Origin of the sequence: Haloarcula japonica DSM 6131, from assembly GCF_000336635.1 — an archaeon.
GTDB lineage: Archaea > Halobacteriota > Halobacteria > Halobacteriales > Haloarculaceae > Haloarcula > Haloarcula japonica.
This window is the reverse complement of record NZ_AOLY01000007.1, coordinates 165,619-223,289: the sequence shown is the minus strand read 5'-3', so window position 1 is coordinate 223,289 and position 57,671 is coordinate 165,619. Positions and strand designations below refer to the sequence as shown.

Annotated in this window: 46 protein-coding genes, 1 tRNA gene and 1 pseudogene (2 of these 48 only partly in view); 24 read left to right on the top strand and 24 right to left on the bottom strand. The window is 63.6% G+C overall.

Going from position 1 to position 57,671, the window contains the following annotated elements:
- Together C444_RS04340 and C444_RS04335 are read right to left on the bottom strand one after the other, a co-directional pair.
- On the bottom strand, positions 1-1,434 hold the 5' portion of the coding sequence (locus tag C444_RS04340; RefSeq protein ID WP_004591173.1) for a type II secretion system F family protein. Its footprint begins 459 nt before the window's first position; the window shows 1,434 of its 1,893 coding nt (coding positions 1-1,434); it begins with the start codon at positions 1,432-1,434; the stop codon falls past the left edge of the window.
- The gene (locus C444_RS04335) at positions 1,424-3,661 is read right to left on the bottom strand and encodes a type II/IV secretion system ATPase subunit (RefSeq protein ID WP_004591172.1); all 2,238 of its coding nucleotides are present in this window, start codon (positions 3,659-3,661) and stop codon (positions 1,424-1,426) included. The genes C444_RS04340 and C444_RS04335 overlap by 11 nt, the downstream gene beginning before the upstream one ends.
- Before the next feature lie 376 nt (positions 3,662-4,037).
- Between C444_RS04335 and C444_RS04330 the strand changes: the two genes are divergently transcribed.
- From C444_RS04330 to C444_RS04310, 5 genes are all read left to right on the top strand, one after another.
- Positions 4,038-4,559 (top strand): hypothetical protein, encoded by a 522-nt coding sequence (locus tag C444_RS04330; RefSeq protein ID WP_004591171.1) that lies wholly within the window; start codon positions 4,038-4,040, stop codon positions 4,557-4,559.
- A gap of 86 nt (positions 4,560-4,645) precedes the next feature.
- A complete protein-coding gene (locus C444_RS04325) occupies positions 4,646-5,323 on the top strand; it encodes a helix-turn-helix domain-containing protein (protein ID WP_004591170.1) in 678 nt (225 codons plus the stop codon).
- 96 nt (positions 5,324-5,419) lie between these two features.
- Positions 5,420-6,196 (top strand): SDR family oxidoreductase, encoded by a 777-nt coding sequence (locus C444_RS04320; protein ID WP_004591169.1) that lies wholly within the window; start codon positions 5,420-5,422, stop codon positions 6,194-6,196.
- Between the two features lie 245 nt (positions 6,197-6,441).
- Positions 6,442-7,662: an FAD-dependent oxidoreductase gene (locus C444_RS04315; RefSeq protein ID WP_004591168.1), complete on the top strand. Its 1,221-nt coding sequence runs from the start codon at positions 6,442-6,444 to the stop codon at positions 7,660-7,662.
- An 87-nt stretch (positions 7,663-7,749) separates the two neighbouring features.
- On the top strand, positions 7,750-8,601 hold the full coding sequence (locus C444_RS04310; RefSeq protein ID WP_004591167.1) for a translation initiation factor eIF-2B: 852 nt from the start codon (positions 7,750-7,752) through the stop codon (positions 8,599-8,601).
- Positions 8,602-8,607: 6 nt separating this feature from the next.
- On the opposite strand, the gene malQ is transcribed toward C444_RS04310, so the two are convergent.
- Positions 8,608-10,098, bottom strand: a complete 1,491-nt coding sequence (gene malQ, locus C444_RS04305; protein WP_004591166.1) for a 4-alpha-glucanotransferase — start codon at positions 10,096-10,098, stop codon at positions 8,608-8,610.
- A 141-nt stretch (positions 10,099-10,239) separates the two neighbouring features.
- On the opposite strand from malQ, the gene C444_RS04300 reads away from it, so the two are divergent.
- Positions 10,240-11,295, top strand: a complete 1,056-nt coding sequence (locus tag C444_RS04300) for a glycosyltransferase family 4 protein (RefSeq protein ID WP_004591165.1) — start codon at positions 10,240-10,242, stop codon at positions 11,293-11,295.
- A 13-nt stretch (positions 11,296-11,308) separates the two neighbouring features.
- On the opposite strand, the gene C444_RS04295 is transcribed toward C444_RS04300, so the two are convergent.
- The 4 genes from C444_RS04295 to malA form a co-directional block, all read right to left on the bottom strand.
- Positions 11,309-11,638: a DUF7510 family protein gene (locus tag C444_RS04295; protein ID WP_004591164.1), complete on the bottom strand. Its 330-nt coding sequence runs from the start codon at positions 11,636-11,638 to the stop codon at positions 11,309-11,311.
- A 129-nt stretch (positions 11,639-11,767) separates the two neighbouring features.
- A complete protein-coding gene (locus tag C444_RS04290; protein WP_004591163.1) occupies positions 11,768-12,712 on the bottom strand; it encodes a sugar phosphate nucleotidyltransferase in 945 nt (314 codons plus the stop codon).
- A gap of 50 nt (positions 12,713-12,762) precedes the next feature.
- Complete coding sequence (locus C444_RS04285) at positions 12,763-17,298, bottom strand: glycoside hydrolase family 15 protein (RefSeq protein WP_004591162.1); 4,536 nt, start codon at positions 17,296-17,298, stop codon at positions 12,763-12,765.
- 126 nt (positions 17,299-17,424) lie between these two features.
- Positions 17,425-19,416 (bottom strand): alpha-amylase MalA, encoded by a 1,992-nt coding sequence (gene malA / locus C444_RS04280; protein WP_004591161.1) that lies wholly within the window; start codon positions 19,414-19,416, stop codon positions 17,425-17,427.
- 97 nt (positions 19,417-19,513) lie between these two features.
- Here malA and C444_RS04275 point away from each other — a divergent pair, with 97 nt between their 5' ends.
- A complete protein-coding gene (locus tag C444_RS04275; protein ID WP_004591160.1) occupies positions 19,514-19,807 on the top strand; it encodes a hypothetical protein in 294 nt (97 codons plus the stop codon).
- A 419-nt stretch (positions 19,808-20,226) separates the two neighbouring features.
- On the opposite strand, the gene C444_RS04270 is transcribed toward C444_RS04275, so the two are convergent.
- A complete protein-coding gene (locus C444_RS04270; protein WP_004591159.1) occupies positions 20,227-20,991 on the bottom strand; it encodes an IclR family transcriptional regulator in 765 nt (254 codons plus the stop codon).
- Between the two features lie 412 nt (positions 20,992-21,403).
- On the opposite strand from C444_RS04270, the gene aceB reads away from it, so the two are divergent.
- Positions 21,404-22,711, top strand: a complete 1,308-nt coding sequence (aceB, locus tag C444_RS04265) for a malate synthase AceB (protein ID WP_004591158.1) — start codon at positions 21,404-21,406, stop codon at positions 22,709-22,711.
- A gap of 43 nt (positions 22,712-22,754) precedes the next feature.
- Here aceB and C444_RS04260 read toward each other — a convergent pair whose 3' ends face one another.
- Positions 22,755-23,135 (bottom strand): VOC family protein, encoded by a 381-nt coding sequence (locus tag C444_RS04260; RefSeq protein ID WP_049909096.1) that lies wholly within the window; start codon positions 23,133-23,135, stop codon positions 22,755-22,757.
- 102 nt (positions 23,136-23,237) lie between these two features.
- Between C444_RS04260 and C444_RS04255 the strand changes: the two genes are divergently transcribed.
- The gene (locus C444_RS04255) at positions 23,238-26,276 is read left to right on the top strand and encodes an FAD-binding and (Fe-S)-binding domain-containing protein (protein ID WP_004591152.1); all 3,039 of its coding nucleotides are present in this window, start codon (positions 23,238-23,240) and stop codon (positions 26,274-26,276) included.
- A gap of 357 nt (positions 26,277-26,633) precedes the next feature.
- On the opposite strand, the gene C444_RS04250 is transcribed toward C444_RS04255, so the two are convergent.
- Both C444_RS04250 and C444_RS04245 read right to left on the bottom strand, forming a co-directional pair.
- Positions 26,634-27,932, bottom strand: a complete 1,299-nt coding sequence (locus tag C444_RS04250) for a nickel pincer cofactor-dependent isomerase, group 22 (RefSeq protein ID WP_004591149.1) — start codon at positions 27,930-27,932, stop codon at positions 26,634-26,636.
- Positions 27,933-28,044: 112 nt separating this feature from the next.
- Positions 28,045-29,178, bottom strand: coding sequence for a serine hydrolase domain-containing protein (locus C444_RS04245; RefSeq protein ID WP_004591147.1), 1,134 nt, complete (start codon positions 29,176-29,178; stop codon positions 28,045-28,047).
- Positions 29,179-29,328: 150 nt separating this feature from the next.
- Between C444_RS04245 and C444_RS04240 the strand changes: the two genes are divergently transcribed.
- Positions 29,329-30,099 (top strand): IclR family transcriptional regulator, encoded by a 771-nt coding sequence (locus C444_RS04240; protein ID WP_004591145.1) that lies wholly within the window; start codon positions 29,329-29,331, stop codon positions 30,097-30,099.
- Positions 30,100-30,159: 60 nt separating this feature from the next.
- Here C444_RS04240 and C444_RS04235 read toward each other — a convergent pair whose 3' ends face one another.
- Entirely contained in the window at positions 30,160-31,323 is a 1,164-nt protein-coding gene (locus tag C444_RS04235) for an acyl-CoA dehydrogenase family protein (RefSeq protein ID WP_004591143.1), read from the bottom strand.
- A gap of 82 nt (positions 31,324-31,405) precedes the next feature.
- On the opposite strand from C444_RS04235, the gene C444_RS04230 reads away from it, so the two are divergent.
- Together C444_RS04230 and C444_RS04225 are read left to right on the top strand one after the other, a co-directional pair.
- Positions 31,406-32,875, top strand: coding sequence for an aldehyde dehydrogenase family protein (locus C444_RS04230; RefSeq protein WP_004591142.1), 1,470 nt, complete (start codon positions 31,406-31,408; stop codon positions 32,873-32,875).
- Positions 32,876-32,969: 94 nt separating this feature from the next.
- On the top strand, positions 32,970-33,785 hold the full coding sequence (locus C444_RS04225) for an aminoglycoside N(3)-acetyltransferase (RefSeq protein WP_004591140.1): 816 nt from the start codon (positions 32,970-32,972) through the stop codon (positions 33,783-33,785).
- 33 nt (positions 33,786-33,818) lie between these two features.
- On the opposite strand, the gene C444_RS04220 is transcribed toward C444_RS04225, so the two are convergent.
- Together C444_RS04220 and C444_RS04215 are read right to left on the bottom strand one after the other, a co-directional pair.
- Positions 33,819-34,880 carry a zinc-dependent alcohol dehydrogenase family protein gene (locus tag C444_RS04220; protein WP_004591139.1) on the bottom strand — a complete coding sequence of 354 codons (1,062 nt, stop codon included), beginning with the start codon at positions 34,878-34,880 and terminating at the stop codon, positions 33,819-33,821.
- A 147-nt stretch (positions 34,881-35,027) separates the two neighbouring features.
- On the bottom strand, positions 35,028-36,683 hold the full coding sequence (locus tag C444_RS04215; protein WP_004591137.1) for a long-chain-fatty-acid--CoA ligase: 1,656 nt from the start codon (positions 36,681-36,683) through the stop codon (positions 35,028-35,030).
- 171 nt (positions 36,684-36,854) lie between these two features.
- Here C444_RS04215 and C444_RS04210 point away from each other — a divergent pair.
- The 3 genes and pseudogenes from C444_RS04210 to C444_RS04200 all read left to right on the top strand — a co-directional run.
- Positions 36,855-37,583, top strand: a pseudogene (locus C444_RS04210) (enoyl-CoA hydratase/isomerase family protein); the annotation flags it as partial.
- Between the two features lie 109 nt (positions 37,584-37,692).
- Positions 37,693-38,763: a phosphotransferase family protein gene (locus tag C444_RS04205; RefSeq protein WP_004591133.1), complete on the top strand. Its 1,071-nt coding sequence runs from the start codon at positions 37,693-37,695 to the stop codon at positions 38,761-38,763.
- A gap of 165 nt (positions 38,764-38,928) precedes the next feature.
- Positions 38,929-40,893, top strand: coding sequence for a 3-hydroxyacyl-CoA dehydrogenase/enoyl-CoA hydratase family protein (locus C444_RS04200; RefSeq protein ID WP_004591132.1), 1,965 nt, complete (start codon positions 38,929-38,931; stop codon positions 40,891-40,893).
- A 26-nt stretch (positions 40,894-40,919) separates the two neighbouring features.
- On the opposite strand, the gene C444_RS04195 is transcribed toward C444_RS04200, so the two are convergent.
- Entirely contained in the window at positions 40,920-42,137 is a 1,218-nt protein-coding gene (locus C444_RS04195) for an acyl-CoA dehydrogenase family protein (RefSeq protein WP_004591131.1), read from the bottom strand.
- A gap of 167 nt (positions 42,138-42,304) precedes the next feature.
- Between C444_RS04195 and C444_RS04190 the strand changes: the two genes are divergently transcribed.
- Positions 42,305-43,000 (top strand): HAD family hydrolase, encoded by a 696-nt coding sequence (locus tag C444_RS04190; protein ID WP_004591130.1) that lies wholly within the window; start codon positions 42,305-42,307, stop codon positions 42,998-43,000.
- Between the two features lie 39 nt (positions 43,001-43,039).
- Here the strand turns inward: C444_RS04190 and C444_RS04185 are convergent, their stop codons facing one another.
- Positions 43,040-43,828 (bottom strand): SDR family NAD(P)-dependent oxidoreductase, encoded by a 789-nt coding sequence (locus C444_RS04185; RefSeq protein WP_394324805.1) that lies wholly within the window; start codon positions 43,826-43,828, stop codon positions 43,040-43,042.
- 298 nt (positions 43,829-44,126) lie between these two features.
- Between C444_RS04185 and C444_RS04180 the strand changes: the two genes are divergently transcribed.
- Positions 44,127-44,570: a MaoC family dehydratase gene (locus C444_RS04180; RefSeq protein ID WP_004591128.1), complete on the top strand. Its 444-nt coding sequence runs from the start codon at positions 44,127-44,129 to the stop codon at positions 44,568-44,570.
- A 47-nt stretch (positions 44,571-44,617) separates the two neighbouring features.
- Here C444_RS04180 and C444_RS04175 read toward each other — a convergent pair whose 3' ends face one another.
- On the bottom strand, positions 44,618-45,757 hold the full coding sequence (locus tag C444_RS04175; RefSeq protein ID WP_004591127.1) for an acyl-CoA dehydrogenase family protein: 1,140 nt from the start codon (positions 45,755-45,757) through the stop codon (positions 44,618-44,620).
- Positions 45,758-46,533: 776 nt separating this feature from the next.
- On the opposite strand from C444_RS04175, the gene C444_RS04170 reads away from it, so the two are divergent.
- Positions 46,534-46,869, top strand: coding sequence for a hypothetical protein (locus C444_RS04170; RefSeq protein WP_004591126.1), 336 nt, complete (start codon positions 46,534-46,536; stop codon positions 46,867-46,869).
- Positions 46,870-47,412: 543 nt separating this feature from the next.
- Positions 47,413-47,760: a four-helix bundle copper-binding protein gene (locus C444_RS20990; RefSeq protein WP_004591125.1), complete on the top strand. Its 348-nt coding sequence runs from the start codon at positions 47,413-47,415 to the stop codon at positions 47,758-47,760.
- A gap of 115 nt (positions 47,761-47,875) precedes the next feature.
- Here C444_RS20990 and C444_RS04160 read toward each other — a convergent pair whose 3' ends face one another.
- Positions 47,876-48,154, bottom strand: coding sequence for a hypothetical protein (locus C444_RS04160; protein WP_004591124.1), 279 nt, complete (start codon positions 48,152-48,154; stop codon positions 47,876-47,878).
- A 112-nt stretch (positions 48,155-48,266) separates the two neighbouring features.
- On the opposite strand from C444_RS04160, the gene C444_RS04155 reads away from it, so the two are divergent.
- Entirely contained in the window at positions 48,267-48,926 is a 660-nt protein-coding gene (locus C444_RS04155) for a helix-turn-helix domain-containing protein (RefSeq protein WP_004591123.1), read from the top strand.
- 19 nt (positions 48,927-48,945) lie between these two features.
- Here C444_RS04155 and C444_RS04150 read toward each other — a convergent pair whose 3' ends face one another.
- The 3 genes from C444_RS04150 to C444_RS04140 all read right to left on the bottom strand — a co-directional run bounded on the left by C444_RS04150 (position 48,946) and on the right by C444_RS04140 (position 51,529).
- Positions 48,946-49,308 (bottom strand): hypothetical protein, encoded by a 363-nt coding sequence (locus tag C444_RS04150; RefSeq protein WP_004591122.1) that lies wholly within the window; start codon positions 49,306-49,308, stop codon positions 48,946-48,948.
- An 87-nt stretch (positions 49,309-49,395) separates the two neighbouring features.
- Positions 49,396-50,154, bottom strand: a complete 759-nt coding sequence (locus C444_RS04145) for a YihY/virulence factor BrkB family protein (protein WP_004591121.1) — start codon at positions 50,152-50,154, stop codon at positions 49,396-49,398.
- Between the two features lie 385 nt (positions 50,155-50,539).
- Positions 50,540-51,529 (bottom strand): aldo/keto reductase, encoded by a 990-nt coding sequence (locus C444_RS04140; protein WP_004591120.1) that lies wholly within the window; start codon positions 51,527-51,529, stop codon positions 50,540-50,542.
- Between the two features lie 530 nt (positions 51,530-52,059).
- Here C444_RS04140 and C444_RS04135 point away from each other — a divergent pair.
- Positions 52,060-53,241 (top strand): pyridoxal-phosphate-dependent aminotransferase family protein, encoded by a 1,182-nt coding sequence (locus tag C444_RS04135; protein ID WP_004591119.1) that lies wholly within the window; start codon positions 52,060-52,062, stop codon positions 53,239-53,241.
- A 136-nt stretch (positions 53,242-53,377) separates the two neighbouring features.
- On the opposite strand, the gene C444_RS04130 is transcribed toward C444_RS04135, so the two are convergent.
- A tRNA-Tyr gene (locus C444_RS04130) sits at positions 53,378-53,451 on the bottom strand.
- A 266-nt stretch (positions 53,452-53,717) separates the two neighbouring features.
- Here C444_RS04130 and C444_RS04125 point away from each other — a divergent pair.
- From C444_RS04125 to ftsZ, 3 genes are all read left to right on the top strand, one after another.
- Positions 53,718-54,344 (top strand): double zinc ribbon domain-containing protein, encoded by a 627-nt coding sequence (locus C444_RS04125; RefSeq protein WP_004591118.1) that lies wholly within the window; start codon positions 53,718-53,720, stop codon positions 54,342-54,344.
- A gap of 237 nt (positions 54,345-54,581) precedes the next feature.
- Complete coding sequence (locus C444_RS04120; protein ID WP_004515010.1) at positions 54,582-54,758, top strand: ribbon-helix-helix domain-containing protein; 177 nt, start codon at positions 54,582-54,584, stop codon at positions 54,756-54,758.
- A gap of 2 nt (positions 54,759-54,760) precedes the next feature.
- Positions 54,761-55,999 (top strand): cell division protein FtsZ, encoded by a 1,239-nt coding sequence (ftsZ, locus tag C444_RS04115; RefSeq protein WP_004591117.1) that lies wholly within the window; start codon positions 54,761-54,763, stop codon positions 55,997-55,999.
- Positions 56,000-56,079: 80 nt separating this feature from the next.
- Here ftsZ and ncsA read toward each other — a convergent pair whose 3' ends face one another.
- Both ncsA and C444_RS04105 read right to left on the bottom strand, forming a co-directional pair.
- A complete protein-coding gene (ncsA, locus tag C444_RS04110) occupies positions 56,080-57,075 on the bottom strand; it encodes a tRNA 2-thiolation protein NcsA (RefSeq protein WP_004591116.1) in 996 nt (331 codons plus the stop codon).
- Between the two features lie 88 nt (positions 57,076-57,163).
- A protein-coding gene (locus C444_RS04105; RefSeq protein ID WP_004591115.1) for an alpha/beta hydrolase crosses the window boundary here: on the bottom strand, positions 57,164-57,671 show its 3' portion. 191 nt of this gene lie beyond the right edge of the window; only the last 508 of its 699 coding nucleotides appear in the window; the start codon falls outside the window, past its right edge; the stop codon is at positions 57,164-57,166.

Below are 57,671 nucleotides of genomic sequence, written 5' to 3'. Positions count from 1 at the left end.
GTCGACGAACTGATCGAGTGCCGCGGCCCGCCTGTCAGCCGCGGCGTCGCCGGGGCTATCACCGAGCGACAGTGTGAACGCGAGTGACTGGACATCGCTGGCGAGCGCCCCGAGTTCCACGTCGTCGGCGACACGTCGGACCGCCTCTGGAAACGGGCGGCCCAGCGCGACGTGGCCGGCGACAGCGTGAACGAAGTCCTGAATCTCTCGATCCTTCGCGTCGTCCGCTCTGGCCCGGCGGACCGTTACCACACCGACGGGAACGCCGACGGTGGCATACGAGAGGAGCGCGACGTTGACCGGACGGTAGCCCAGTGACCAGAGGCCTGCCGCGACGACCGCACCCAGGGGCGCGCAGGCGAGGAGCGCGCTCGCAGGGTTCGAAGGAATTGTCGCGAATATCGCAACGGGGCTGTCCGGCAGGCTGTAATTCGGGGCGGCTGTGTTCCGCGGTCGGAGCGTAGCAACGACGAAGGCCGCCAGCAGACCGGTAGCCATCACGAACGCCGCACTCCCGTAGACGACGATGGCACGGACAGTCGTCTCGCCCAGCGGTGTCGCAACGGGCTCGGAGAGGCCGGGCGCGAGAATACCCATCACAGTGACGATGAGCACGACGAGCGCGGGCAACACCAGCAACACGACGAACAGTTCCGCGAGGAGTTCGAGATAGCCGGTCGCCCGTTCGTGCTGTCGGCTCTGCTCGTGTGAGAGCAAGCGCCCCTCCATCTCCAGATATCCCTCCAGCGCCTCAGCGCTCTGGTTCGCGTGTTCGCGGAACTTCAGCAGAAACGGCGCAAGCAGGTCCCGTGAAGGCGTCTCGCTGGCGACCCGCTCGATACCGGTATCGAGACTGCCGGTGAGAATCCCCTGATTGAGTGCGCGCCGGAAGGCGACCGCCGTCTCGCCGTAGGCGTCCTGTTCGGCAACGGCGCGTAGCATCTCGCGTCGGTCGTGCGTTCCGGAGGCGAGGACTCTGAGGTATCGGACTGCGCCGGGGAGCGTGGCTGCGATGTCCGCTCGCCGTGCGCTGGCGACCCACGAGAGATACCGGTTCCCGGCGACGAATACGCCCCGTTTGAGCGTAAGTCCAGCGACAGCTCCGAGGACAGTAGCCACGAGGAGCCGAGGCACTTCTGGGAGCGCCAGTCGGTTAATCACCGGGAGGCTCTGCTGGAGCACCGCGACGAACGAGTCGAAGGTCCCCGACGGTACGAGCATCGCTATCGTCGCAGTTCCGACGACACCGACACAGAGCGCTAGCCACGAAAGTCCGTACACTCTGGAGACGTAAACGCCGAACCCGGCGCTTGGATAGGCGGCCCGATAGCGGTCACGCGTGCTTGCGTGGCGGTCGTCCTCGGCATGGTGGGCGAACAGGGCGTACAGGCCCCGGTCGAGCAAGCCGAGCGTCCCGCCGGCCTCAGTCGTCACCCGTACTGACCTCCAAGTGCGGATTGTCGGGGGTGCCGGCCTGTCGCCGCAGTCGCTCGACCGTCGCTGCCTCGTTCGTCTCCAGGTCGGCCAAAACGCCGAACAGGTCGTCGAAATCAGTCAGTCCCTCCTGAACGAGGTACTGGACGTAACGGTGGCGACGGTGGAACGCGTCCTCGACGGCCGAGACCGGTTCATCACGGAGGGCCGAGAGTCGGTCGAAAATACCAGTGTCGACCTGCCGTTGGTCGTCGCCGAACTGCGGGTGGTCGTAGGCGAGTTCGAAGCTCCCGTCGGGCCGTCGCCAGCAGACGGAGTTCCAGTGGATAGTGGTCCCGTCCTTATGTATCGTCCCGCTCCGGTCGTTCGAACCTTCGACGACAGACGGATCATCGACGAACTCGACTACCTCGCCGACGTAGCGCTCCCCATCGACGTGCCGAGGGAACACGACGAGGTCGATCTCTTTGAGCAGGTATGTCGGCACGCCCTTCTCGATAACGCGGTTGACAAGCGATTCGATGTCGTCGGCGTGGGTCGTCCCGATAACGCCGTGGCCAGTGTTGAGCGTTTCAGCGAACGTTTCGAAGGACGCGGCCGTGTTGATCTCAGCGATGACCTCAACATCCGGATTCAGATAGTTACACTGCGTCATCAGGTCGGCCATCGTCACGCGGCGGTGGTCCCGTTCGTGGTCCCGAGTGGTGAGCGAAACACCGGTCTCGTGGGGAATCCGGACCTCGCGTGACCCTTCGTCGATACTGATGGGACGATCCCGATACGGGATGAACGGCATATGGGCATTCATAAGGGTCGTTTTGCCGGCTCCAGTTGGTCCCGAGAAGAGGACGACACCGTGGGATTCGTACAGGAGCCACAGCAGCGCGACCAGTTCCGTCGGCAGCGAGTCACGCTGGACCAGGTCGACCGGTGTCATCGCATCGCCCGACTGTTTCCGGATAGAGATGTGTGGCCCGCCCTCGCTGATAGTCGGCAGGGCAACGGCACAGCGGATGGTATCGTCGGCGTCGTGGAGGCCGTCTCCGTCGGGGTCGATGTTGACTTTCGCGCTCGGGTTCGAGGCGTTGAGTTCAACACCATCGTCGGCGGCCAACTGCGTAACGACGTTGACGAACGCCGCCTCCGAATCGAAGGCGAGATTGGTCGGTACGCGGCCGTCGTGGCCGAGGTTAGCGCGCGGGAGGACCTTCACGCGTTCGTCGATCCGGTTGGCCTCGATGTCCTCCAGCGTGTGGTCCCGGATCGGGACGGTGAGCTTGCCGTAGCCGACGAGGTCCCGAAGGACGTAGTACAGCAGGTCGTCGAGACGGTCGTCAGCAAACCGATGGTCGACCGGCGGCACGGCCAGATCGAGTTCGGCCAGCGCCGACCGGACCCGGTAGCGGGCGGCGTCGACCCATTCGGTCGTGTTACGGACGGTTAGCTGCCGGGCAAGGAGCGAGCGAGTGCGCTCCCGGACGAACTCGACGCGGTCTTCGACGACGCCGTTGACTCCGGTCTCCCAGACGCGCTCTTTACACACCTCGATGAGTTGCTCGTCGCCCGGGAGCAGGTCCGGCTCTCGAACCGCGTACTTCGTCGTGAACGGGTCGGCACCGAGGAGATGCTCGCGGTAGACGACGACCGGAATTTCGAAGCCCTGGAACCGGACAGTGTGGCGCTCGACACGTTCGCTCGCGAATCGGTTGAGATACGCCGGGTCCGGTCCGAGGTCAGTCTCGGCCGGGGCGTAATCGTCGGTATGGACGACGACGCCGTCGTCAGTTACGTCTGCGACGTCGATGCGGGAATCCAGCGCGTACGGAGTCAGGTCGTCGAAACACGCCAGTGACGAGAGCGCGTGGTACTCGATTCGACGACGACTCGCTGGCGACGCGTCGATCAGTCGGTCGATGACCCGACGGTGTTTCGCGTCGAACCCCCCGTTCATTCGCTCCACCGCCCCCTCACGCGTCCGTGGTCGCTCGATGTTCGCACCTTCGAAGTGTAACTCGACAGTCGACAGTGCGTCGGCCTCTGCCGCTGAAAGTACTGGATCACGGACATCGTACCGGAACCCATTCGGTCCCCGTCGGACGGTCACGACGACGCCCGGATACACCTCGTCTTGCTCACGAACGTCCGGCGCGTACCAGGCGTCGGCGGCGTCCGGTGGCATCGGTGCGGGGACCACCGGTGCGGTCTCCGTACCAGCCTGTGCAGTCATACGCGGCTTTAAACTAACCATTGTACTTAAAGTTGTAGACTTTGTTTTTGGAAATTTAATTAAAATATAATTGCTCCGCATAGAGAATATGATGAGAGTACAGGCAATTGAAATGCTCTGTCAGCATAGAATCATACGAATACAATAGGGCCCTCTGATAACATCAAAAAACCGCTAATTAGGAAATCTGGACCTGCTTTTGGGTCCGCTGTCTCCCATAACTCGGTGTTTCGAGATATGCACCAGAATTATCATAAATGTATCAGCGAGTAAATTCATTTGGATGAAAGAAACGCAGTCACCGACGAGCAACGATAGCACAAAATCGACACCCACCACACGACGACGGCTCCTCAAAGGTACACTTGGCACAGCAGTGACCGCGGCAGCGGTTCCGAGCCTGAGCGGCGTTGCAGCAGCGCATTTCCCGGTCGAACTCGCGGTCGATATCCAGCCCGAGAACGCGGAGAACTTCATCGACCTGTCGGAACACGACACCATCACCGTCGCAGTCGAGCAGTCAGAGTTCGTCAACAGTGACGGGGACAGCGAGACGTTCGACCCCACGGAGCGGGCCGTCCGTTATCGGTTTGGCTCCCGCCTCGTACTGGAAGACGGTGAGGGCGCTCGGCCTGTCGACGAGGGCGAGATCAGGGAACCAGACGATGATTCCGCGGACGGCCAGGCGTCGCTCGCTCTCACGTTCCCAGTCGATGAGATGGGCTTCGACGGTGGGGAGGAGACAGCATGGCTGTACTGGGAGCGCGACGAGTCCGGGGACCACGGGTATGCCGGCTTCGATTCCGTGCGGGTGTATCGTGGGCAGCCCGCAAGCCGCTCCCTGGTCGAACAGCTACAGCAATTGCTGGGCGGTGAGACAGCGTCCAGCGCTGACTGAGGGGCTGTGAACCCGGAGCGGTGCTGTCGGTGTGCGCCTGTAATCGCTATGCTGGCGACTATATACGTCGAATCCGATGGCACGCTATGGCCATCGTTGCTGAAATCCTTCTCGCGGACGAGACGCTTCCGCTGGTCGATGTGGCGGACTCGGTTCCGAGCGGCGAACTCTCGATTTCGAACGCCGTCGGCCTCGAAGACGGAAGACTGCTGCTTACAGTTAGCGTCGACGCTGGCTCCCGCGACGCCTTCGAGCGCGAACTCGACGCGCGGCCACAGCTCACCGACGCGGCGGAGATCGGGCAGACGGCCGATGGCTGGTTCTACAAGGTGGTCGTCGACAACGCACCGGATCTCATCGCGTCACATGACCCGGAAGAGTTCGAGGGCGTTGCGATGGATGCGACGGTCACCGGCGAGGGGATACGGGAACAGAAGGTGTTCTCGGACTACGACGCGTTCAGTGCGCTACAGGACCGGTGTGCAGTCAACGACATCCCGCTCGAACTACTGAACATCGCCTCAGACCCCGAGAACCCCGGCGAGCGCGACCAGTTCGGCCTCACAGACAGGCAGTATCGGGCGATGTCTATCGCCCTCTCCTCGGGATACTACGACTCACCGCGTCGGTGTTCGACGGCGGAACTCGCCGAGAAACTCGATGTGTCGGCCGCCGCGGCGTCCGACCTCCTGCGCCGAGCCGAAAAACAGCTCATCAGTTCGACGGTCGGCCCCGCCCAGTTCCGGAACGCACTTGCACGGTAGCCGCGCTCCTGTTTGACTGTGGCTTCCCTGCTGCCGTATAAATGGGCTTATCAGTAAGCAAAGCACGCTCGTGGCTGTCGCAGCTACTGGACACCGATGGCAGACAAATCTGCGACAGACGACGACCAGAACACACAGCGACTTGCAGGCGACGTTGCGATTGTCACCGGCGCGTCATCGGGGATCGGTGAGGCAACTGCCGAGGCGCTCGCTGACGCGGGCGCCAGTGTCGCGCTCGCGGCACGGCGTGCTGACGAACTGGAGGCCCTTGCGGACCGAATCGAGTCATCCGGTGGGGACGCGCTGGTTGTACCAACCGACGTTACCGACGAGGCCGACATCGACTCGCTGGTCGAGGCGACAACAGACGAGTACGGTCGCATCGATATCCTCGTCAACAACGCCGGTGTGATGCTTCTCGAACCGCTGGAACGGGCAGACCGCTCGAACCTTCGACAGATGGTCGAGGTGAACCTGCTCGGGCTGATGAACCTCACCCATGCGGTGCTCCCGATCATGCAAGAGCAGGAAAGCGGACACATCGTCAATGTCTCCTCCGTCGCGGGACGCCGCGCGTCAGCCGATTCGAGCGGCTACAACGCGACGAAGTTCGGGGTGAACGCGTTCACTGAGGCAGTTCGGCAGGAAGTGACGACACAGGGCATCCGGACGACGGTTATCGAACCGGGTGCTGTCGACACGGAACTTGCGACACACGTGCCGGACGAGCAGGTGCTGGAGCAGTTCGCGGAAATGGACCTCCCGATGCTTCACCCCGACGACATCGCTCGCGGCATCGTGTACGCGACGAGCCAGCCCGCCCGCGTGGACGTGAACGAACTCCTGATCAGACCGACTGGCCAGGATATCTGATGCGGCCGCGGCGCTCGTTGGACGCGATGTAGCGACAGTCGGCTCGAAACGCCGTCTCCGCTGTTTTTTGTGCGTGGGCGACGGTACTGGCCGCCGAAACCGGTTGTTAAGCTCTAAACTGTCGCACTGTCACACCGTGTTTGTCTACATCGTTTGAGAGGGGTCCCTATCGCTGAAACGGGACGTACAGTTGCCGAAACCCCCGGCATCGGAGGAGCCTTACGTCAGCTACCCTAACCACAGACATGGCAATTGAGACGGATGTCCTCGTCATCGGTGGTGGCGCGACCGGCGCTGGCGTCGCTCGTGACCTTGCACTCCGTGGCGTCGACGTGACGCTTGTCGAGCGGAACGGGCTGACAAGCGGTACCTCCGGGCGCTCGCACGGACTGTTGCACAGCGGGGCCCGCTACGCCGAGGCGGATCGGATCGGTGCCGAGGAGTGCATCACCGAAAACCGGATACTCAAGCAGATCGCCGGGGAATGCATCCGTGACACCGGTGGGTTGTTCGTCCAGCTCACCGGGGACGACCCCGACTACTTCGAGGCCAAGCGGGCGGCCTGCGAGGAGATCGGTATCCCCGTAGAGACGCTGGACGACGACGCAGCCCACGAGCGAGTCCCCGACCTCACAGCAGATATTGAGCGCGCGTTCGAGGTTCCCGACGCTGTCATCTATCCGTCGTGGCTCGTCGCTGCGAACGCCGCGGACGCCCGCAACCACGGTGCAGCGATACACCCACACGCGCCCGTCGAGGACGTACTCGTCGAGGACGGACAAGTGGCCGGCGTGCGGGTCGGCGGGACAGTCGAGGACACTATCGAAGCCGACTACGTCGTCAACGCGACCGGTGCCTGGGCAGGCGAACTCGCCGCAATGGCCGGCCTTGACGTCGAGATGCAACCGACGCGGGGCGTGATGGTCTCGGTCGAGTATGATGACCTCGGGCTGGTGCTCAACCGCTGTCGGGACCCCGACGACGGCGACATTGTCGTGCCACACGAGCGCGAGGCCGTCCTCGGAACGACGAGCGTGCCCGTCCGCGACCCGGACAAGTACGAGACGGAGCAGTGGGAAGTCGAAGAGAGTATCGAGGAATGTGCGGCGATGCTGCCGCCGGTCGCGGACGCGCCCGAGGTCCGAACCTGGTGGGGCGTCCGGCCGCTGTACGCGCCTGACGAGGCGGAGCGCGGCCGCGGCATCTCGCGAGGCTTCTTCCTGCTCAATCACGCCGACGACGGCGTCGACAACATGGCGAGCATCGTCGGCGGCAAACTGACGACCTACCGGCAGATGGCCGAGGCGACGGCTGACCTCGTCTGTGACGACCTCGGTGTCGACACTGTCTGTCGGACGGCGGACCAGACGCTCCCGAACGTCGACGACCCAGAACAACTGGACGCGCTCGTGGCCGAGTTCGACGGCCAGGGACCGACTGACGAAGACGTGGTCGGGTCGGCGTAGCCATGCCTACTGTGACCTGGTTCAAACCGGGAAAGAAGACTATCGGACGGCTGTACCGTTATAAGGGTGGCAGCCGGATATGTCCTCATGATAAACGAGACCGTGCGGCAGATCGAGGAGATGGAGACACAGAGCTCCTCGATTGCCGCCGTGAAAGCCGCCAGGGCGCTCCGCGAACTGACGGACCGCGAGTGCCACACGGTCGAGGACTTCCTCCGTGTCGTCGAGCGCAACAGCAGCGCACTCCAGCGGGCGAACCGCTCGCACGCGCCCCTGTACACCACGCAGCAACGCATCGTGACGGACCTGAAAGACGCCGATCCCGACTCGGTCCCGGCGGCCAAGGAGCGACTGCTCGACACCATCGACGAGGTCGTCACGGAAATCGAGACCAGCAAGGACCGCGCGGCGGAGCGAGCGGCGACGCTCATCGACGACGGCGATGTGCTGGTGACACACGAGAACTCCTCGACGGTGATGGCGACGCTCATGGCGGCGCTGGACGACGGCAAGGAGTTCCACCTGTACGCGGGCGAATCGCGGCCGCATTTCCTGGGTCGTCGAACCGCCCGCCAGTTGGCCGACCGGGACGGGGCCGACGTGACGCTTATCGTCGACGGTGCAGCGGGCCACTACCTTTCGGAGGCCGACCGCGTCTTCGTCGGCATGAACTGCCTCATCGACGATACGGTGTACAATCGGATCGGGACGCTGCCACTGGCCGCGACAGCCAACGAGATGGATGTTCCCGTGACCGTCGTCGGAACTTCGTCGAAGTTCATCGGTAGCGGTTTCAGCTTCAGGAACACGTTCCGGCAGGGGTCGGACGTGATGCTCGAACCGCCGGAAGGGTTCGACATCGGCAATCCGGGCTACGATGCGACGCCGACCCGCCTGCTCGATACGGTCGTCACGGAGGACGGCATCCTACAGTTCTGAAGGGTCTTATCGGATTGTCCTGTCGGTGACCTGGCGGAGCCGCTCGGCCATGTCGGTATCTAGGCCGTCTTCGGTCACCCGCCACTGCCAGTTCCCGGTCGCCGTGCCGGGGACGTTGAACCGGGCCTCACTACCGAGGCCGAGCAAGTCCTGCATGGTCGTCATCGCGACGACGGCGTTCGAGTTCCACACCGCCTCGATGAGGTCCCAGTTGATTTCGTCTCCATCAGTGCCGAGGTTGTAGTGGAGACAGTCGCGCTGGCGGTCCGAGAGGCCGCGGTAGTAGCCGACGATAGTGTCCGTGTCGTGGGTCGACGTGTAGCCGACGGCCGACTCCGGGTAGTGCATCGGCTGGTACATGTGGCCCTCCTCGCACCAGTCAGCGTACTGCGGAACGCGCATGCCGGGGAAGCCGAACCGGTCCCGGAGCGCGACGATACTCTCGTCGAGAAATCCCAAGTCCTCGACGAAAAACGGGAGTTCGCCGAGCCTGTCTCTGACCGTCTCGAAGAAGTGCGCGCCGGGGCCGTCGCGCCACTGCCCGGCGGCCGGGTCGTCGGCCTCGGCCGGGATCGACCAGAACTCGTCGAAGCCCTTGAAGTGGTCGATGCGGGCGATGTCGACGAGGTCGAACAGGCGCTCGAACCGGTCGACCCACCAGCCGTAGTCGTTCGCACGGAGCGTCTCCCAGTCGTAGACGGGATTCCCCCACCGCTGGCCGTCGTCGCCGGGATTTGGCGGAACGCCGGCCACCTCGGCAGGCTGGTGGTCGTCGTCGAGTCGGAACACCTCGGGGTACGCCCAGACGTCCGCCGAATCGAGGCCGACGTAGATGGGGAGGTCGCCGACGAGGCCGATGTCCCGCTCGGACGCGTACGCGGCCAGCGCCGCCCACTGGCTGTCGAAGCACCACTGAACGAACTTGTGATAACGGATGTCGTCGGCGAGTTCGTCCTGGTATCGGTCCATGGCCGCTGGCTCACGCGTTCTGATATCGTCTGGCCAGTCTATCCAGCCAGCATCGTCGAACTCGGCTTTCAGTGCCGTGAACAGCGCGTAGTCGTCCAGCCAGCCCGCCTCGCGCTCGCAGAACTCCGCAAAGGAGTTCCGGTCAGCTTCGTCCGCGCTCTCGTCGAAGCTCTCGTACGCGGTCCGGAGCCGGCTCTCCTTGAACTCGGTCACGCGGTCGTACTTGACGTGCTGTCGTGAGAGATCCGCCGGCGGATCGATATCGCCCTCAGTGAGATAACCGCGGTCGACGAGGTCACGGAGATCGATGAGCAGCGGGTTCCCGGCGAAGGCGGACGACGACTGGTACGGGGAGTTGCCGTGGATACTCGCCGTGGGACCGAGCGGACAGAACTGCCACAGCGACTGGTCCGCCCGGTCGAGGAAGTCGACGAACGCCCGCGCGCCGGCACCGAGGTCACCGATGCCGTGCGGTCCCGGGAGCGACGTTTGATGGAGAAACACGCCACTCTGTCGTTCGAATTGCATACGCACCTGTTGCCCTGACAGGCATTTCAATGGGCGGGGTTGTTGGCTGCTGTCGCGACCACTTGTGGGTCCAGAGAGCGGCGCACGCAAACATATATATTGTATCCATTTGATGCTACGATGAGTGAGCCAGTAACAGAGATGCCACCGAACGTTCTGATGCTTGGCTGGGGGTTCCCACCCAACATCACCGGCGGGCTTGATACCGCTATCGGGGAGCTGTTCGAACAGCTCGAACCGAGAGACGACGTGGAGTTCGAGCTGGTATTGCCCGCGGAGTACGCCCCGCCGGACCGCGACGGTATTCACGGCGTCTCGACGGGGAGCGGTGACATCATTACCCGCATCGGCCGGCTGGCCGGGGAGTTCGCCGACAAGGCGGCCAACGCCGACATCATCCACACGAACGACTGGTTCGGCTACAACCCCGGCTCACGGGCCAAGTCGTCCCACGACGTCGACTGGATCTCGACGTTCCACTCGCTGTCAGCGGACCGTAACGTGACGCCGCCACAGCGGGAGGTTGAGACGGAACAGCGGGTCGCGAACCGCTCGGACCACCTCGTCGCGGTGAGCAAATTCACACAACGGCGGATCCGCGAACAGTACGACGCCGACTCGACGGTCATCTACAATGGGTTCTCGTCGGTAGAGCCGACGGGCCGGGACATCAAGGCGGAACTCGGCATCGACGGGAAGATGCTGTTTTTCGTCGGTCGACACACCGACCAGAAGGGGCTGTCGTACCTGCTGTACGCGCTTTCGAAGCTCGGCCGGGACGATGTCAGCCTGGTGCTTGGCGGCTCGGGGCATCTCACCGAACAGCTCGAACGGTTCGCGGAGCTTCTGGGGGTCGAGGACCGGGTCTACTTCCCGGGGTATCTCCCCCAGTCGGAACTCGGGGACTACTACAACAGCGCCGACCTGTTCGTCTCGCCGTCGCTGGCGGAACCGTTCGGCATCACCATCGTCGAAGCGCTGTCGGTCGGGACGCGCGTCGTCGCCTGCGAGAGCGGGGCCGCGGAACTCCTCAACGAAGACTGCGTCATCGAGGTCGAACCCGATTCGGACTCCATCGCCGAGGGGATCGAGCACGCGCTATCGCTGTCGACGCCCATCGAGTACGAGGTCCGGACCTGGGGCGAAGTCGCTGAGGAACACGTCGAGTTCTACCACGAAGTCTTGGACGAGGGCTGACCGGCGGCCGCGCCTATCGAAGAAACCGGACGTCCGTGACCGGCTCCGGATGAACGATTAGATAGCCGTCGGCGGTCGGCTCCAGCCCCGTCACAGACGTTGTGTCCGTCTGCGTCCGGTACGGGCTGTCGGCGGTTCCGTCAGCCGACTGGTAGGGGCTGTCGTACGGTGTCTGCCTGTCCTCCGGCGGTCGGTCAAAGTCCTCCGGCGGCAGGTATATCTTCTCGCCCGATTTCGAGCGGACCACGACGGCCGTATCGCGGTCGCCCGAAACATCGATTCTGGTCCGGCCGTCGTCGATTGTCATCTCGAACGTGACTTGCTCCGTTTCTGTTTGTGCCATGTTGTCAAGTAGCTTGCGTATGGCGAGTCAACGGCGCTGTGTCACTTAGTCCTTCGCCAGCGGTGCGATGGCTGGCGGTGGACCACCGTGAGTCCTGCACTCGAACGGTGAGCCCATCTTCGCGAGCCATCAGCGGTTGATGATGAGCGACCCCGACATGTCGAACCCCTCGACGGCCACGTCCTCGCCGAGAATCGTTTCGTCGAGGTCGCAGTCGCGGACCTCAGCGTCCGGGAAGACAATCGTCCGGTCGAGGCTGCTGTCGGTCACTTCCGCCCCGGCCATCACGTGGACAGTGTTCCCGATATCGCAGTTCTCGACGGTTGCGTCGGGGTGGATGAGCGACCCGCCGTCGAGTTTCCACTCGACAGTCTCGAAATACGAGTCGGGCGTTCCGATGTCGAACCAGACATCGTCGAACGTGAACGCATAGACCGATTCTTGCTGCTGGAGCCAGTCGATGTACCAGCCCGGTTCGTCAGGGTTGTTGTCGCCCGAGAGGTACTCCTCGAAGCGGAGCGAGTCGGCCGGGAACGCGTAGCAGGCAATCGAAACGAGCGTGCTGTTGGGATGGTCAGGTTTCTCCTGAAAGTCGACGACACGCTCGCCGTCGAGTTCGACGAGCCCGTAGGACTTGGCTTTCTCCCGCGAGCCCACGTCGTAGGCGGCCAGCGCCGGCCCGTCGCGCTCCTCGAAGAAGTCTAAGAACTCCGAGGGGTCGAAGCCGATCAGGTTGTCGCCACCGATGATGAACAGGTCGTCGTCGATACCTTCGCGGTCGATCAGTTGTGCGAGCGCGCCGACGACACCGAACTTCTCGTCTTCGTCCGCCGTGCTCTCGACGGAGAGTTGGGCCTTTTCGTAGCCCATTTCGTCGATGTGGGCTTCGAATTCGTCGGCAAAGGCCTCGTTCGTACTGAGGTACGTCGTCCCGATCCGGTCGTCGTCTTCCAGTGACTGGAGAACGCCGTCGATAACGGTCGTTTCACCGACTGGGAGTAGCATCTTCGGCCGACGTCGCGTGATCGGCCACAACCGTGTTGCGTAGCCACCAGCTAACACTATCGCGTCCATATCCCACAGTCAGACCCGAATTATAAAGTGGTAACTAATTGTTGGCGTTTCTAGAGGTTGAGCTGCCAGACAGTTGTCCCGGCGGTGACCAGATCCTCGTCGTCCGCGGCGGCAACGATCACCTGATTCTCACCGGGGTCGACGTCGACTGCGACCTCAAATTCACGGTCATCGACGGGGATGTACGTGATGTCAGCTGGCGTCTTGACGACGACACAGACACCGGTCGTCTCGCCGGAGACGACCAGTTCGTTCCCGCGGAACTGCGTGTCGACACGGAGCGCGGGGCTTCGGTCGGGCGTGTGTGCTCGCCGCTCACGGTAGCGGTCGTCGACGAACGCGGGCGTCTCGACTGGCTCGCCGGCGCTGATGCCGTGGGCCAGCCGCACGTACTGAGCCATCGACCACGCCAGCGGCGTCGCCGAGCCGGTCCCTTCGGCGAACTCCCAGTCGTACTCGGTCGCGTGGCCGCGGTCCCAGATCTGTTCGGCGATCATCCGGCCCGAGTTCGCCACGTCCTGCATCATCCGGAGGGCGTTCTCGGGCGTGATGTCCGGATCGTCACGGTGGAGTTCGTACTCGGCGCGTTCGCCGGTGAGCAGCGGCCAGAGGCGACCTTTCCCTTTGTGTTCGACCGTCCACGGCGCGCCCTGATCGTCCCGGCCGCGTTCGCCGTAGCCGTCGCCGTTGTACCGGTAGAACCCTGGGGCGTACTCCGTGTCGACGCTGATGGTGTCGTCGACTTCGACGAGGGAGTTCCGGATCGTTTCGTCGTCATCGGGCTTGATACCCAGTCGAACGAGTTCGAGGAAGCCGCCGTCGATGATGTTGCGCTCGTCCAGCGTCGGGCCGTCGTTGGCGAGCGTCCGGAGATGGCCCATCTCGGGGTTGCCATCGAGCGTGACCCGCGTGTAATAGGGCGTGGTGGTGTGGCGGTCGGTCCCGGTCTCGGTGGCGGTCCAGGCCTCGACGTTGTTCGCCCACTGGTCGGCCAGCGCCAGCCAGACGAGCGCGTCGGCCTCGTGGCCGGTGTCGAGGGCGAGCTTCGCCGCACACGCGAGCCCCGCGATTTCGGCCGCAATCGAGGACGGCGAGAAGCCGGCCTCCTCCTCCCAGCGCTCCTGTGCGGTCTCGGGGCCGTGGCGGACGACGTACTCAGCCGACCGCCGGACGTTCTCGTAGCTGTACTCGACGTCGTCGAAGTCGACGCCGCTCTCGGCGAGCCGATAGGCCATCACCTGCGGGAACGAGATGTTGTCCATCTGCTCGCCGCCCCAGCGGGTCGTCCCGTTGACGTAGGTGTTCTGCGGGATGAAGCCGGCGTCGTCCTGCTGGTACTCGTAAATGTACTCCAGTTGGTCCGTCGCGATGTCCAGCGACCCGATGGCGTCGAACACGCTGAACACCTGATAGAGGTCCCGGGACCAGACGAAGTTGTAGCCGTAGCCCTTGGGCTCTTCCGCGTGGACGGCCTCGCCCCACGGCACGGACGGCGACGCGATAGATGCCCCGTGGTAGGTCTTGTCCTCCACGGCCAGAAGCGTCATCAGCGCGGTTCTGTACTGGTTCGCCAGGTCCTCGTCGCCGGCGACCGAATCCGGGAGTTGCTTGTCCGACAGGAAGTCGGCCCAGCTGTCGGCGTACTCGGCACGAACTGTCTCGTAGCCACGGTCGAGCGCGCCGTCGGCTTCGCCCAGCGCGGCGGCAGTATCCGCCTGTCGCGCGAAGCCGAGTGCAACCGTATCGCTGACTCTGGTCCCCGAGTCCAGCCGACCGATGAGGACGAGATTCGTCCCGTCGATGGACTCGACCGGGTCCGGGAGGTCGCCGTCGGAGTACAGCCCGTCGAGGTGGTCGCTACCGGCCGCACCGACGGTTGCCCAGTCGAAGCGCCCGGCCGCGGCCATCGCCACGGCGATGGAGTAGGCGTCGCCGTTCTCGTCGACGAGCAGGTCGTTGTCGGTCTGGTCAGTGTATGCACGGGGGTTCCGGCCGACGAGGTGGTAGCTCCCTGGTTGGCCGTATCTGATGGCGCGGTCCTCGGTGACTGTGCTTGTGAGCGCGATGTCCGCGACGGAGAACACGTCGTATGATTTGTCGTCGTCGGCGCTGAAAGACACGTCGGCGACGATGGCGTCGTGCTCGGGGTCGGTCGCGTAGTCGACGGTGAGCGTCCACTCGTGGCCCTGGCCGTCTCCAGTCTCGGTGAAGACGTGGCGATAGAGCAGCGCCTCGTCGTCGACCGGTTCGACGCGTCGCCTGACGCTGTCGTCGGTCCGGCGGTTCTCGCGGTGGGTCCGGACGGCGTAATCTGTCTCGTCCGTACACCGGACCAGGAAATCGAGCGTCCGCAGGTTCATCAGGTCGACCTGCGGGTAGCGGGCCTCCGTCAGCGCGCCCTCAGTGAGCGTGAACCAGACGCGCGAGGGGTCCTGCTCGTCGTGGTCGGCGACGGTTCCGATTCCGTACTTTTCCCCGGTCGTCCACGTCGGGCGCTCGCTCGGCCCCTCGGTCCCGGCCGACGTCGTGGGGAGTGCGTTCAGTTCGCCCAGACGCGCAGTCGCGTGGAGCCGCAACGCGTGCGACCAGCCGAGCGGCGTCGCGCTGTCGAGGTCGCCGTCGTCGAAGGCCTGTTCGGCGAGGTAGCCGGCGTCGGTCGTGAGCGGTCCGTCGTCTTCGAGCAGTTCGTACAGGTCGCTCGCGCGGTCGAGGTAGGCGTCGCCGCGCTCGTCGCGGTCGTTCAGCATGTCGCCGACACGGGCGGCTGCGAGGGCCCCCATCGCCGTCGTGACTGTCCAGACCTTCTCGCTGTCCTGATGACCGGTCCGCCAGCGGTCGCCCTCGTAGCGGGCCAGTCCTGCGACTCGGCTTTCGGTGGGGTTCCGAAACAGCGTATCGAGCGTCGTGCTCACGTGGTCAGCCAGACGGGTGAGGTGCTGATCGCTCAGCGTCGCCGACTCGACGCTGTCGTACTCCTGCAGCGCGTCCGCGAGATGGAGCCCCGCGGCGTCGATGCGGTGGTCCGGCGTGCCGTTGGTCAGTCCCATCACGTACACGCCGAGGTCGCCGTCCCAGAGCGTGTCGAGCCCGTCGAGCAGCCGGTCGGCCGCCGTTAGGCTCCGCTCTCGGACCGACTCGCCCATCGGGGCGCGAGCCACCGCGGCGAACGCTTCGATGAACGTCGCGGTGGTGTGCGTGAACTGGCCGATGGAGTCCTCCCAGACGTTCTGGCACGGCTCAGGCAGATCGTTGGCCGCGATGTCCTCGATGAGTGTGTCGACGGCTGCATCGATAGTCTCACGGATCGTCGCCGTCAGATCGGCATCTAACTCGCCCCGGTGTGTTCGCAGCACCGTCGCGAGGAAGGCGGTGACGGTCGCGCTCTGGTCGGCCTGGTACTCCGGGGATTCGGCGTTGTGTTCGACCCTGGCGTTTGCCCAGCCCGGCGCGATAGCCCCGGTGTCAGCCCAGACGCGATGGGGCCACCGGCCGTCAGAGAGCTGGCTATCACAGAGGAACTCCGTGCTCTCGGTCAGCATCTCCCGGGTGTCGATGTCGAGCCGAGCACCGGCTTCGAGCAGATGGCGGGAGACGGAGGCGTCGTCGCGGAACCAGACGTAGCCGTAGCCGCCGGAGTTCGAATAAAAGGGGTCGAACTCCGGGGCAGCGATGCGACCGCCGGTCGGCGAGGACAGCAAGTCCAGGACGCGCAGGTCCATCCGTATCGAGTCCGAGCGTGGCATGGCTTCGGCCACGTCGATGCGCGTTCGTTCCCGCCCGGCCTGCCGGAGGTCGTCAGAAGTCGTGTGCTCCGTCACGCAGTCGGCGAGGTCGAGCAGTGCCGTCTCCCGGTCGACCTCGTCGTGGTTCGAGAGCTGGCTGACGAGCGTCGTGTCCTTGCTGCGTCCCGACCGGTCGAGCGGTGCGGTCACGAGGAAGTCGCCGGTGAGCCGCGTCTGATCGCGTCGCTCGACCGGCTCCGACCGCGGGAACGGCACCGGGTTGTCATCGAGTATCTCCGCGAGGCGCTCCGGCCGCTGCCCGGCGACGGCGTCCAGCCCGGTCGACGAGGCGAGGTAATCGTGCTCCCGGCGGTGGTACACCTCCAGTACGCGCGAGTTGTCGGGCCCGGCGTCCTCGTGGATCAGCGAACCGACACCGCTGTCGCTGCTGTCGGGGGCCAACGTGACGAACGCCACGAGCTTGGCGTCCTGTGGCACGGCCCCGCGCATCGCGACGTGCGTGACGTGGGCCCGCCCCAGCGTCAGGTCGTACTGGTGGACCGTGAACGATCCCGCGTCGTATTCGGTCTCGACGAGCCGCGTCTCGCGGTAGTAGTGCTGTCTGATCGTCTCCAGGTCACTGAACCACCGTGTTTCGTCCCCAAGCATAACCCCGAGCCTGGAGCGGTCAATACCGGAGAGCCCGGAGAGCGAATCGGAATAGTCCTTCAGTGTGCCGTCTTCACCGACGTGTACGAGTCGGTCACCGTGCCCGGAGAAAGAGCCTGAAACAGTCCTGCGCTCCTCTGGAAAGCGCTCGTGACGAGTCCGCTTGTATTCGTTGAGCGCTGTCGAAAGCCGCATACACATCAAAGCAGACCACTCTCTATAAACTCCTGTGGTTCGGACAAATTAGTGATACTTCGGGGCCACGACTGCGTACCCCGGGAGGGCGAAGCCGCTGCCGCTGAACGGACCTGCTCGCTTGGACTACTGGCGCAGGTCGTTCTCGTCAGCCGGAAACACACTCACGCTATCGACGGTCACAGTGGCGTCTCCATCACCAGCAGCCCCACGGTACTCCCCGGAAACGAGGTCCGTGCCGTCAGTTCCGGCCGGTAACCCGACCGTCGTCGGCTCGCTGCCGAAGTTGAGTACCACGACGGCTGCGTCGTTCTCCGTCGTCCGCGCGTACGCGACGACGCGGTCGGACGGGCCGTCCCGCACCTCGTACGGAATTCGGACGAGGTCCGCATCCGCCGACAGCGCCGGCTGGTCGTGCCTGGCCGAAGCGAGGTCACTGACGAACGACTGGAGCGTCTCGTCGGCGTGATCCCAGGCGAGGTCGTCGCGCCGCCCCCGCTGGCCGAACTCCTGACCGGCGTACAGCAACGGTGCGCCCGGGAGCGTGAACAGCGCGCCCGCGGCGGCCTCAGCGGCCTCACGCCCGTAATCGACGATATAGCGCGTCTCGTCGTGGTTTTCCGCGTACAGCATGAACGACGCGTGCTCCGGGAAGCCGATCTCCGCCCGCCCCTCGATAGCACCGAGGATGGCCTCGGCGTCGCCGCCGCCCCCGACTTGCCGGAGCGCGGCGTAGGTCGTCGAGTCGAAGTGCATGTCGAACAGCCCGGCCTGGAAGTCGGGGATGTACGGGATGGTCTCGTCCAATAGTAAGAACTCGCTGTCGCGGTCCTTGCAGTAATCGTGGATCTCGCGCCAGAAGCCGTTCGGGACGGCCCAGGCCATGTCACAGCGGAACCCGTCGACCAGGTCGGCCCACTGTGCGACCGCGTCGAGCAGGTGCCGCCGGACCGGCAGGTGATCGAAGTTGAAGTTCGCGATATGCTCCCACTCGAAGTAAGTTTCCGGTTCGGTGTCGCTTCGCCACTCGTACCACTCCCGGTAGTCGGCGTCCGGCCCTTCCACGGCGGACTCGAAGTAGGGGTGGGTCCGCGCCGAGTGGTTACACACCAGATCGAACAGCACCTTGAACCCGCGGTCGTGAGCCGCCTCGATGAACCGCTCGTAGTCCGCACGGGTGCCCAGATCCGACGCGATCTCGAAGAAGTCAGTGATGTTGTAGCCGTGGGGCGCGTGGTCGTTCTGTAACACCGGCGTAAGCCAGATGGCGTCGACGCCGAGCGAGTCGAGGTAGTCCAGTCGGTCGGTAATCGCATCAAAGGGCGATTCGTCTCTCTCGCCGGCGAACGTACGCACGTAAATCTCGTAGATGACCGAGTCCTCGGCCCAGGCCGGCGCGTCGTACGGTCGTCTGGCAGCGACCCCAGCACCGCTCGTCACCGTCTCGACGCCGTCCCCGCCGCGGGTGAACTCGACGGCGTCGGGCACGCTGTAGCCATGGTTCCCGACTGCGACGGCGTGGATACGAGCGCGTTCCGGGAGCGCGTCCAGCGGAATCCGAAGGGCCGTCCCGTCCCGGGTCACCGCGTCGGCATCGACATCGTCGCGGTCATCCAGCAGGAACTCGACAGCGAGGTCGGCGGCCGTCTCGGTCCCCTCCGGGTGGGGACTGCAGTCCGCCCGAACGACGGCTTCGTCTCCCTCGATATCCGGCCGCAGCGTCAGGCGTGGCTGGCCGCCACCCCCTCCGTCGCTTCCGTCCCCTGCCTGAGTGTACTCGCCGCTCCCGCTGCGACCGGGGCCACTTCGCCCGCCGGAGACGCCGCCGCTGTGACCGCCAGAGCGGCCGGACGTGTGTGTCCCGCTCGATTCGAGGGTCCCCGGGAACGCGCGCACGGTGAGGTCGTGTTCGCCGTCCGGTGCGGTGAGCCGGACGACGTATCTGCCCGGCGCGTCGGGAACGAAGTGTTCGACCGGATCATCTCCGAGCGATACCGTTGATTGCGCCGGTGCCTGCGTCAGTCGCCAGGTGTAGGTCGCCGTCGGGTCCGGGTCGCGGGGCGCGAGTTCGACCTCGTCGCCCGTCGCCACGAACCGCGGCGGTCCAGGATGGTGCATAGGTTCACTGCGATTGACAGTGTCTTTGTACTTGGGGTAGCCGCGAGCATGCCGCCGCTGACAGCATCGCTTTCTGGCTTCGGCGTGTACTCCCGCTGTGCCCGACTACCGACGCGATGCCGGGTTTGCCCTGCTTTGTGGACTGGTACTCGTCGCGTATCTCCGCCAGATGGGTGCGCTCGGGGCACTCTGGTCCGAGTCCGCCATCACCGTCGGCGTGGCCGTCGCGCTGGGTGTCGAGGCGCTGTTCGTGCTCGACACGCCCGTCGTGGCGTTATGGGAGCGCCGCGGCATGCGGGCGGCGTCGGCAGTCGCATTCATAGGTGTGTGGGTGGGCTCGCTGTCTTTCTGGGCCCAGTCGTCGTTGTTGCGGCGTGCTGGGGGCTTATAACGTACTTTAGCATTCTCGCTGTGAGTCCGTGTTACCGGTGATCGTTCGCCCCCACAGGAACAACACCGGTCGATGGGAGTAGGAGGTGATTCTCCAGCGATACACCCGTCATTCTGGACTATAACCAGACTTTCAATTCTATAATTGAGTTATATAATCTCTTTTCTTACCACTTGATCTAACTCTTGAGTTTTTATATTCAAATAGGGAGAGAAATAGCTAAGATGGGGTATTATAGTCAAGCCCAGAGATAGTATGGGACTAGATATGTTGAGCCCTCTCTAATTCGGTCCACCTTGTCCATCACAGATACCGGATACTCGGTCCCCGAATAACAACTGTACTGGTATTAGATTTCACCAGACACAGGCCAGCTGTCAGCGAAGGATGTCGGCTGCTCTGTTAATAAGACAGACCGGTTATTCGTGGGCCAGGTTGACTTCGATGACGTTGGCAGCCTGTTGCACCGTGTCGATGAGTTGGGCTTTGCGGCCTGAGGACTGCAACCGGTTGATGGGTGCGGTGATGCTGATGGCAGCCTCGCGGCGGTCGCCGGTATCGATAGGAACCCCGACACAGCCGGTCCCGTCGACCCGCTCCTCGGTGTCGTCGGCGACCCCCTGCTCTCGAATCGTCTCCAGCTCCGCGAACAGCGTCTCGCGGTCTGTGATGGTGTTGTCCGTCTCGGCCGGCAGCCCGCGGGTTTCGATGATTTCCTCGACTCGGTCATCGTCGAAACTCGACAGGAGAGCTTTGCCGATAGCGGTCTTGTGGAGGTGGATGCGTTTCCCGAGGCGCGTATCGAGCGCGACCGCCTGATCGCCGCTGGTCGTGTGGATGTAGATACCGTAGCCCTGCTCCTCGATCATCAGGTTCGCCAGTTCGCCGGTCTCGACGGCCATCCGCCTGACCTCGGGCTTCGCCACCTCGTAGATGCCGTCGTAGCGCTGTGCCATGCCGCCGAACTCCAGCCACCGGAGTCCGATGCGATACTCGCCGTTCCGTTCCACTACCAGTCCTTCGTCTTCCAGCGTCACCAGATGTTTGTATATCGTGCTCTTGGCCGGCTCCAGCGAGTCGGCAAGTTCGACCAGTGTGGCACTCCCGCCGAGGTTTTTGATACCCGAGAGGACCGACAGCGAGGTCTGTGTCGCCCGGACCGAGTCCGTTTTTGCCCGTGTCATTAGTCACCAGTTCTTTCGCCGCTCGAATAAAATTGCCGTATCGGCTGTGACAACCGCTCTGCGTTAGCTTCCGAGGCTGCACGTACGCGAAATGGGCGTCATTCAGCTCTATGACCGGCATAGACATTCGGAAAGACGAAACAGAAAGTGGGGTTCGCTGGCGCGAAACCGGCGGCCGAATTCGATAGGAGTTCGTGATGTGGCGACTGAACGGCCATGAGATGCCGACAGATCAGTGTGCACCACTAACCGTTGTGTCGCTCGGGTGAACAGATAGAGAAATATAATATCGCACAGTAATTTCGTCTTTTCGAATCTACTGAGAGACGGTGGGACGACTACGCTGGTCGATGTTTCGGCCGGATATGGACGGTAGATTTAAGCGGTTCCGTCGGGTTCTTTGAGATGAGTTATGAGTGTGACGCGACACTACGACCGCGAGTTCGTCAGAACGTTCTTTACCTCTCCGACAGCAGTCGACGGGGAGGACGACTCAGCGAAGATGCTGCGAAGCGCGGGCCAGCTCCGCGGCCTGCAGGCTCCGGACGTCTGGGTCCCGGACAACGAGGACGCGACAGCACCGAACATGCGCGACGAGGGCGTCGAGAACATCATCGACGTCGTTGCCAACCAGGGCGCGGAGTTCCCCGGCGAGATACACCCGCGCGTGGTCTGGCACCGCGAGTCGCCGTCGACCCGCTATCAGGGCTTCCAGCAGATGCTGGAGATCACCGACCCCGAAAACGGTGCAGTCGAACACATCGACGGCTTCGTCATTCCGGAGGTCGGCGACATCGATGACTGGAAGAAGGCCGACGAGTTCTTCACCATCATCGAGAACGAGCATGGGCTCGAAGAGGGGAGCCTCTCCATGTCGGTCATCGTCGAGAGCGGCGAGGCCGAGCTGGCGATGGGTGACCTGCGGGACGAGATGGGCAAACCCTCGAACAACCTCGAACGCATGTTCCTGCTCGTCGACGGCGAGGTCGACTACACCAAAGACATGCGCGCGATGACGCCGACCGGCGAGCTCCCGCCGTGGCCGGAACTGCGCCACAACACCTCCCGAGGGGCCAGCGCCGCGGGCCTCATCGCCGTCGACGGCCCCTACGACGACATCCGCGACGTCGAAGGGTACCGCGAGAGAATGAAGGACAACCGCGCGAAGGGGATGACCGGCATCTGGTCGCTGACGCCGGGCCAGGTCGTCGAAGCGAACACGGCCCCGCTGCCGCCGAAGACCGGGAGCTGGCTTCTCGAAGCCGGCGGCCAAGAGGTCGAACTCGAAGCACAGGACGGCAAGCAGGTGTACGACGGTGACGACCTCTCGCTGGAAGCAGATGGCGACGGCGGCTACGTCCTGCAGGCGGGCGGTGAGCGACTGGAACTGGACGAGGAGGAACTCACTGAGGAACTGCTCGACCGGACCGCGTACATCCCCAGCATGAACGACATCGTCGACTCCATGGAGGAGTTCGAGGCCGCGAAGGAGGCCGGCAAGGGAGCTATCGCGATGACCCAAGCCGCTACGCTGGTCATCGACGGCGTCGAAGTCGATATCAGCAAAGACCGGATGTGGGACGAGGCGACCTACCAAGCCGCCCAGACGCCCATTACGCTGTTCCAGGACGTCTACGAGCACCGGCCGGATCAGCACGAGGAACTGGAGGAGATGTACGGCGCTGACATCGTCGAGCGCGCCACGGCCGTCGGGAACTGACTGGCGCGTACCGTTTCGTCATTCGAAACGCCGTGGGCGCGGTTCAGTCTTCCAGCGGTTCGATGAGTTCGACGTGATGGCCGTCGGGGTCCGCCACGAACGCCGTATACGCCCCGGCTTCCGGCTGTGGACCAGGTTCTTTGACGACGCCGTGGTGATCGATTCGCTCGACCGTCGCGTCGACGTCGTCCACGCCGAGCGCGAGGTGGTCCCAGCCGGTTCCCATCTCGAAGCTTGCCTCACCTTCGGTCTCTGAGAGTTGGAGTTCGACGCCGTTGTCGTCAGCCACGTAGTAGTTCGTCGTCTCGCCGTCCGGCGTGGTGAACTGCCAGGACTCCTCGAAGCCGAACTGCTCGTAGAACGCAATCGATTCTGTGGCGTCGGCCACGTTCAGGCACATGTGAAGGAAACTTGCATTGCCCATACACCGATGCCAGTGCCCTGAGTGAAATAGCTGGCGGGCTATGCAAAGTGAATTGTGGCCGCATGCCATAGATTTTAATGATTATTACTCCTGAATACCTGTATGGCGATTGAAAACGTCGAGGACACTTGGTCGGCCCAAGAGTTGGACCTGGATCGACCTGATGTTGACGCATATCGGGACCTGGCGGAAGCGCTCCGTTCACGCGTCACAGGTGGGGTTGAGTTCGACGAATACGCCCGGATTCTGTACGCGACAGACGGGAGCATCTACCGCGCCGAACCGGCGGGAGTCGTGTACCCGACCGACGTCGACGACGTGCAGGCGGCCGTCGAGGTGGCGACAGACCACGGCGTCCCGGTGATGCCACGGGGAACTGGGTCGTCGCTCGCCGGGCAGACCGTCGGCCCGGGCTGTGTCGTTCTGGACATGTCCCGGCACATGGACGATATCCTCGATATCCACCCGGCGGAGCAGACGGCGCGAATCCAGCCCGGCGTGGTGCAAGACGACCTGGACGACACGCTGGCCGAGTACGGCCTGAAGTTCGCGCCGGACCCCGCGTCGTCGAACCGCGCGTCAGTTGGTGGCGGCATCGGAAACAACTCGACGGGCGCACACTCCGTCAGGTACGGCATCACCGATGCCTACACCGACGCGGTGAAAGCCATCCTCTCTGATGGCTCACTCATTCACGCCCGAGAGGTCGTCATCGACTCGCCGGAGTGGGACGACATCGTGAGCAAGGACGACCGGGAAGCCGACATCTATCGGACGGTCCGCGAAACCGTCGAGGAGAACACCGAGGAGATCGAGGACCGCTACCCGGACCTCAAACGGCGGGTGTCGGGCTACAACCTCGACCGCGTCGTCTACGAGAACGACGATGGCGAGCGAGTCATGAACCTCGCGAAGCTGTTCGTCGGGAGCGAGGGGACCCTAGGCGTCATCGTCGAGGCCGAACTCTCGCTGGTGACGGTCCCTGAGGAGACCGCGCTGGCGCTGTACTGCTTCGACACGCTCGCGGACGCGATGAAGGCCGTCCCGGTCGCGCTCGACTACGACGTCAGCGCAGTCGAACTGATGGACGACGAGGTGTTCAGGCTCGCGGCCGGCTCCGACGGCTACGCCGAGTACGTCGAGCCGATTCCCGACCGCGCGGCGGCCGCGCTGATGCTCGAATACGATTCGGAACTGCACGACGACTTCGAGGCGGCCATCGCGCGGACCACCGAGCGGTTCCTCGATAACGGAGCGGCTTTCGACGTGGTCGAGGCTTACACTGAGGAAGACCAGGCTGACCTCTGGAAGCTCCGGAAGGCGGCGATTCCGCTCCTGATGTCCATGGACGGCGACCCCAAGCCGTACCCGTTCATCGAGGACGCGACGGTCCCGCCCGCCGAACTGGCCGAGTACGTCGAGAAGTTCGAGGAGGTGCTGGCTGACCACGACACCTCCGCCGCATACTTCGCCCACGCCGGCTCCGGGACGCTCCACATCCGCCCGATTCTCAATCTGAAAGAGGAATCCGGCATCGAGGCCATGCACTCCATCACTGACGACGTGACTGACCTCGTGCTGGAACACAAGGGGTCGTTCTCCGGCGAGCACGGCGACGGGATGGCCCGGACGGAGTTCACGCCCAAGATGTACGGCAAGACGCTCTGGGACGCGTTCAAGGAGGTCAAGACGGCGTTCGACCCGCAGTGGTGGATGCACCCCGGCAACGTCGTCTACCGCGAGGGGCCGGATGACATCGGCCCCGACGCCGACCGTGGCGTCGGCGCGGACATGCGGGAGAACCTCCGATACGGCCCCGACTACCAATCCCTGGAGCCACAGACGACGCTCGACTTCGAGGACGAGGGCGGCTTCTCGGAGCTCGTCGAGCTGTGTAACGGCTGTGGCACCTGCCGCCAGACCGACGGGGACGTGATGTGTCCGACCTACCGCGCCTCGGAGGAGGAGGTCCAGACGACGCGGGGCCGGGCGAACCTCCTCCGGTCGGCCATCAGCGGCGACCTGGACGAGGACGAGATCCATTCCGAGCGTTTCCAAGAAGAAGTGCTCGACCTCTGTGTCGGCTGCAAGGGCTGCAAGAGCGACTGCCCGACCGGCGTCGACATGGCGAAACTCAAGACCGAGCTGAAACACCAGCACCACCAAGAGGAGGGCACCAGCCTCCGGGAGCGCCTGTTCGCCAACATCGACACCGCCTCGAAGATCGGGTCGGCGCTGGCACCGGTCTCGAACTGGGCGACGGACATCCCGGGCGCGCGGATGGTCATGCAGAAACTGTTCGGCATCGCGCCGGAGCGCGAACTTCCCACCTTCCGCCGGGAGACGCTGCAGGACTGGTTCGACGCCCGCGGGGGCTCGACGGTCTCTCGGGCCGAGGCCGACCGCAAGGTCCTGCTGTTCCCCGACACGTACACGAACTACTCGTACCCGGCCGCCGGCAGAGCCGCCGTCGAAACGCTCGAAGCCGCGGACGTCCACGTCACTATTCCGGACGACACCGCTCCGTCAGGGCGAGCGGCGTACTCCACCGGCATGCTGGACCTCGCTCGCGACCGGGCCGAGACGAACACGAACCGGCTGTCGGACCGCGTCGCGGAAGGGTGGGACGTCGTGTTCGTCGAGCCCTCCGATGCCGTGATGTTCCAGGACGAGTACCGCGATCTGCTCGACGGCTCCGATGTCTCGCAGGTGGCCGACAGCGCCTACGGCGTGCTGGAATATCTCGACACGTTCCGACTTGACGACGCACTGCCCGTCGAGGACCGGTCGCTCGGGGCCGCCGGCACGGTCAGCTACCACGGCCACTGCAACCAGAAGGGGACGAACAAGGATCACCACGCTGTCGGCGTCATGCGCCGCGTCGGCTACGACGTCGACCCGCTGGATTCGACGTGCTGTGGCATGGCCGGAAGCTTCGGCTACCACGACGAGCACTACGACCTCTCGAAAACCATCGGCCGGCTGTTGTTCGACAAAGTCGATGAGAGTGACGGTGACCGCGTCGTTGCCCCGGGCGGGTCCTGCCGCTCGCAGTTGGGTGACCGCGACGGCGTCGACGAGATTCCGCCCCATCCTATCGAAGCTGTCGCAGAGCGAGTGCCCGAGAAGACGACCTCGTAGTCACACGGAGACACCGGGACTCGCTGAACGGTCCCGTTTCTGCGGGAAATACATCCACTTTCGATATATTGTTCTTGTTTTCAACATTATCGACCTTGATATTGATAGGTGTTTCTAAAACCTCACTTTCCTAAAATATTATACCAGACCTACATCTGTCTGTGGCGTTTATATGACCATAGGGGCGAAATACAGCAACAAAAATCGTATTCTAGCTCTAATTCGGTCCCACACCAGCACTGAGAGCAGTCCGTTCCGAGGCTCATCCGAGCACGCCGGCACAGTTCGGTCGGAGAAACGAATGTACAGTTGTTAGAAATTGTTTCAGCGACAAGGTCGGCTGCCGATACCGACGCGTCATTCCCGGGCGAACGAGGCCGTACCGTCCGCAAAAGTAAGCGATTCGCGGTCAGTAACTGCGACGGCGGTCGGCAGGTCATCGACAAGCGGCTCGGAGACGTGCAGCGTCGAGAGGTCCTGTGTGTTCCGTATCCAGACAATCCGGACGGTATCGGGGTCGTAGCCACCGAGCGCGGACAGCGCCGTCCGGATGGCGAACTCGTCGTCCGGCGCGACGAGCGGGAGCTTCGCCTTCGCCGTCGACCCGCTGGTGAGCGCGTTCGCGTACGTCTTCTGTAGGTCCAGTTGGTCGACAGCGGCCCGGCGGGTGATGTCGGCTAGCCCGATGCCGTTGCCATTGCCTTTCGTCGCCTCGGTGAGCCCACGGGCGTACAGCAGCTTGATCGACGGTTCGTCGGGGTCCGGCGCGTTGAGGACGCGGTAGCGGCCGATAACGTTCGTGTCCATTCCCGCGCCGGAGACGTCCTTGCCGAGTTCGTCGACGACGAGCAGGTCGATGTCCTCGACCGGAAGCGTCGCCATCTCGTCGTAGGCCCGCTCCAGCAGCGCGGGCTCGCGGTCAGTGAACGAGCCTGCCGGGATCGCCTCAACGTGAGCCGTTTTCTCGTGGAAGTTCTCGACCAGCACCACGCCGCCGACCAGTGGCAGCGCCGACTCGACAACCGGGAGCGCGGCTTCCAGCGCTTCCACGTACCCCTCGTTGATAGCTGTCGAATGGAACGCCTTCGCGCCGTGTTGCTTGCCCAGTCCGACGACAGTCATCTTTGCCAGGCCACTCTCGATGTGGCCGCTGTAGTTGGTGTGGGGCTTCACCCGGTTCACGACGACGACGGCGTCCGACTCCCGTGCCGCCGTCGAAACGTGGACCGGAAACTCAGTGTCACCGACAGTGACGGTGTCGACCTGTGTCGTGTCCATCCGGGCGTCGATGGGGGCATCGAGGCGTGACTCCGTGATGCCCAGACTCTCCAGTACTTCGTGCTGTCCCTCCGGCGTTGCTCCGCCGTGGCTCCCCATCGCTGGGACGACGACCGGCTCAAAGCCCCGGTCGCGAACAGCTTTGACGACAGCCTCGGCGATATCATCGATATGGTGAATGCCGCGGCTGCCGACGGCAACGGCAACGGTCGCGCCAGATTCCAGCCCATCGAAGTCGAGGCGGTCGAGTTCGGCCCGCGCCGCGGTCGAGGGGTCACCGACGGCGGCCGTCTCCGGTTCGTACTGGACACGAGCGAAGTCCGGCAGCGGCTGTGGGTCAATGAGATGATCCACGTCGCCTCGGTCGGGGAAGTTCATATCGGGGGATTAGCGGCAAGCCATACAAAAACTCGGGTCACGCAACCGTCTCTTGGCCGGAGACGCAACCGGTCAGAAACGCCTGTGGCGACCGGTGTCAGTGGGGATGCACTCAGTCCTGTAACAATAGCCGGACAGCGTCGGAAAGCTGACCGACGCGAGCGGCGTGTTCGAATGACTCCTCGCGGATACCGTTCGTGACGAGCGCGAACCCGACGTTCAGCTCAGGGTCGCCCCAGCCGAACGAACTCCCGAGGCCGGCGTGGCCGAACATGCGCTCTTTGCTGGCGGCCCCGAACATGTCGGCGGCGAGCCCGCCGGTCCAGACGCCGAGTCCGTAGCGGGCCGGGCGAGACAGCGTGCCGTCGGATTCCGTTTCGGCGTGAGTCGTGGTCGCCTCGTCGACAGTCGCTTCGGTCAGCAGTTCCGTCCCATCCAGCGAGCCGCCGTTTGCGAGACAGGCGTAGAACCGGGCCATGTCCCGAGCAGTGCCGATGCCGTTGGCCGCGGGAATCACCGCCCGGCGCATCGCCTCCTGATTGAACGCCGCAGCGTATTCCGCGGCAGGGTCTTCGAGCCCCTCTTCGACAGCGTGACACCGCTCGGACGTCTCGTAACCGGCCAGCGTCGCCACGGTGTCGGGCTCGTCGTCCCGCAGACCAATGCCCGTGTGGTCCATCCCCAGTGGCTCGAACACGTTCTCCGCAACGTATGCTTCCACCGGCTGGCCGCTACAGCGCCGGATGAGTTCGCCGACCAGCCAGCCGTAGTTGATTGCGTGATACGCCGGGGTCGTTCCGGGCTCGAACACGGGCTCGATGTCTTCCATCGCCGCGACGACGGCATCCCAGTCGCCCCATCGTTCGGGCTGGTCATCGAACTCGCCGAAGGGGATACCAGCGGTGTGGCTGAGCACCTGCCGGACAGTGATCGATGCTTTCTGTGTGCCGTCGTCGGCAAACTCGGGCCAGTGTTCGACGACCCGGTCATCGTAATCGAGTTCACCCTCTTCGACGAGTTGGTGCAGGGCGACACCGGCGAACGGCTTCGTACAGGAAAACAGGAGATGACGCGTCTCGGGCGTCGTTTCGTCACCGTCGGGACCCGTGGAACCGCCGGCGAAATTGACGACGAGGTCACCGTCGACGTACACCGCCAACTGTGCGCCGTGGTGCAGTCCGACATCGAGTTGTCGCTCGAACTGGGCCCGGAGCTGTTCGATATCGTCTGCGCTAAGCTGTGGCATGGTATCTGTTGACTCCGGTCGCATACTACAAGTTAGGTTCGGTTCGACAGCAGAATCGAACGGCGGACCGCTACCGGCTGCGTTCGGCACACTGGACCATCATGGTCGATTATGCGAAACGTTGATGTCACTAAGCGGTCACAACTCCGTATGCTCGAAAACAAGACCGGAACGTCCGAGGTGTCGACAACCCGGACATCGTTCGAGATTCTGGCACTGATTCGGGACGCGGGAGGTGCGACAATCGCGGACATCCGGGCGGAGATGGACTTCGCAAAGAGCACGGTGTATCGGCATCTCAAGACGCTGCACGACATGGACTATCTCGTCGAGGAGGACGGGGAGTATCGGCTGTCACTCCGATTTCTGCAACTCAGCGAACCGCCGCGGATACGGCGGCCCGGCTATCTCGTCGCCAAGCAGAAAGTCATCGAACTGGCGATAGAGACCGACGAGCGAGCCCTGTTTCTGGTCGCTGAGGGGTTCGAGGGTGTGTATCTGCATCGGGCCGGCGGCCGGAATCCGCTCCAGAGCGACACGATGATCGGCAAACGCCGGCCGCTGCACGCGCTCGCCTCGGGGAAAGCCATCCTTGCGGAGTGGGCTGACGAACGCATCGAGGAGTTCACCGAAACCACTGCCCTCGAAGAGCTGACATCGAACACGATTACCGACCGTGACGCGCTGTTCGAGGAACTCGAACAGGTCCGCGAGCAGGGCTATGCGACCAATATGTCCGAGCACATGGATGGCCTGCGGGCGGCGGGCGTGCCGGTGTACAACCACGAGGACGACCTCATCGGCGCACTGAGCGTCTTCGGCCCGAGCGGCCGGGTGAGCCGGGAGGACATCAAATCGACGTACCCCGACCTGCTGGAACAGAAAGCCAGTGAACTGAAGATAGACCTCACGTACGATTGAGAAGTGCTGTTTCGCGCCAGCGCGCGGTCGTTCCGTATTCCGGAATGTACCGGACAGCCTCTACTCGAACGCCGGGATGCCGGTCAGGTCGTGGCCGATGATGAGCGAATGGATGTCGTGCGTTCCCTCGTAGGTGTAGACGGTTTCGAGGTTCGTCAGGTGCCGCATCGGGGAGTAATCGGCCGTGATGCCGTTGCCGCCGAGCATCTCACGGGCCACCCGCGACTGCTCGCGAGCCATCCGCGCGTTGTTGCGCTTTGCCATCGACACCTGTTCCGGGCGGAGGTCGCCGCGTTCCTTCAGATCTGCGAGGCGATGGGCAAGCAACTGACCCAGCGATATCTGGGTCGCCATCTCCGCGAGCTTCTCCTGCTGGAGCTGATAGCCAGCAATCGGTTTTCCGAACTGCTCGCGGTCGGTGGCGTACTCGTGGGCGGTCTCGAAACAGTCCATGGCGGCCCCAACCGTCCCCCAGGCGATACCGTAACGAGCCTGCGTGAGACAGGACAGCGGCCCTTTCATCCCCTCAACGCCCGGCAGGACGTTCTCTTCGGGGACACGGGCGTTCTGCAGGCTGATCTCGCCCGTAATCGATGCCCGCAGCGAGAGCTTCTCGTCGATCTTGTTCGTCGTCACGCCGTCACGATCCGTCTCGACGAGGAAACCCCGCACAGGGTTGCCGTCGGCGGACGTGACCTTTGCCCAGACCACTGCGAGGTCGCTGATGGGCGCGTTCGTGATCCACGTCTTCGAGCCGTTCAGGACGTAGCCGTCGGCGTCACGTTCGGCCGTCGTTTCCATCGCCGACGGGTTCGACCCGTGTTCGGGCTCTGTCAACCCGAAACAGCCCACCCGCTCGCCGCTGCCGAGTGCCGGCAGCCATTCCTCTTTCTGGGCGTCGCTGCCGTAGGCGTGAATCGGGTACATGACGAGTGCACCCTGCACGCTGGCCATCGAGCGCAGGCCGCTGTCGCCGGCCTCCAGCTCCTGCAACAGGAGGCCGTACGCCGTCTCGCTGAGCCCCGGCAGGCCGTACCCGTCGAGGTTCGGGGCGTAGAATCCGAGGTCACCCATCTCAGTGATGAGGTCCGTCGGGAACGTCCCGTCGATCCAGTGTTGCCCGACGTCCGGCTTGACTTCGTTCTCGACGAACTCTCGGGCTGTGTCACGGACCATCCGCTCTTCCTCGCCGAGGTCGTCTTCGAGACCGAGGTAATCGATCATATAGGATCTGTGACCGGGGTTCAATTAAGCGTTTGCCTGCTGCCAAAGTGGTAAAAGTCCGTGGCGCTGTCGACAGTATGGAATGTCACAACCAGATAGCCAGACGGCGTGGAGCCGACTGTACATCGACGGCGAGTGGCGTGACGCCGAAGCATCTGAGACGATACCGGTGACCAACCCCGCGACGGGCGGGGAAATCGCGGCGGTACCCGCCGGAACGGAGGGGGATGTCAACGACGCCTATCAGGCCGCCGAAGCGGCCCAGTCCGACTGGGCGGCGCTGTCGCGCGAGGAGCGCAACGAGTACGTCCAGTCGATGATCGGGGTGATGCAGGAGCGACTGGACGAGATCGTCGAACTGCTCGCAACGGAGTCGGGTAGTGTCCGGGCCAAAGCAACTGCCGAGGCCAACTTCGCCATGGCGGACTTCCAGAGCGCGCTGGAGATGGTCCCGCCGGAAGAGGAGGTCCGTGACTCGATGTATCACGAGGACAAGGACCACCACATCGTCCGCGAACCCGCTGGCGTCGTCGGGATTATTTCGCCGTGGAACTTCCCGCTGCACCTCACGACGCGGGCGCTCGGTCCCGCGCTCGCGCTGGGGAACACCGTCGTCATCAAGCCTGCGACGGACACGCCGATTACCGGCGGGCTCCTGCTGGCCGACATCGCTGAGGAGGCCGGCCTCCCGGACGGTGCCGTCAACGTCGTCACGGGCCACGGCTCCGATATCGGCGACCGGATGGCCGGCCACCCCGCCGCCCGCGTGATGTCGTTCACCGGCTCGACGGCAGTCGGCAGGTCCGTGGCCAGTCAGGCTGGGAATGCGCTCGCCCTCCCGGCGCTCGAACTCGGTGGGAACGGACCGTTCGTCGTTACCGAGGACGCTGACATCGAGGCAGCCGCCAGAGCCGGCTCCGTCGGCGCGTTCGGCCACCAGGGACAGGTGTGTATCTCGATCAATCGCCATCTCGTCCACGAGGACGTCTACGACGAGTACGTCGAGAAACTCGTCGAGCACGCTGAGTCGCTGACTATCGGGAACCCGCTTGACGAGGACGTAGAGTTCGGTCCGATCATCAACGAGAGTCAGGTCGAACAGCTCACCTCATTCATCGAGCAGACTGTCGATGCCGGCGCGACGCTGGAGACGGGCGGCGAGGCGGAGGACCTGTTCCTCGAACCGACCGTCCTCTCGGGGTGTACCAACGATATGTCCGCGGCGTGTAACGAGCACTTCGGCCCCGTCGCCCCGGTCATCCCCTTCGAGTCCGACGAGGAAGCCGTCGAACTCGCCAACGACACCGAGTACGGCCTCGCTGCAGGCGTGTACAGCGGTGATGTCGAACACGGTCGGTCCATCGCCGACCAGATCGACGCCGGGATGGTCCACGTCAACGACCACCCGATTCAGGACGAACCCAACGCCCCGTTCGGCGGGATGAAAGACTCCGGGATCGGCCGGTACAACGGCGAGTGGATCATGGACGAACTGACCGAGACCAAGTGGATCTCCGTCCAGCACGAAGAGCGCGACTACCAGCTGCTCTGAGCCAGTAGATTCGGGGCCACAGTAGGCACCCACAACAGCGGCTCGGTGTCGCTGGGAACACGAAACTTATGCCCGCTTTCGGCTATCGTCTCTCATGGACACGCCGCGCCCAAGCGATCGTTCAGCGGAACCGGTCACCGTGGATTCGATAGCACACGACCTCCGGACGCTGGGTCTCGAAAGCGGGGAAACAGTACTGGTCCACGGGTCGCTGTCCGAACTGGGATGGGTCTGTGGTGGCGCACCAGCGGTGGTTGACGCCCTGCAGCGTGTCGTCACCGAGCGCGGGACCGTAGTGATGCCAACACACTCACCCGGCAACAGGGACCCCGACAATATGTCGAACCCACCAGTCCCGGACTCGTGGGCCGACACGATCCGCGAGCAGTTCCCACCATACCGACCAGCAGTGACGCCAACGCAGGGAATGGGTGCAATCGCCGAGTGTTTTCGGACGTATCCAGCTGTCTACCGGAGTAAGCACCCACAGCATTCCTTCGCCGCGTGGGGTACTGACGCCGAGACCATCACTGATGGTCACGCCTACGATTACTCGCTCGGGGAATCATCACCGCTGTCAGAAGTCTACGACCGTGATGGGAGAGTCCTGTTTCTCGGAACGTCACATGCGACGAACACCTCGCTGCACCTCGCCGAGTACCGCGCCGATATCGATACCGACACGACCAGACACGCCAGCGCCGTACTTGTCGAGGGCGAGCGCGAATGGTGCAACTGGACCGATATCGAACTCACCGATACGGATTTTCAGGCCTGCGGTGATGCGTTCGAGCGTGCCCACCCCAGCGCCGTCGAGACGGGGACTGTCGGCGTCGGCGAGTCGAAACTCCTCGACCAACAGCCGATGGTAGACTTCGCCATTGACTGGCTGGCAGCGAACCGTTCGTAGGGACCGACGACCACAGCGCAGCGCCGGTGTCTCTCAGAACTCGTCGATGACGGGGATACCGACCGTCTCGTACTCGCCCATCGACGAGAGGGTCGCCGGCACGTCGTCGAGCGGGAGCGTCTCCCCGACGATCTTGGAGGGTTCGAGCGTCCCGGCGTCGATGAGACGGAACAGTTCGTCGTAGCGGATCGGCGGCATCCCGTAAGACCCGTGGAAGTCGATTTCCTGCAGGGTCATCGTATCAACCGGGAGGGATATTTCCCCGGCCTCGTCGTCAGTCGTGAGTCCGACCTGCACGTGGGTGCCCTGCTTGCCCAGCGAGCCGACAGCGTTGCGACACGTTTCCGCGATACCCAGCGCGTCGATAGCCACATCGGCCCCGCCGTCCGTGACTGCGTGAACCTCGCCGGGGACGTTGTCCACCTCGGCAGCGTTGATTGTCGTCGCTGCGCCGAGGTCCCGCGCCCGGTCGAGCTTGCTGTCCTGTACGTCGACCGCAATCGGTTCGGCCCCCAGCGCATCGGCGATATGGACTGCCGAGAGGCCAACGCCGCCACAGCCGTGGATCGCGACGGCGTCGCCCGGCCTGAGATCCGCCCGGTCGGTCAGCGCGTGGTACGCCGTCATGAACCGACAGCCGAGCCCAGCCATTTCAGTGAAGTCGACGGCGTCCGGCAGCGTGACACAATTGAAGTCGGCTTCGCGGACAGGGAACGCCTCGGCAAACGCCCCCGGTGCGGCGTCGAGGAAGCCAAGCGGCATCGACGTCTCGCAGATGTTGGCGTGCCCGCGCTGGCAGTACTGACACGACCCGTCGCCGAGGTGGAACGGTACTGTGACGCGGTCCCCCTCGGAGAACTGTTCGACGTCCGCACCCACGTCGGCGACGACCCCGGCCGGCTCGTGGCCCAGAATCTGCCCGGGGCCGGTCTGGATGCCGAACCACTCCCAGTCTCCCTGCCAGGCGTGCCAGTCGCTCCGGCAGACCCCGCAGGCTTCAGTCTCGATGATGACCTGATCCGGTTGGGGCTCCGGATAGGGCACGTCCTGAATCGTGAGCGGTTCGCCGTGCTCCTCAATGACAGCTGCTCGCATACCACAATCATCACAGGGCTATCATAAATACCTATCCGCGACTGGACTTGTTGTGGCTGGCTCGGTGACGGTAGACGTACGGTATCGAGAACGCTGCCGTCGATACGGTGCCTGTCAGCCAGAACGCTCCGCCACGTTTCGGCCGAGTTACGTTGCCGGGGCGTTCTCGGCGACAGTTTCGATGATCGACTCGTCGACGTACTCGTCACGGAGCGTCTGCTTGGAGAATTTCCCGGTCGCGCCCTTGGGAATCCCGTCGACCAGACGGATGGCGTCGGGGACCCACCATGACGGATATGACTCGGCGACGAGGTCTTTGATCTCCTGACGCAGCGCGGCTTCGTCAGCTACGGTATCCCGTGTGACGACGAACGCAGCGGGGCGTTCGTCCCACCGCTCGTGGGGGACCGGGACAACTGCGGCTTCGACGACCTCATCGTGACCCATGACGGCGTTTTCGACCTCGACGCTGGCGATCCACTCGCCGCCGCTCTTGACGAGGTCGTCCATCCGGTCGACCACGTCGACGTACCCCTCCGGACTCACCCGGACAATGTCACCGGTCTTGAGCCAGCCGTCGTCGGTGACGGCCTGTTCGGTCGCATCGGGGGCGTTGTAGTACTCTTGTGTGACCCACGGGCCACGCATCCAGAGTTCGCCCAGCGACTCGCCGTCCCAGGGCACTTCCTCGCCGTCGGTGTTGACGACTTTGAACTCCAGCCCGGCAATCGGGAGCCCCGCTGAGTGGCTCCGCAGGTCGAACAGTTCCTCCTCCGGCAGGTCCGTCATTCCGGGCTTGGGCTCGTAGGCGTGCGTGACCGGTGACGTTTCGGTCATGCCGTAGCCGGAGATGAGGTCAACGTCGAACTCCTCCTTGTAATCCTCCATCAATGACCGCGGCGTCGCGGACCCGCCGCTGGTGAAGTACCGAACCGAGGAGAAGTCCACGTCGGTCTCACGGGCGTACTCCAGCAGGTCCATGAAGACAGTCGGGACCGCTGCGGAGACGGTCACGTCCTCTTCTTCGATGAGCTTTGCTAGATCCTCGGCCGACGGATTCGGCCCGGGGAGGACCGTCTTGGCTCCGGCAGCGATGGTCGTGAACGGGCGACACCAGCCGCTGACGTGGAACATCGGAACGTACGTCAGTTCCACGTCGTCGGTCTTGATACCGGCCTGGCTAGTCATCAGCGACATGACCTGTGTCCAGTACATCTTTTGGGTGTACTCGACGCCTTTCGGCTTGCCTGTTGTCCCGGACGTGTAGCACATCCCCGCCGGCTGGTCCTCGGGCAGTTGCGGGAAGGAGTAGTCGGGGTCGCCGTCGGCGATGAACGATTCGTAATCGACGACTGGCTCCAGCGACGTTTCGGGGACGGTGTCGCCCATCACGATGTACTGCTCGACAGAGGCGAACGCCTCCTCATCGTACGCCCCTTCGAGCTTTTCTAGCATGACGGGGTCGACGATGAGAATTTCGTCCTCGGCGTCGGCTACGATGTGCTGGATGTGCTCATCGGGCAAGAGGAGGTTAATCATGTGGACCTGTGCGCCCATGCAAGCGACGCCGTAGTAGGCCTCCTGATGCCAGTGGTTGTTCCAGGCGAACGTCCCAACTCTGTCGCCGCGTTCGATGCCTGCCTGTTCGAGGGCTGAGGCCAGCTTTCGTACGCGTTCGGCGTACTCCGCTATCGTGTATCGGTGAATCCCCTGGTGCGTCCGCGAGACGATCTCGCTGTCGGGGAACACGTTCTCGCCACGCCACAGGAATGACCGGAGGTTGAGTGGTGCACCACCTGGCATACTGCATGTCAACACAGACCGATATGTTAAAACTAGCCCTGGTAGCTGCCGTAGCCCTTGGCGTGCCACCAGCAGTGTGTGCCCAGCGCTGTCTGAAACTGTAAACCAGCGGTAAATTTATACCAGAACCGTGTGAAGCAGCCCCATGCAGCTACAACGGAGTGATATCCGGTGAGCGAGTCCGTACTACTCTCGATCAACGACGGCATCGCCACGCTGACGCTGAACGAACCGGAAACGCGGAACGCACTCACACAGCCCGTATACGACGCCTTGGAGCGCCACCTCGACACTATCGAGACAGCGTCCGATGTTCGATGTGTCGTCATCGAAGGCACTGGCGAGTCGTTCTCGGCCGGCGGCGACATCGAGGGAATGAGCGAGCGGCTCACGAACGACGACCCGACCGACGACGCCGTCAGCGAACTGGCCCGGCGGACCCGCGACACCATCGCCAGAGTCGTCGCACTGCCGGTCCCGACCGTCGCGAAGGTCGACGGGTCGGCCGTCGGGGCCGGCGCGAACCTCGCGATCGCCTGTGACATCCAGCTGGCGAGCGAGTCGGCCAGCATCGGCTTCGTGTTCCGGCAGGTCGGCCTCAGCGTCGATGCCGGCACGTCGTATCTGCTCCCCCGTATTGTCGGGACCAACGTCGCAAAGGAGCTGGTGTTCACCGGCGAGATTCTGGACGCCGACCGAGCTGCGGAACTAGGCCTGTTCAACCACGTCTACGACGCCGAGGCGTTCGAGTCCGAAGTCGCGGCGACTGTCAGCCGCATTGCCGATGGGCCAACCATTGCCCTCCGGCATTCCAAGCGGCTGCTTCAGGACGGTCTAGAGAAGTCCTTCGACCGCGCCCAGCGCGACGAGGCAACGGCCCAGGGCATCGTCTTCGAGACGGCCGACCACGAGGAGGGCGTCGAGGCGTTCCTGACCGACCGCCGGCCGGAGTTCGTCGGACGATGACACGACCCCCAGTTTTTCATGATACGGAACCCAATCAGCGACCATGACTGAACACAGCAGCGACTACTACCAGCGGCTGGTCGACGAAAGTGCGCTGGGAAAATTTCTCACGAGGGAAATAGGCCCGGTCGAGACGTTCGACGTTGCGCGCCACGAGCAGGGCCACTCCAACGAGACGCTGTTTGTCACCTGGGGCGACCGAGAATTGGTCGTCAGGCGGCCCCCGCCGGGCCAGACCGCCGAGACAGCCCACGACGTGTTGCGGGAGTATCGCGTCATCGACGCACTGCAGGACACAGCCGTCCCGGTTCCGCCGACGGTGGCGGCCTGTGACGACCAGACGATCATCGGTAGCGATTTCTACGTCATGGCCCGCGTCGAGGGGACCGTCATCCGAGACGACGAGCCAGCGCGCTTCGCCAACGACGACGCCCGAGAGGCAGTCGGCACCGAACTGGTGGACACCCTCGCGGCTATCCACGAGGTCGATCCGTCAGCTGTCGGCCTGTCCGACCTCGGCCGCGCGGACGGGTATGCGAAGCGACAGGTCGCGCGCTGGGGGAAGCAACTGGCCTGGGCGTTCGAGCGGACGGCCGAATCCCGCACTGTCCCGGAACTGGAGCGGGTCGGCTCGTGGCTTCAGGACGAGTGCCCTGACGACCATCCAGAGACGCTGGTTCACGGCGATTACAAGCTCGACAACGTGATGTTCGGCCCCGGTGACGACCCGGACCTCGCCGCCGTCTTCGACTGGGAAATGGCGACGCTGGGCGACCCACGGGCGGACCTCGGCTGGATGCTCTCGTACTGGCGCGACGCTAAGGACCCCGAGCCGGAGATCCCCGACCTCGCCATGGAGTTCATCGAAGCGCCGGGCTACCCAACCCGGACGGACCTGGTCGACCGCTGGGAATCCCAGACCGGCCTGACGTTCGAACACGAGCGGTTCTATCGGACGCTCGCCGTGTACAAGCTCGCCGCCCTTGGGGAGATGTTCTACCGCCGCTATCTGGAAGGCAACGCCGACGACCCGTTCTACCCACTGATGGAGAACCGCGTCCCGGCGCTGGCCGACCGCGCGATTCGGATTATCGAAGGCGACGAACCGCTCTAACAGAGAAGATATAAGAGCCGATTTGCGTGTCGAAGTCCCGGGAGATGGCATCAACCCCATACACAGCCCGCCGGGACTTTCTGGCTGGGAATAATCGTCGTCGTACCAGGAAACAAAATGGATCTAGGGGGATGATTGATATGTGTTGCAGCAGACACTACGCGTATGCCAGCAGAGCAGGCAGAGATAGCGACAGTTGCAGTGCTCGGTGCGGGAACGATGGGCCACGGCATCGCCGAGGTCACGGCAATCGCCGGCTACGACGTCGTGCTGCGTGACATCGAGGCGGACATCGTCGAAGACGGCTACGAGGAAATCGAGTGGTCGCTCGAAAAGCTCGCCGAGAAGGGGCGACTCGACGAGGACCCCGACGACGTGGCGGCGCGGGTCGCGACGACGACCGATCTGGAAGCGGCAGTCAGCGACGCGGATCTAGTCATCGAAGCCGGCCCGGAACAACTCTCGGTGAAACAGGACATCTTCGAGTCCGTCGACGCCGCAGCGCCCGATGGGGCGCTGCTAGCGACGAACAGCTCCTCGCTGTCTATCACGGAGATCGCCGCAGCGACAGAGCGGCCGGACTCGGTACTGGGCCTGCACTTCTTCAATCCGCCGGTGAAGATGGACCTCGTCGAGGTCATCTACGGCGAAGCAACGACCGACGAGACGGCCCAGCGCGGCTACGAGTTCATCGAATCTCTCGGCAAGACGCCGATTTACGTCCGCAAGGACGTGCGTGGGTTCGTCGTCAACTCCGTCCTCGGGCCGTTCATGAGCGAGCCGGCCTGGATGGTTTCTGCGGACGAGGCAACCATCCGGCAGGCCGACGCCGCGATGGTCCACGAGCGAGGCTACCCGATGGGGCCGTTCGAACTCGGCGACCTGACCGGCATCGACATCGGCTACCACGTCCGGATGGAGGCCGGGAGACCGGTGCCGCCCATCATGGCGGAGAAAGTCGAAAACGAAAACCTCGGCCGCAAGACCCGCAAGGGGTACTACGACTACGAGGACGGTGACGGCCCGGAGTACGTCCCGGAGGATGCCGAGGGGTTCGACCATCTCCGCGTCGAAGCGGTGATGGCGAACGAGGCCGCAAAGCTCGTCGGCGACGACGTAGCGACGGCAGAGGCCATCGATACGGGGATGCGACTCGGGGCGGGCTTCCCTGAGGGGACCTGCCGCCGGGCCGACGACATCGGCCTCAACACCATCCTCGAAAAGCTCCGGAAGCTCCACGACGAACACGGCGACGACCGCTACGAGCCGGCGGATTACCTCGTCGAACTCGTGGAAGCCGGCCACACCGGCACGGAAGCAGGACGGGGTTTCCACGAGTACGACACCGGCGACGGCCCGGGTGACTACCACACCATCAACTGGGAACTCGACGACGATGGCCTGCTGGCAGTGGAACTCGACCGCCCGTCGCGGATGAACGCTATCAGCGAAACCCTCGCGGACGAGGTCGTCGATCTGCTTTCGTCGCTTGACGAGGACAAAGTCCGGGCCGTCGTGTTCGAAGGGGCCGGCGACCGCGCCTTCTCCGCCGGGGCCGACATCTCCGGCTTCGCGGACCGCGACCCCGCACAGACGTCGGAGCCGACAGAAGTGTTCACGACTGTCGCCGAGTACCCCCGGCCGACGCTGGCGCGCATCGACGGCTACTGTCTCGGCGCGGGGCTGGAACTCGCCCTTGCCTGTGACCTCCGACTGGCGACGACCGACTCGGAATTCGGCTTCCCCGAAATCACGCTCGGCCTGCTCCCCGGCGGCGGTGGGACACAGCGCGCGATTCGGATGCTGACTGACGCCCGGGCGAAGGAACTCGTGTTCCGCGGCGAGCACATCTCCGCCGAGCGGGCGGCCGACTGGGGACTCATCAACCGGGCCGTCGACGCCGACGAGTTCGATGGCGTGGTCGAAGAGTTCGTCGCAGACCTCGTTTCCGGGCCGCCGATTGCCCTGCGGAAGGCCAAGCGTGTAATGAACGAAGGAGCCGACGAGAGCCTCGACGCTGGCCTCGAAATGGAGAGCCAGGCATTTGCGCTCCTGCTGACGACCGACGACGTAGCGGAAGGGACGGCGGCCTTTGCGGCCGACCGGGAACCGGAATTCGAAGGAGAGTAGCGACCGTTGCCGCTGACGGCCCCGTCCTACTCGCGGTAGCGACGCACCGGCTCCAGTTCCTCGCTGTCCACGTCCTCGAAGGCCTCCCGAGCGATAGTCCGCAGGTGGACCTCATCAGCCCCGTCAACGATTCGGAACGTCCTGACCAGTTCGTAGAAGTCCGCCAGCGGGAGGTCCCGGCCGATGCCGTTGCCGCCACAGAACTGGACTGCAGTGTCGATGGCGTCCTGCGTCGCCCGGGCGGCGAACACTTTGCTCATCGACACCTCGACGCGGGCTTCCTTGCCGGCGGCGATGGCGTCCGCAGCGGCCCGGACCAGCGCCCGCGCGGCCTGAATCTGTGTCTCCTGTTCGGCGATTTCAAAGCGGACGTGCTGTTTATCCGCCACGGAGTCGCCGAAGGCCTGCCGTTCGGTGGTGTAGGCCTTAGCGATGGACAGCGCCCGCTCGGCCATCCCCGAGAAACGCATGCAGTGGGTGAGCCGCGCCGGGCCGAGCCGTTGCTGGACGTGCTGGAAGCCGTTGCCTTCCTCGCCCAGCAGGTGCTCCTCGGGGACGCGAACGCCGTTGAACTCGATTTCGGCGTGGCCCTTCGGGTCGCCCTGACTTCCCATGTGCGGGACGTTCCGAACGATGTCTACGCCGTCGGCGTCGGCCGGGACGATGAACACTGAACACCCCTCATACGGGTGTACGTCCTCGTTCGTTCGAGCGAAGACGAGCAGAATGTCGGCGTCAACACCGCCGGTTGTCCACCACTTGTGACCGTCGATGACCCACTCGTCGCCGTCCTTCTGCGCCGTGGTGCGTATCATCTTCGGGTCGGAGCCCGCGCCCTGCATCGGTTCGGTCATCGCAAAGCCCGACTGAAGCTCGCCCTCGACAAGCGGGTCGAGGTACTCCGATTTCTGGAGTTCCGTCCCTTGCATCTCCAGCAGATGCATATTGCCCTCATCGGGCGCGTCGACGCGCATCGCAATGGGGCCAAGGAGGCTTCGGCCCGCTTCCTCGAACGTCGGCAACACGTCCCGGAAATTGTAGCCCATCCCGCCGTGTTCCTCGGGAATTTGTGGGGCGTACACATCGTACTCCCGTGCGGCAGCGCGGAGGTCGCGAACTGTTGCGTCGGAGATAGCCGTCCCGCCCGCGAGTTCTCGCTCCCGCGGGATGACGACCTCGTCCATCAACGCTCGGGCACGCTCGGCAAGTGCAGTCGCGGCCTCGGAATCGGTGAACGATATCATGGCACATTCTCGTCCTCGCACGTCGTCATGATAAGTGTTAGAGCACAGCGAACGAGTGGTCGGTCGTTTATTTTTCAGAGCTGTGCCCTGGGACGCCCATCACGATGCACCCACGGACTCAGAGCGTCGGCGGTAGTTTCATACCCGGGCCAGTCCAAGCCGCTGCCGTGAGCGAGAGTCCAGACGTCGAGGCCGTCTTCTGGGACATCGGCGGCGTCATCCTCCGGATGGAGTCCGTCCGGGCGGCCCACCGCGAGTTTGTCGAACGCCTGTGTGCGGAGTACCCGGCGGCTGCGGATTCCGACGCGGCCCTCGAACGATGGCGGGACATCCTCGGAACGTACTTCAGCGAGCGTGAGGGGACAGCCTTCCGGCCAGCCCGCGAGGGCTACCGGCGGGCAGTCGATGAGATTCTGACAGTCAGCCCCGAGGAGACTGAGTGGGAAGCACTGTTCCGAGAAATCCGTACCGAACAGGTCGAACCCAACCCCGACGCCGTCGCGGCCATCGAGGAACTGGCAGACGCGCCGCTCCATCAGGGCGTCATCAGCGATGTGGACGCCGGCGAGGGCGAGCAACTGTTGCGGACCTTCGGCGTCTGGGAGGCAATGGATTCGTACACCGCGTCGGAGGCCGTCGGTCGGACCAAACCGGACCCGGCGATGTTCGAGACAGCGCTCGGAAAAGCCGGGGTCGAACCGGGACAGGCCGTGATGATCGGTGACCGCTACGAACACGATATGGACGGCGGGACACGGGCCGGGCTGTGGACGGTTGCCTACGGGGCCGAGGACGGACCCGCCGTGGATGTGGCTCTCGACGATCTCCGAGAGTTACCGGACTGGCTCGGCGTCGCAGAGTGAGGCCGCGGCACCGACCGTCGTTGCTGGGACTCTCTGCGTTCAAATATCGGGCGTCTCTTCGAGCCGTGGGACGCCAGCGGCGGTGATCGTCTGGCCGACGATGTATGACGATGCCGGACTGGCGAGGAACAGCGCGATATCGGCAATCTCCTCCGAGAGGCCGATGCGGCGCTCGACAGCCTTGCGGTCGATATTGTCGGCACTGACGCCCATTTGCGACTCGACGCCCGGCGTGGCGACGAAGCCCGGCGCGATACAGTTGATGCGGATGTCGCGGTCAGCCCACTCCGCCGATAGCGTCGACGTGAGATTGCTGACGCCGGCTTTTGCGGCCCCGTAGTGGCTCATATACGGTGCGCCCTGTTCCCCGGCGACGCTGGAGAGATTGATGACCGTCCCGCCGCCGTCCGCGGCCAGCGCGTCTCCGGCCGCCTGCGTACAGTGGTAGGTCCCGTGGAGGTTGATGTCGACGATGGTTTTCCAGCCGTTCTCGCTGATATCGTCGAACTCGGACATGAAGCTCGCGCCGGCGTTGTTCACGAGCACGTCCAGCCCGCCGAACTCATCGACGGTCGCTTCCACCAGCGCCTCGACGGCCTCGCGGTCTGTCACGTCGCATTCGATAGCGACCGCGTCACCGGGCCGGTCGCTGTCGTTGATTTCGTCGGCCACCGGTCCGACGTTGTCCTGCTCGCGCGAACAGACAACCACGTCGGCCCCGTCGGCCGCGAACTCCTCCGCGATTCCCCGGCCGATGCCGCTCGATGCACCCGTGATAATCGCCCGCTGATTCTCCAGGCGAAACCGCTCCGTGTGTGGTTTTGCCATCGCATCGGACATCTCGGGCATCCCCAATAAAGCTACGTCCTGAACGCTCTCTGCCGGGTTCCGTTGAATATAGTTGAACAGTCAGAACAGCCTGTCGGCGCTGTGTCTCCCTGTAGTGGTGTCGCGGGTGATCGGCGAGCCCCGGTAGGATTAACACCGGTGCGGGACACGGTTCCGACGTGTATGTCCATCAACAGTAGCGGACCGCAGTCCCGGGACCGGCGGGTACGAACGCGGCAGTGCCGACTTGACCAGCAACCGAAGCGCCGTTCCACGGCCGCTTGCGAGGGCCGGTAAGATGACCGGCGAGTTCGACGCAGTCGACGTTGGCGATAGCTTCACCACCTCGGGACGGACCATCACCGAGGCCGACGTGGTCAACTTCGCGGGTGTCAGCGGGGATTTCAATCATCTCCACACGAATGCCGAGCGGATGGCCGACTCGGGGTATGGCGAGCGTATCGCCCACGGCGCGCTGGTGTTTTCGGTCGTCACTGGCCTCCTATGGCAGGCCCGCGACGAGGCCGAAAAGCGGCACATGGTCGCGTTCTACGGCATCGACCGGCTTCGGTTCATCAAGCCGGTGTTCTTGGGAGATACCATTCACGTCGAGGCTGAGATTGTCGACACGGAACGGCGGGACCATCCAGTTGCGACGGGCGTCGTCCGGACCGAAGTCACCGCGCTGAATCAGGCCGACGAAGCTGTCTTCTCGGCCGAGTTCCTGACGCTCCGACGGTAGGCACCTGTCGGATCAGCGGCAGCGCCGGCAGTCCGTCCGTCGCGGCCTCACAGCACGCGGTCGGCGATGATGTTCTTCTGGATCTCGCTGGTCCCCTCATAGATCTTGGTGATGCGGGCGTCGCGGTAGTACCGCTCGACGTTGTGGTCGGTGACGTAGCCCGCACCGCCGTGGACCTGAATCGCCTCGTCGGCCACGTCGACGGCGTGTTCGCTGGCGAACAACTTCGCCATGCTGGCCAGCTTTGTCGCCACATCGAGGTCGCCCGAATCGATAGCGCTGGCGGCGCGATACGTAAGCGACCGCGCGGCCTCGACGTTGGTGGCCATCTCCGCGATCTTGTGTTCGATGGCCTGAAATTCGCTGATCGGCTGGCCGAACTGCTCGCGTTCGTTCGCGTACTGGATCGAGTCGTCGATAGCGGCCTGTGCAGTGCCGACGGCCTGTGCAGCCACGTTCGCCCGCCCGCTCGCGAAGAAGTCCATCAACTGGTAGAAGCCAGCGCCCGCCTCCCCGACGAGGTTCTCCTCGGGCACGCGAACGTCGTCGATAATTACTTCGGCGAGGTCCGACGCGCGGATACCGAGTTTGTTGTCGATTTTCTCGGCCTGCAAGCCGTCGGTGTCTGTCGGTACGAGGAACGCGCTGATGCCCTCGTGGCCGGCGTCGGGATCAGTCTTGGCCATCACGACCATCACGTCGGCGACGGTCCCGTTCGTAATCCACATCTTTTGCCCGTTGAGTACCCAGCCGTCGCCGTCGCGTTCGGCATAGGTCTCGATGCCGGCCACGTTCGAGCCGTGGGCGGGTTCGCTGATGGCGCTGGCACACGCCGACTCGCCACTGGTGATCTTCGGCAGCCACTTCTCTTTCATCCACTCGTCACCGTACTTCTGAATCATGCTTGACCCGAAGCCACGGGAGCCGATGGCGCTCCCGATGCCCGGGTCGGCACGCCACAGTTCCTCGGTGACGACGACGCCCGTGAGGCTGTCCATCCCCGCACCGCCGTACTTCTCGGGGATTTCCGGGGCGATGAGGTCGTACTGTGCCGCCTGCTCCATCAGTTCCGCTGGGTAGCGTTTCTCCCTGTCACATTCCGCTCCGAGGGGCTCGATCTCGTTCTCGCCGAATTCACGCACCGCTTCTCGGACTGCCGTCTGCTCGGCCGTTAAGCTAAACGCCATACACATTGTGTGACAGCCACCCAAATATAGATTTGGCCGTGCGCCATCATACGGGTGTTTCCTGTGAACTGGAATCGGACCGCTGACCGACTCGATAACAGTCGCAGATGACACAAGTCTGCTACACAGATAACCACTGTTGCGACCGTCACTCTCCCAGGGGCTGTCGTCTCTGACTGGAACTGTCTGGGCGCTGAGTTCCGTATATTGGAATGATTGCCGGAGTCCACCACAGTCGGACTCTCACGGCCTGTCCGTTCGATTTCATGAGACTTGGACCAGGAAGGATAATAGCCGTACTTTTGTTATCCAGTAGTCGGCAGTACGAGCGACTGTCAGCCCGATTGGACGTCTATACTGGGCCGCTAAGCCGGTATCCAGTTGAACTGGGCCCTGTAGTGTCGGGCTAAATTCCGCGCGTCCGGTCGCCCTACAGCGAAGCTATCGGTATCGTTCTGTTTATTGAAACAACCACACGAAGAGCGACAGCTGGCGACACAGGATAGATAGTTGCAGAAATCCATAAACGGTATTACATTCAGATTTGCATGTTGAAGTTCGGCTACTTTATTTTCGGTTTTGGTAGTTATGTCTGTATATATCTGATTCTACCCCCATTATGAGATGATAAAATATTGAAGGCTGTATTTCCACCACCGTATTCCCCAATATGGAAACATACAGCGATAGCGGTTTTGCGGAGAAACACGCGAAAGATACACACGTTGTCCGGAATATAGAAACATATTTCTATAAGTGTGCACATATCTGGTCCCATGGGAGACGAAGAAGACCTCGAAGACGAAACTGTGTCCGTATCGATGGAGATATCGGGAAATTACGACGAAGTCATGTCGAAACTGGCGACAGAGGACGAGGGGTCAACGTCGCTCGTCTCGCTGCTCGACGACCTCGAGCAGTTGCTGGACACCGTGGTCCGGATGGACGGCGGGACACGCAGCGCAATCGCCCAGCAACTGCCCGAGGATATGGCCGTCTCCTTCGACGCCCAGGCGGTCGTCGATACGCTCCAAGTACTCGAACGCTACGACCTCGTTGTCCTCGAAGGCAACACCTGGAAACCCGGTCCGAAACTCACCACTGAGGAGTAAGGTCCCCTCCCGCGGGCCGAGGTCGTTCGAGTGAAGAGAGCGCAGTAGCTCACGTACGGATCCAGATGCGTCCCCGTGCAGTAGCGGCTGGCTAGTGCGGACAAAGGGATAGTACCGACCGACAGGTAACTGCCGGAACAGCCGCCGAACCGCGGGAGTGACGGTCAACGGCGTCGCCCCTCTGTCCGGTGCGAACGACGTTTGCTAGCCCTCACCTGCTGACTAGGCTGTCGACTGTCGCCGGGTAAAGAGCTGTATAACAAATATCGGATAGCACGGAGGACCGTATGCGAGCACGCTGCGTGCTCGTACTCTCCCGACGCCCACCGTCCCCTGCTCCCCTGTGCGGGACGGTTTTACGCCGGGTTTGCTCACCCGGCATTGGTCCTCGATACGTCCGATAGCTGCAGGTCCCGAACCGGACCGTCGAAGCGCGAGGGCAGTCCGAGACGGGCTGTGAGAGCAAATTTCCCGAAGCTGACGGGCCGACTTTCGCATGCAAGCTACAGGCTCGTGGATGAACAGGCGGTAGCAGAACCCGCAATGTCACAACCCCTCACCGACGCAGCGCATCTGAGCGAGCGCGAACGCGAGTGCCTAGAGCTGTGTCGGCACGCAGTCGAAGTGTGCGAGTGGTGTGCCGACGAGTGTGCGGGACTCGACGGCATGACCGAGTGTGTCCGCCACTGCCGTGATGTGACTGACGTCGCCTCCCTCCACTGCAAGCTCCTCGCGCGGGGGTCCGCCCACCGAGAGGCCCTGGCCGGACTCTGTGCGACGGTCTGTCGGCAGTGCGCCGAGGAGTGTCGGCAGCACGATCATGACCACTGCCGTGCCTGCGCGGAGGTCCTCTCGGAGTGTGCCGAGGCCTGCGAATCGATGGTCAAGTAACGGCGGGTCAACGACTGCGGACGGGCGGCGCGACGTCCGCCTCCGCCTCGCTGTTCAGTACCGGACGCGAGAAGGCAGTTGCAGTACGGTACCCCCGACTCTGGCCGCAGGTCACTTACACGCCCGAACTGAGACGGATCTGGTCCTCGGTGATCGTGTCGACGGTGTCGGCCTGGAGCGGGTAGCCGTCGTCGTCGTCGATGTCGTCCCAGCCGAGCGTCGTCATGACCGTCGTTTTCAGCCCGGGGTCCGGGTCGACGTATGCGGTGCCGTATCTGTATCCGCTGACGATACCGACCTCGTCGCCGGTGCTCGTGACGACTGTCTTGCCGACGTCGTCGTCGGTCAGTTGGATCGTAGACATTGCAGTCGTCGCTACCGGCGGGACGGGCATCACCGACGTGCTTGCACACGCAGCCGTCGGAGCGGGAGACAGCCGAGTTACTTCGAAGCCTGATAGGTCAACGAAAAGACATACCAACACGCCGCTCCCAGATCGGGTATCCATGCCCACCATCGTCTCCGGGACAGTGCCCGCCAGCGACCTGGCGCTCAATCACTCGCTGGAACAGTTACCGGAGCTGCAGTTCGAAATCGAGCGGATCGTCACGAGCGGTGATGACGCACTCATGCCGATGCTGTGGGTCCGCGGGAGTCAGCGCGAGGACATCGAGCAGACGCTCGAAGCGGACCCGACCGTCGACAACGTCGAACTGCTGGGCGACTTTGAGGACGAGTGGCTGTTCCGGATGGAGTGGGTCGACCACGTCGACCTCATCGTACAGATGCTCACCAACTCGGAGGCGACGATCCTCGATGCGGTGGGTCAGGGGACCGTCTGGAAACTCCGTGTGCTGTATCCGCGCCGGTCGCTGTTCTCCCGGACCCACGACTTCTGTGCGGAGCACAACCTCTCGTTCGAGGTGTCGTCGATACGGGAACTCGACGAGGACCCGGCGGGCCGCTACGGGCTCACGTCCGCCCAGTACGAGATCCTCGCCGAGGCGTCCGAACGGGGCTACTTCGAGGTGCCCCGCGAGGTGAGCCTGGCGGAGCTCGCCGACGAGCTTGGCATCACACACCAGGCGGCCTCAGAGCGGGTCAGACGCGCCACCGATGCCCTCGTCGAGGACGTGCTGTTCGTGGACTTCGACGGCTTCGACTGAGGGGCCGTCGCCGTCGGCGTTACTCGTTCCCCGTCGACGACCGGCGGCGACGGGCGAGGTAGGCACCGAGCGCGACCAGCCCGAGCGTCAGCGTTCGGCGGGATCGGAGCCGGTTCCGGATCCGCGAGCGCGCCCTCGTCTGTGTGGTGTCCGAGGCCGACGCCGACTCGTCAGCGTCGCCGATGTCCGCGGGGTCCACTTCGATGCGTCGCGACGCAGGCGCGGACGCGTCCGTCTCGGGGTTGTCGTTTGCGTCCCCGTTCTGCGCCCTGTCCGAGATCGCCTCCCGGACAGCCTCTTTGACCGGTCGTTTGATCGCCGCCTCAGCGCCGGACTGCAGACGCCCGGCGACCCGGGGCCGCAGTGACGGTGAATCACTCATGTGACGACTGGAGAGAGTGGTGGGACCAGCAGGTAGCTACTGCCTGCTAGTGCAAGACTCGGCGTGTGTCGGGGGAGAGCACCGGCGCTACCAGTCCAGCGTCGCGTTGACGACGACACCGACCAGCAACACGATGGCGGCCAAGTACAGGGCCGTAACGAACAGGAGCAGTGCCCCGAGGTAGCCGTAGGCCGCGTACCGACTGGCAGCGCCCGCGTAGTAGAAGAACCCGATCTGGATGGTGATCCAGCCCACCGCGGCTACCAGCGTGCCCGGCACGACGTGGGTGAGTGAGGTCTCGACCGGCGGCAGAACGTAGTATATCGGGACGAACGCGACCGCGACCGCGACAAACGCGGCGAGGTTGCCGACGAGCGTCGGATAGGGGATCTGAAGCTGAACGTACGTGAGCGCGACGCTGGTGGCCGACAGCAGGACGACAGCCCCGAAGAGCACTCCCATCACGACCGCGCTGCGGGCGAACTGGGCCGGCAGCGAGATCTCGGTGACCTCGCCGTACACCTCGGTAAAGGCGATGGTGAGACCGCGGAACACCTTGCTGCCGCTCCAGACCACGAACAACAGGCTCAGGGTTCCGGTAGCACCGTGGCCGCGCGTGTTCTCGAGCAGTTCCGTCAGAATCGCCTGTCCGTTCTCGGCGAGGACCGACTGAAGCAGATTCAGCAGCGTCGCAGTCCCTCCGACCGTGGAGAGCACGGCGAGAGCGAGCGCGAGCAGCGGTACGATAGAGGCAATCGCGTAGTAGGCGATACTGGCCGCCATGAACGGAACGTTCTCGGCGCGGACCGTCCGGACGATCTCGCGGCCGGTTGCGATACCACTCATCCGTGTCGGTGGTGCGTTCCGGTGATGTGGACTGTGACCGATAGCTGTGTGGGACTCACAGTACGTAGGTCGCGAGCCACGGGAATAGAACGCCCGCCTGCGATAGCAGGCACGGGACCCGGCGTCCGCCGAGGACCGATGGGCAGTTCCGGTGTGGGACACAGAGTCCGATAGCTGTCTGACTCTTTCCCGTATTCTGATACGACAACAGGCAATAACTGTCTGCATTCATATGTTTTCACCGACCAGAATAATCAGATACGATATATGAATTCGTGTACGCTGGCGGTGTCCCCGATTGATTTCTGTGATTGACGTCACTGCTTCAGTCGTTCTCTACTGCTGTGAAAAGTGTCTGCAGACTGGAAGGTTAGCGGAGCGGCGACTACCAGCGATGGTGGACGTCGTCGAAAACGTACTCCTCGTAGATGTCACGCACCGCGCCGTGGACCTGATTCGAGAGCGGGGCCATCTCGCTGACCGCTGCGTTCGCCTGAACGTGGTCCGGGTTCGTCGAGCCGGGGATGACAGTCGACACCGCGTCGTGATCCAGGATCCAGCGCAGCGCCATCTGTGCCATCGTCATCCGCTCGGGGACATGCCCGTGGAGTTCCTCGACAGCGTCGAAGCCGGCATCGACCGGGAGGCCGGCGAAGGTCTCGCCGCGGTCGAAGGCCTCGCCCTCGATGTTGAAGTTCCGGTGGTCGTTCTCGGGGAACTCCATGTCCCGGGAGAGCTTGCCGGTCAGGAGCCCGGAGGCCAGCGGGACGCGGACGATGACGCCGACGTCGCGGCGCTTGGCCTCCTCGAAGAACCGCTCCGCGGGCCGCTGGCGGAACATGTTGAAGATTATCTGGACTGTCTCTACCTCCGGGTACTCGATGGCTTTCAGCGCCTCCTCGACGCGTTCGACGCTGACGCCGCAGTGAGCGACTTTCCCCTCGTCTCGCAGCCGCGCCAGCGCGTCGAACGTCTCCGGCTGGTAGTAGGCGTCCGTCGGCGGACAGTGCAGTTGCAGGAGTTCGAGCGTGTCGGCCCCGAGGTACTCCCGCGAGCGGTCGACGTGTTCCGAGAGGTTGTCGTAGTTGTAGCGCTCGGCCGTGTGGGGGTCGAGCCGGCGGCCGGCCTTCGTCGCGACGGTCACCTCGTCACGGACCTCGCGTTCGTCGAGCACTTCGGCGATGCGCTGCTCGCTGAAGCCGTCGCCGTACACGTCGGCGGTGTCGATGAAGTCGATGCCCGCATCGAGCGCAGTCCGGATTGTCTCGCGACCCTCCTCCTCGGAGACGTCGCCCCAGTCACCGCCGATGTTCCAGGTTCCCAGTCCGACATCTGTCACGTCATACCCCGTCGTACCTAACTGTCGTCGGTTCACGTACAGCCGTACCGTCGGCGGTCACTTGGTGGCTGTGGTACGCGGCAACACCCTCAACAAAAAGGGCAGTGTAGCCCGATAGCAGGCAGTCCGGTGGACGTGCCAGCGTGGACGCCGGGGGCTACGTGAGCCACTTCGTCCGGCGGATGTCGTACGCACCGCAGTCCGGACACGAGTGGTACTGAACGTCGAACGACGCCTGGCACACCAGACAGGTGTACCGGCGTCTCGGTTCCTCCCCAGGGGACGCAGCGGTATCGAACAATCCCATCGACGACCACACGCTACCTTCGCAGTACGATGATAAAAACAGGGTAGATCGTTCACGCGCCTCATATCGGCACCGTCTTGCGGTTACGATTATGGGAGAGGGTGGTGTCCACCGGCGACTGGCAACACAAAAGCGTCTTTAAACGGTGGTTTTTCGAACGGGAGAAGTGTCGTCCCGGCGAAGTTGTGAAGCCAACCCCGGCCTGACCAGAGAGTCGTGACCGCGGATTTTAATGCCCAGTCACCGGGTAACAGACGATATGGATGAGGTACCTGCTGTCGGAGAGCTGTCACCACCGGACCGGACGCTGATGGGACCCGGTCCGAGCGACGTACATCCGCGCGTGCTCAAGGCCATGAGTACGCCGCTGGTCGGCCATCTCGACCCTTCGTTCATCGAAATTATGGACGAGGTTCAGGACCTCCTCCGGTACACGTTCCGGACGGACAACAAGTGGACGATTCCGGTCTCTGGGACCGGATCCGCGGCGATGGAGGCGGCCATCGGAAACGTCGTCGAACCGGGCGATACGATGCTTGTCCCAACGAACGGCTACTTCGGTGGCCGGATGGCAAGCATGGCCGAGCGCGCGGGCGGCGAGGTTGTCACTGTCGACGCCCCCTGGGGCCAGCCGCTCGACCCGGCGGCTGTCGAAGACGCCTTCGACGAACACAGCCCGGACGTGTTCGGGTTCGTCCACGCCGAGACCAGCACCGGCGTCCTCCAGCCGTCGGTGCCCGAGCTCACTGACATTGCCCACGCGAACGACGCACTGGTCATCGCAGACAGCGTGACCTCGCTCGGCGGCGTCGAACTCCGCGTCGACGAGTGGGGCATCGACGTGGCCTACTCCGGCCCACAGAAATGCCTCTCCTGTCCGCCGGGCGCGAGCCCGCTCACACTCAACGACGACGCGATGGACAAAGTCCTCTCCCGCGAGTCCGAGGCCTGCTCGTGGTATCTGGACATCTCGCTGCTGGAGGGGTACTGGGGCGACGAACGCGCCTATCACCACACGGCCCCGATCACGAACGTCTACGCGCTCCGTGAGGCGCTGCGACTCGTCGCCGAGGAAGGCATCGAAGAGCGCTGGGACCGCCACCTGCGCGTCGCTGGCGCGCTGAAAGCCGGCGTCGAGGGCATGGGACTGGAGATGAACGCCCCCGACGACTGCTGGCTCCCGAGCCTGAACACGGTCCGTGTGCCCGACGGCGTCGATGACAGTGCAGTCATCCAGCACCTACTGGACGAGTACGACCTCGAAATCGCCAGCGGACTGGGCGCGCTAGAAGGCGATATCTGGCGCATCGGCTGTATGGGCCATTCGGCCCGCCGGCAGAACGTCAGCTACCTGCTCGCGGCGCTGGGCAACGCGCTCGGTGAGCAGGGTGCAGCCGTGGACGTAGACGCCGGGCTGGCAGCGATGAGCGAGCGATTCTGACGCTATACTGAGTCGACTCAGGAGTTTTATTTCACGAATCTGCTGGAACAGGATTGTCTCACGGAGCTCCGCTGTCCGAGGTCACACGGTGGACCAAATTCTGTTCACATTCACTCGAGACCAACTGAAAACCAAGTCCGCCCTCCCCGATTTGAACGGGGGACAAGTCGATCTACAGTCGACTGCTCTACCAGTCTGAGCTAAGGGCGGTCGACACCCGAAAATACCCCGCCGTCCGGACTTAAGGGTTGTTATTCGCGGAGGGTTCGCCGAACGGTCACACGACGCGGAGTGACACACCAGCTGGTGTCAGACACGTCTGACCCCGCGTTCCGATTTCCGAGAGTCGGATCGGAACGGTCTCTGAACGGTGTTCGACCGAGCAGAGATGTATCACGTCATGCCGGTAGCTGACGGGCGTCAGACAGCGCGGGAAGATTAAAATACCAGCCTGTATAATACCTTCATCGAGCCCGATGAGTAAGATAACGTTCCGTGCTGATGATGACCTCATCGACCAACTCGAGGCGTTCGACGCCTCGAAGAGCGAGGTCATGCGTGAAGCACTCCGGGAGTATCTCGGGGACACGTCACCGTCAGCGTCGGAACCATCGTCGTCGTCGTCAGAGTCAGTGACCGACGCCGAGACGATCGACGAACTCATCGAAGAACGCGTCGACAGCATCATCGCCGACCGACTGCAGACGCAACGCCCACCCTCGCAACCGCAGGATGTCAACGTAAACATCTCGTTAGACGGCGTAAGCGCAGGGGCAGCGGACGCCGAAACCGAACGACGGCGCACCGCTGACCGAGGTACGAGTACTGAGGGCGGACGGTCCCACGGCGAAAGTCAAACGTCTGATACGAGCGGGCGTAAGACAGAGACGGAAACACGGGACAGAGCCGAGACGGAGGAACGTAAGACGTGCGCACAATGTGGTGAAAACTTGGGTTCTGACCACGTTTACTGCCCGAACTGCGGTGAGAAGGCATCCCGCCGGGTGTTCTGTGACTGCGGCGATGAGCTCCGGTCGGACTGGGGATTCTGCCCGGGTTGTGGGAGACGAACACCTGCGGCGGATGTGCTTGATCAGACCTAAGTTGGCGTTTACACGCGATACACGCCCCCAGGCGCCGTAAACGGGAAAGTGTATGACACTGCCCGTAAGTTTTAATACATCAGGGTCAGTGGTTTATTCTGCGTAAGACGGTCGTCTTACACAGCGGCGAACTCGAGGGGATGCCGCCCTCGTACTGCGGTTTCGCTGTGTAAACACTCGTGCGGGGCGTAAACGGACCCCGTCCGGGCCGTCTTACCCAAGGGGAAACTACCAAACATGGAGCGTGTGACACTACGGATTCCGAAGCAGCAGATTGAAGAGGTCGAACAGATGGTCGAGACGGGCGAGTACCCCAATCGGAGCGAAGCGATTCGCTCGGCGGTGCGGGAGATGCTCGCCGAGGAAGGCTCCGAGCAAGCCTCCGAAAAGAAGCGGTCCTGGGCCAAGGTGTAACGATGCAGGATATCGTCAACGAGGCCCTCGAACGCGACGAGCAAGAACAGAAGAAGATGTCCGACGAAGACGTCGACGGGTTCGGAGACCCGCGCATCGTCATCGTCGGCTGTGGTGGCGCGGGCAACAATACGGTCAACCGCCTGTACAACATCGGCGTCGAGGGCGCTGACACCGTGGCCATCAACACGGACAAACAGCACCTCAAGATGATCGAAGCCGACACGAAGATTCTGGTCGGCAAGTCCCTCACCAACGGCCTCGGGGCCGGCGGTGACCCGTCGATGGGCGAGCGCGCCACGGAGATGGCACAGGGGACTATCAAGGAAGTGCTGGGCGACGCTGACCTCGTGTTCGTCACCGCTGGTATGGGTGGCGGCACCGGGACGGGTGCCGCCCCCGTCGTCTCGAAGATCGCCAAGGAGCAGGGCGCAATCGTCGTCGGCATGGTGTCGACGCCGTTCAACGTCGAGCGAGCGCGGACGGTCAAGGCCGAGGAAGGCCTGGAGAAGCTCCGCAACGAAGCGGACTCCATCATCGTGCTGGACAACAACCGCCTGCTCGATTACGTCCCGAACCTGCCTATTGGCAAGGCGTTCTCCGTGATGGACCAGATCATCGCCGAGACCGTCAAGGGCATCTCCGAGACCATCACCCAGCCGAGCCTCATCAACCTCGACTACGCCGACATGACATCGATCATGAACCAGGGCGGCGTCGCGGTGATGCTGGTCGGCGAGACCCAGGACAAGAACAAGACCGAGGAGGTCGTCAAAGACGCGATGAACCATCCGCTGCTTGACGTGGACTACCGCGGCGCGAGCGGTGGTCTGGTCCACATCACCGGCGGCCCCGACCTCACGCTGAAGGAGGCCGAGGGCATCGCACAGAACATCACCGAGCGGCTCGAGGCCGACGCCAACGTCATCTGGGGCGCGCGGATTCAGGAAGAGTACAAGGGCAAGGTGCGGGTCATGGCGATCATGACCGGCGTCCAGTCCGCGCAGGTGCTCGGTCCGACGACCCAGAAGCAGGCCAACAAGTCCCGCGAGGCGATTCAGGAAGTCGGCGACGACACGTCCTTCGACGCGTCCGACAACGTCGAAAGCTTCGACAGCCCCGCCCCGAACAGCGGGAGTCAGAACAGCGGCGGTCGAACCACCGGCTACAGCGAGACCGACGGCGGGCAGGACCAGCGCGAGAAGAACAACGGACTCGACGTCATCCGGACGAACAAGTAGCGACGTCTGCGATTCTTCTTTCGGTTTCTACGGCCGCAAGCGACGCTGTTACGCAGCAATATCTGAAAACGAGACTTCGGTTAGACCGCTTCCAGCGCGTCCAACAGATTGCACTTCCGGCAGAGGTCCCGCGCGGTCGGCGAGCCGCAGTTGTCGCACTCACCGTAGTCGGTGTCGCCGTTCTCGCCGCCGTAGGTGTCGGCGGCCAGCGCCGCGAGCTTCTCGTAGCCGGCCATAATTGAGTGTCGTGTGCCGGGGTGGTTCTCTTCCAGTCCGAGCATGAGCTCCTGTATCTCGCCGCGGTAGGCCTCCTCGGCGTGGGGGCACTCGGTGATGTGCGCCGGGAGATCCTGGAAGCGGGCGTACAGCGCGACCTCCTTCTCCGGGATGTCACGGAGCGGCTTCGCCCGTGGGATGTGGTGGTCCTGCGCCTCGCGCGTCTGCTCCGTGGGCGCGTCGGCAGATGAATCGAACGGACCCAGTGAGGCCTCGAAGTGCTTGGCGATCTGTGAGATGTCGCCTTCGAGGAAGTTCATCAGCGCTGTCTCAGCCTCGTCGTCGAGGTTGTGACCGGTCAACAGTTTATCCGCGTCGAGTTCCTCGGCGTACTTCGAGAGGAGGTCCCGGCGGAACACGCCACAATAGGCACAGGCGGCCATCCCTTCGGGGTCGTCCTCGACCACGTCGTCCATCTGGACGCCGAACTCGTCGGCGTAGGAGACGGTGACGTGTTCGATGCCCAGATCGTCGGTCAGTTCCTCGCAGGCCTCCAGGCTCGCGTCGCGGTAGCCCTCGATGCCCTCGTGGATAGAGAGCGCGACCAGTTCGATTCGGGGGTCCTCGGCGAACGTATCGTGCAGAATCTGCGTGAGGACGACGCTGTCCTTGCCGCCCGAGAGACCGATGACCCACGTCTCGGGGTCCTCGACCGTGGCGTCGTCGGACACGAGACCGTCCTCGCGGATGCGACGGCGAACCCGTTTCGTGACCGCTCGGCAGAGATGAGACTCACAGAGGTGAAGCCCGGAATAGGCCGCGTGTAACACCGCGTTCTCGCCGCATTTGTCGCACTCCATCGTGACGAGTAGTCGTGGCCGCAATGGTGAGAGGGTTTCGTCTCGGGTCCGACAGGACAGATCGCACCGAATCGGTCACAGCCACACCTCACAGCGCATCGGGGCCGTGCCGTAGTGTGTCGATGACTGTCTCAGCGGTGTCTTCACGACCACTCGAGGAAAACAGTTCGTGGCCGCCGTCGTACAGCCGGATACGGTCGGCCGGCAAGCGCTCCCCGACGGCACGCGGGTCGACAACGGTGTCCGTGAGTGAGCAAAACGCCGCGGCGGTGTCCCGGGCCGGCGGCAGCGACCGCTGTGCCCGTAGCACCGTCCGGAGGAACGCCGGGGAAACCGATGACGGGGCGTCCGCGAGCTGCTGGGCCGTCGACAGGTCGCCGATAGCGTCGGCGTCCAGCGTATCGATAGGGATGAACGGTCTGGTACTCGGAAGCGATGCGATAGCGTCGAGTACCGGCCCCGGAACCGGAAAGTCACTGTCCCACCAGGGGCTCAGGTACACTCGGTTGCCGATACCGGCGGCGTCGAGGTGGGCCGCTGTCAGTCCGCCCGCGCTGTGCCCGAGCAGGTCGAACTCACCGAGGTCGGCAGCGTAC

Coding starts and splice junctions, on each gene's coding strand:
- C444_RS04255 (WP_004591152.1), top strand. CDS start 23,238: ATGGCGATTGAAAACGTCGAGGACACTTGGTCGGCCCAAGAGTTGGAC.
- C444_RS04325 (WP_004591170.1), top strand. CDS start 4,646: ATGGCCATCGTTGCTGAAATCCTTCTCGCGGACGAGACGCTTCCGCTG.
- C444_RS04300 (WP_004591165.1), top strand. CDS start 10,240: ATGCCACCGAACGTTCTGATGCTTGGCTGGGGGTTCCCACCCAACATC.
- C444_RS04195 (WP_004591131.1), bottom strand. CDS start 42,137: ATGATATCGTTCACCGATTCCGAGGCCGCGACTGCACTTGCCGAGCGT.
- C444_RS04125 (WP_004591118.1), top strand. CDS start 53,718: ATGAGTAAGATAACGTTCCGTGCTGATGATGACCTCATCGACCAACTC.
- C444_RS04155 (WP_004591123.1), top strand. CDS start 48,267: ATGCCCACCATCGTCTCCGGGACAGTGCCCGCCAGCGACCTGGCGCTC.
- aceB (WP_004591158.1), top strand. CDS start 21,404: ATGAGTGTGACGCGACACTACGACCGCGAGTTCGTCAGAACGTTCTTT.
- C444_RS04185 (WP_394324805.1), bottom strand. CDS start 43,828: ATGGCAAAACCACACACGGAGCGGTTTCGCCTGGAGAATCAGCGGGCG.
- C444_RS04240 (WP_004591145.1), top strand. CDS start 29,329: ATGCTCGAAAACAAGACCGGAACGTCCGAGGTGTCGACAACCCGGACA.
- C444_RS04230 (WP_004591142.1), top strand. CDS start 31,406: ATGTCACAACCAGATAGCCAGACGGCGTGGAGCCGACTGTACATCGAC.
- malQ (WP_004591166.1), bottom strand. CDS start 10,098: ATGCAATTCGAACGACAGAGTGGCGTGTTTCTCCATCAAACGTCGCTC.
- C444_RS04335 (WP_004591172.1), bottom strand. CDS start 3,661: ATGACTGCACAGGCTGGTACGGAGACCGCACCGGTGGTCCCCGCACCG.
- C444_RS20990 (WP_004591125.1), top strand. CDS start 47,413: ATGTCACAACCCCTCACCGACGCAGCGCATCTGAGCGAGCGCGAACGC.
- C444_RS04260 (WP_049909096.1), bottom strand. CDS start 23,135: ATGGGCAATGCAAGTTTCCTTCACATGTGCCTGAACGTGGCCGACGCC.
- C444_RS04145 (WP_004591121.1), bottom strand. CDS start 50,154: ATGAGTGGTATCGCAACCGGCCGCGAGATCGTCCGGACGGTCCGCGCC.
- C444_RS04135 (WP_004591119.1), top strand. CDS start 52,060: ATGGATGAGGTACCTGCTGTCGGAGAGCTGTCACCACCGGACCGGACG.
- C444_RS04250 (WP_004591149.1), bottom strand. CDS start 27,932: ATGAACTTCCCCGACCGAGGCGACGTGGATCATCTCATTGACCCACAG.
- C444_RS04200 (WP_004591132.1), top strand. CDS start 38,929: ATGCCAGCAGAGCAGGCAGAGATAGCGACAGTTGCAGTGCTCGGTGCG.
- C444_RS04285 (WP_004591162.1), bottom strand. CDS start 17,298: ATGCGGCTTTCGACAGCGCTCAACGAATACAAGCGGACTCGTCACGAG.
- C444_RS04235 (WP_004591143.1), bottom strand. CDS start 31,323: ATGATCGATTACCTCGGTCTCGAAGACGACCTCGGCGAGGAAGAGCGG.
- C444_RS04270 (WP_004591159.1), bottom strand. CDS start 20,991: ATGACACGGGCAAAAACGGACTCGGTCCGGGCGACACAGACCTCGCTG.
- C444_RS04160 (WP_004591124.1), bottom strand. CDS start 48,154: ATGCCCGTCCCGCCGGTAGCGACGACTGCAATGTCTACGATCCAACTG.
- C444_RS04290 (WP_004591163.1), bottom strand. CDS start 12,712: ATGGACGCGATAGTGTTAGCTGGTGGCTACGCAACACGGTTGTGGCCG.
- C444_RS04310 (WP_004591167.1), top strand. CDS start 7,750: ATGATAAACGAGACCGTGCGGCAGATCGAGGAGATGGAGACACAGAGC.
- C444_RS04245 (WP_004591147.1), bottom strand. CDS start 29,178: ATGCCACAGCTTAGCGCAGACGATATCGAACAGCTCCGGGCCCAGTTC.
- ftsZ (WP_004591117.1), top strand. CDS start 54,761: ATGCAGGATATCGTCAACGAGGCCCTCGAACGCGACGAGCAAGAACAG.
- C444_RS04295 (WP_004591164.1), bottom strand. CDS start 11,638: ATGGCACAAACAGAAACGGAGCAAGTCACGTTCGAGATGACAATCGAC.
- C444_RS04225 (WP_004591140.1), top strand. CDS start 32,970: ATGGACACGCCGCGCCCAAGCGATCGTTCAGCGGAACCGGTCACCGTG.
- C444_RS04320 (WP_004591169.1), top strand. CDS start 5,420: ATGGCAGACAAATCTGCGACAGACGACGACCAGAACACACAGCGACTT.
- C444_RS04180 (WP_004591128.1), top strand. CDS start 44,127: ATGACCGGCGAGTTCGACGCAGTCGACGTTGGCGATAGCTTCACCACC.
- C444_RS04120 (WP_004515010.1), top strand. CDS start 54,582: ATGGAGCGTGTGACACTACGGATTCCGAAGCAGCAGATTGAAGAGGTC.
- malA (WP_004591161.1), bottom strand. CDS start 19,416: ATGCACCATCCTGGACCGCCGCGGTTCGTGGCGACGGGCGACGAGGTC.
- C444_RS04170 (WP_004591126.1), top strand. CDS start 46,534: ATGGGAGACGAAGAAGACCTCGAAGACGAAACTGTGTCCGTATCGATG.
- C444_RS04175 (WP_004591127.1), bottom strand. CDS start 45,757: ATGGCGTTTAGCTTAACGGCCGAGCAGACGGCAGTCCGAGAAGCGGTG.
- C444_RS04220 (WP_004591139.1), bottom strand. CDS start 34,880: ATGCGAGCAGCTGTCATTGAGGAGCACGGCGAACCGCTCACGATTCAG.
- C444_RS04205 (WP_004591133.1), top strand. CDS start 37,693: ATGACTGAACACAGCAGCGACTACTACCAGCGGCTGGTCGACGAAAGT.
- C444_RS04315 (WP_004591168.1), top strand. CDS start 6,442: ATGGCAATTGAGACGGATGTCCTCGTCATCGGTGGTGGCGCGACCGGC.
- C444_RS04150 (WP_004591122.1), bottom strand. CDS start 49,308: ATGAGTGATTCACCGTCACTGCGGCCCCGGGTCGCCGGGCGTCTGCAG.
- C444_RS04215 (WP_004591137.1), bottom strand. CDS start 36,683: ATGCCAGGTGGTGCACCACTCAACCTCCGGTCATTCCTGTGGCGTGGC.
- ncsA (WP_004591116.1), bottom strand. CDS start 57,075: ATGGAGTGCGACAAATGCGGCGAGAACGCGGTGTTACACGCGGCCTAT.